At 44.4% G+C, this 57,671-nt stretch carries 57 protein-coding genes and 1 pseudogene; 21 read left to right on the plus strand and 37 right to left on the minus strand.

Translation table 11 applies throughout. The features are described 5' to 3' along the window. Positions 1-6: 6 nt before the first annotated feature. The 3 genes from IE103_RS04355 to rsgA all read left to right on the plus strand — a co-directional run bounded on the left by IE103_RS04355 (position 7) and on the right by rsgA (position 2,635). On the plus strand, positions 7-1,278 hold the full coding sequence (locus IE103_RS04355) for a M48 family metallopeptidase (protein ID WP_189344738.1): 1,272 nt from the start codon (positions 7-9) through the stop codon (positions 1,276-1,278). Between the two features lie 62 nt (positions 1,279-1,340). Next, positions 1,341-1,688, plus strand: coding sequence for a 4a-hydroxytetrahydrobiopterin dehydratase (locus tag IE103_RS04360; protein ID WP_189344739.1), 348 nt, complete (start codon positions 1,341-1,343; stop codon positions 1,686-1,688). Positions 1,689-1,696: 8 nt separating this feature from the next. Beyond that, complete coding sequence (gene rsgA / locus IE103_RS04365; protein WP_189344740.1) at positions 1,697-2,635, plus strand: ribosome small subunit-dependent GTPase A; 939 nt, start codon at positions 1,697-1,699, stop codon at positions 2,633-2,635. Positions 2,636-2,791: 156 nt separating this feature from the next. Here the strand turns inward: rsgA and IE103_RS04370 are convergent, their stop codons facing one another. Continuing rightward, entirely contained in the window at positions 2,792-3,586 is a 795-nt protein-coding gene (locus IE103_RS04370) for a substrate-binding periplasmic protein (RefSeq protein ID WP_189344741.1), read from the minus strand. Positions 3,587-3,833: 247 nt separating this feature from the next. Here IE103_RS04370 and IE103_RS04375 point away from each other — a divergent pair, with 247 nt between their 5' ends. Beyond that, a complete protein-coding gene (locus tag IE103_RS04375) occupies positions 3,834-7,166 on the plus strand; it encodes a S41 family peptidase (protein ID WP_189344742.1) in 3,333 nt (1,110 codons plus the stop codon). Positions 7,167-7,283: 117 nt separating this feature from the next. Here the strand turns inward: IE103_RS04375 and IE103_RS04380 are convergent, their stop codons facing one another. Next, a complete protein-coding gene (locus IE103_RS04380; protein ID WP_229827062.1) occupies positions 7,284-8,108 on the minus strand; it encodes a DUF2189 domain-containing protein in 825 nt (274 codons plus the stop codon). Between the two features lie 620 nt (positions 8,109-8,728). Here IE103_RS04380 and IE103_RS04385 point away from each other — a divergent pair. The 3 genes from IE103_RS04385 (at position 8,729) to IE103_RS04395 (ending at position 11,195) form a co-directional block, all read left to right on the plus strand. Further along, positions 8,729-9,835: a sensor histidine kinase gene (locus IE103_RS04385; RefSeq protein ID WP_189344743.1), complete on the plus strand. Its 1,107-nt coding sequence runs from the start codon at positions 8,729-8,731 to the stop codon at positions 9,833-9,835. A gap of 67 nt (positions 9,836-9,902) precedes the next feature. Beyond that, positions 9,903-10,712 carry a LytR/AlgR family response regulator transcription factor gene (locus IE103_RS04390; protein WP_189344744.1) on the plus strand — a complete coding sequence of 270 codons (810 nt, stop codon included), beginning with the start codon at positions 9,903-9,905 and terminating at the stop codon, positions 10,710-10,712. A 24-nt stretch (positions 10,713-10,736) separates the two neighbouring features. Then, complete coding sequence (locus IE103_RS04395; RefSeq protein ID WP_189344745.1) at positions 10,737-11,195, plus strand: GNAT family N-acetyltransferase; 459 nt, start codon at positions 10,737-10,739, stop codon at positions 11,193-11,195. A gap of 208 nt (positions 11,196-11,403) precedes the next feature. Here the strand turns inward: IE103_RS04395 and IE103_RS04400 are convergent, their stop codons facing one another. The 6 genes from IE103_RS04400 to IE103_RS04425 all read right to left on the minus strand — a co-directional run bounded on the left by IE103_RS04400 (position 11,404) and on the right by IE103_RS04425 (position 15,435). After that, positions 11,404-11,757, minus strand: a complete 354-nt coding sequence (locus IE103_RS04400) for a YggL 50S ribosome-binding family protein (RefSeq protein WP_229827063.1) — start codon at positions 11,755-11,757, stop codon at positions 11,404-11,406. Positions 11,758-11,922: 165 nt separating this feature from the next. After that, the gene (gene pip / locus IE103_RS04405) at positions 11,923-12,885 is read right to left on the minus strand and encodes a prolyl aminopeptidase (protein ID WP_189344746.1); all 963 of its coding nucleotides are present in this window, start codon (positions 12,883-12,885) and stop codon (positions 11,923-11,925) included. 32 nt (positions 12,886-12,917) lie between these two features. Further along, a complete protein-coding gene (crcB, locus tag IE103_RS04410) occupies positions 12,918-13,304 on the minus strand; it encodes a fluoride efflux transporter CrcB (protein ID WP_189344747.1) in 387 nt (128 codons plus the stop codon). 18 nt (positions 13,305-13,322) lie between these two features. Continuing rightward, entirely contained in the window at positions 13,323-13,796 is a 474-nt protein-coding gene (moaE, locus tag IE103_RS04415; RefSeq protein ID WP_189344748.1) for a molybdopterin synthase catalytic subunit MoaE, read from the minus strand. 6 nt (positions 13,797-13,802) lie between these two features. Next, positions 13,803-14,060, minus strand: a complete 258-nt coding sequence (locus IE103_RS04420; RefSeq protein WP_189344749.1) for a MoaD/ThiS family protein — start codon at positions 14,058-14,060, stop codon at positions 13,803-13,805. Positions 14,061-14,148: 88 nt separating this feature from the next. After that, positions 14,149-15,435, minus strand: a complete 1,287-nt coding sequence (locus IE103_RS04425) for a molybdopterin molybdotransferase MoeA (RefSeq protein ID WP_229827064.1) — start codon at positions 15,433-15,435, stop codon at positions 14,149-14,151. A 413-nt stretch (positions 15,436-15,848) separates the two neighbouring features. On the opposite strand from IE103_RS04425, the gene IE103_RS04430 reads away from it, so the two are divergent. Together IE103_RS04430 and IE103_RS04435 are read left to right on the plus strand one after the other, a co-directional pair. After that, positions 15,849-16,055 (plus strand): hypothetical protein, encoded by a 207-nt coding sequence (locus tag IE103_RS04430; RefSeq protein WP_189344750.1) that lies wholly within the window; start codon positions 15,849-15,851, stop codon positions 16,053-16,055. Between the two features lie 81 nt (positions 16,056-16,136). Then, the gene (locus IE103_RS04435; protein WP_189344751.1) at positions 16,137-17,489 is read left to right on the plus strand and encodes a M24 family metallopeptidase; all 1,353 of its coding nucleotides are present in this window, start codon (positions 16,137-16,139) and stop codon (positions 17,487-17,489) included. A gap of 138 nt (positions 17,490-17,627) precedes the next feature. Here the strand turns inward: IE103_RS04435 and IE103_RS04440 are convergent, their stop codons facing one another. Beyond that, positions 17,628-17,975: a hypothetical protein gene (locus IE103_RS04440; protein WP_189344752.1), complete on the minus strand. Its 348-nt coding sequence runs from the start codon at positions 17,973-17,975 to the stop codon at positions 17,628-17,630. 355 nt (positions 17,976-18,330) lie between these two features. Here IE103_RS04440 and IE103_RS04445 point away from each other — a divergent pair, with 355 nt between their 5' ends. Continuing rightward, positions 18,331-18,591, plus strand: a complete 261-nt coding sequence (locus tag IE103_RS04445; RefSeq protein WP_189344753.1) for a hypothetical protein — start codon at positions 18,331-18,333, stop codon at positions 18,589-18,591. 122 nt (positions 18,592-18,713) lie between these two features. Continuing rightward, positions 18,714-18,995: a hypothetical protein gene (locus IE103_RS04450; RefSeq protein WP_189344754.1), complete on the plus strand. Its 282-nt coding sequence runs from the start codon at positions 18,714-18,716 to the stop codon at positions 18,993-18,995. Between the two features lie 95 nt (positions 18,996-19,090). On the opposite strand, the gene IE103_RS04455 is transcribed toward IE103_RS04450, so the two are convergent. Continuing rightward, the gene (locus IE103_RS04455) at positions 19,091-19,537 is read right to left on the minus strand and encodes an Lrp/AsnC family transcriptional regulator (RefSeq protein ID WP_189344755.1); all 447 of its coding nucleotides are present in this window, start codon (positions 19,535-19,537) and stop codon (positions 19,091-19,093) included. A gap of 185 nt (positions 19,538-19,722) precedes the next feature. Here IE103_RS04455 and IE103_RS04460 point away from each other — a divergent pair, with 185 nt between their 5' ends. Further along, complete coding sequence (locus tag IE103_RS04460; protein ID WP_189344756.1) at positions 19,723-20,814, plus strand: saccharopine dehydrogenase family protein; 1,092 nt, start codon at positions 19,723-19,725, stop codon at positions 20,812-20,814. Positions 20,815-20,979: 165 nt separating this feature from the next. On the opposite strand, the gene IE103_RS04465 is transcribed toward IE103_RS04460, so the two are convergent. The 3 genes from IE103_RS04465 to IE103_RS04475 all read right to left on the minus strand — a co-directional run bounded on the left by IE103_RS04465 (position 20,980) and on the right by IE103_RS04475 (position 25,356). Then, positions 20,980-22,287, minus strand: coding sequence for a replication-associated recombination protein A (locus tag IE103_RS04465; protein ID WP_189344757.1), 1,308 nt, complete (start codon positions 22,285-22,287; stop codon positions 20,980-20,982). After that, complete coding sequence (gene lolA, locus IE103_RS04470; RefSeq protein ID WP_373295224.1) at positions 22,284-22,928, minus strand: outer membrane lipoprotein chaperone LolA; 645 nt, start codon at positions 22,926-22,928, stop codon at positions 22,284-22,286. The genes IE103_RS04465 and lolA overlap by 4 nt, the downstream gene beginning before the upstream one ends. Positions 22,929-23,034: 106 nt before the next feature. Next, positions 23,035-25,356 carry a DNA translocase FtsK gene (locus IE103_RS04475; protein WP_189344758.1) on the minus strand — a complete coding sequence of 774 codons (2,322 nt, stop codon included), beginning with the start codon at positions 25,354-25,356 and terminating at the stop codon, positions 23,035-23,037. 417 nt (positions 25,357-25,773) lie between these two features. Here IE103_RS04475 and trxB point away from each other — a divergent pair, with 417 nt between their 5' ends. Together trxB and IE103_RS04485 are read left to right on the plus strand one after the other, a co-directional pair. Then, entirely contained in the window at positions 25,774-26,727 is a 954-nt protein-coding gene (gene trxB / locus IE103_RS04480; protein WP_189344759.1) for a thioredoxin-disulfide reductase, read from the plus strand. A 145-nt stretch (positions 26,728-26,872) separates the two neighbouring features. Then, positions 26,873-27,502, plus strand: coding sequence for a Smr/MutS family protein (locus tag IE103_RS04485; RefSeq protein ID WP_229827066.1), 630 nt, complete (start codon positions 26,873-26,875; stop codon positions 27,500-27,502). 76 nt (positions 27,503-27,578) lie between these two features. Here the strand turns inward: IE103_RS04485 and IE103_RS04490 are convergent, their stop codons facing one another. Both IE103_RS04490 and IE103_RS04495 read right to left on the minus strand, forming a co-directional pair. Then, positions 27,579-27,917 carry a P-II family nitrogen regulator gene (locus IE103_RS04490; protein ID WP_189344761.1) on the minus strand — a complete coding sequence of 113 codons (339 nt, stop codon included), beginning with the start codon at positions 27,915-27,917 and terminating at the stop codon, positions 27,579-27,581. Positions 27,918-27,943: 26 nt separating this feature from the next. After that, entirely contained in the window at positions 27,944-29,566 is a 1,623-nt protein-coding gene (locus IE103_RS04495) for an NAD+ synthase (protein WP_189344762.1), read from the minus strand. 20 nt (positions 29,567-29,586) lie between these two features. Here IE103_RS04495 and IE103_RS04500 point away from each other — a divergent pair, with 20 nt between their 5' ends. After that, positions 29,587-30,732 carry a GNAT family N-acetyltransferase gene (locus IE103_RS04500; RefSeq protein WP_189344763.1) on the plus strand — a complete coding sequence of 382 codons (1,146 nt, stop codon included), beginning with the start codon at positions 29,587-29,589 and terminating at the stop codon, positions 30,730-30,732. Between the two features lie 181 nt (positions 30,733-30,913). Next, entirely contained in the window at positions 30,914-31,954 is a 1,041-nt protein-coding gene (locus IE103_RS04505; RefSeq protein ID WP_189344764.1) for a serine/threonine protein kinase, read from the plus strand. 119 nt (positions 31,955-32,073) lie between these two features. On the opposite strand, the gene ppa is transcribed toward IE103_RS04505, so the two are convergent. The 5 genes from ppa to hemC all read right to left on the minus strand — a co-directional run bounded on the left by ppa (position 32,074) and on the right by hemC (position 36,933). Continuing rightward, positions 32,074-32,610, minus strand: coding sequence for an inorganic diphosphatase (gene ppa / locus IE103_RS04510; RefSeq protein WP_189344765.1), 537 nt, complete (start codon positions 32,608-32,610; stop codon positions 32,074-32,076). Positions 32,611-32,800: 190 nt separating this feature from the next. Next, a complete protein-coding gene (locus tag IE103_RS04515) occupies positions 32,801-33,997 on the minus strand; it encodes a heme biosynthesis protein HemY (protein ID WP_189344766.1) in 1,197 nt (398 codons plus the stop codon). Between the two features lie 15 nt (positions 33,998-34,012). Continuing rightward, positions 34,013-35,227, minus strand: a complete 1,215-nt coding sequence (locus IE103_RS04520; RefSeq protein ID WP_229827067.1) for a uroporphyrinogen-III C-methyltransferase — start codon at positions 35,225-35,227, stop codon at positions 34,013-34,015. Next, on the minus strand, positions 35,224-36,006 hold the full coding sequence (locus IE103_RS04525; protein WP_189344767.1) for a uroporphyrinogen-III synthase: 783 nt from the start codon (positions 36,004-36,006) through the stop codon (positions 35,224-35,226). Before IE103_RS04525 ends, IE103_RS04520 begins: the two co-directional genes overlap by 4 nt. Positions 36,007-36,042: 36 nt before the next feature. Then, positions 36,043-36,933 carry a hydroxymethylbilane synthase gene (hemC, locus tag IE103_RS04530; protein WP_189344768.1) on the minus strand — a complete coding sequence of 297 codons (891 nt, stop codon included), beginning with the start codon at positions 36,931-36,933 and terminating at the stop codon, positions 36,043-36,045. A 382-nt stretch (positions 36,934-37,315) separates the two neighbouring features. Between hemC and trpS the strand changes: the two genes are divergently transcribed. Further along, entirely contained in the window at positions 37,316-38,386 is a 1,071-nt protein-coding gene (gene trpS, locus IE103_RS04535) for a tryptophan--tRNA ligase (RefSeq protein ID WP_189344769.1), read from the plus strand. 166 nt (positions 38,387-38,552) lie between these two features. Continuing rightward, complete coding sequence (locus tag IE103_RS04540) at positions 38,553-39,767, plus strand: winged helix-turn-helix domain-containing protein (RefSeq protein WP_189344770.1); 1,215 nt, start codon at positions 38,553-38,555, stop codon at positions 39,765-39,767. Positions 39,768-39,911: 144 nt separating this feature from the next. Here IE103_RS04540 and ispH read toward each other — a convergent pair whose 3' ends face one another. Continuing rightward, positions 39,912-40,847, minus strand: coding sequence for a 4-hydroxy-3-methylbut-2-enyl diphosphate reductase (gene ispH, locus IE103_RS04545; RefSeq protein WP_189345108.1), 936 nt, complete (start codon positions 40,845-40,847; stop codon positions 39,912-39,914). A gap of 17 nt (positions 40,848-40,864) precedes the next feature. After that, positions 40,865-41,320, minus strand: a complete 456-nt coding sequence (locus IE103_RS04550) for an FKBP-type peptidyl-prolyl cis-trans isomerase (RefSeq protein ID WP_189344771.1) — start codon at positions 41,318-41,320, stop codon at positions 40,865-40,867. A gap of 110 nt (positions 41,321-41,430) precedes the next feature. Here IE103_RS04550 and radC point away from each other — a divergent pair, with 110 nt between their 5' ends. The 3 genes from radC (at position 41,431) to rpmG (ending at position 42,693) form a co-directional block, all read left to right on the plus strand. After that, positions 41,431-42,105, plus strand: a complete 675-nt coding sequence (gene radC / locus IE103_RS04555; protein WP_189344772.1) for a RadC family protein — start codon at positions 41,431-41,433, stop codon at positions 42,103-42,105. Between the two features lie 141 nt (positions 42,106-42,246). Continuing rightward, on the plus strand, positions 42,247-42,483 hold the full coding sequence (gene rpmB / locus IE103_RS04560) for a 50S ribosomal protein L28 (RefSeq protein WP_189344773.1): 237 nt from the start codon (positions 42,247-42,249) through the stop codon (positions 42,481-42,483). Positions 42,484-42,525: 42 nt separating this feature from the next. Continuing rightward, complete coding sequence (gene rpmG / locus IE103_RS04565) at positions 42,526-42,693, plus strand: 50S ribosomal protein L33 (RefSeq protein WP_189344774.1); 168 nt, start codon at positions 42,526-42,528, stop codon at positions 42,691-42,693. Between the two features lie 260 nt (positions 42,694-42,953). On the opposite strand, the gene IE103_RS04570 is transcribed toward rpmG, so the two are convergent. The 15 genes and pseudogenes from IE103_RS04570 to IE103_RS04640 form a co-directional block, all read right to left on the minus strand. After that, positions 42,954-44,156, minus strand: a complete 1,203-nt coding sequence (locus IE103_RS04570; RefSeq protein ID WP_373295225.1) for a DesA family fatty acid desaturase — start codon at positions 44,154-44,156, stop codon at positions 42,954-42,956. A gap of 109 nt (positions 44,157-44,265) precedes the next feature. Next, positions 44,266-45,564 carry a mechanosensitive ion channel family protein gene (locus IE103_RS04575; protein ID WP_229827069.1) on the minus strand — a complete coding sequence of 433 codons (1,299 nt, stop codon included), beginning with the start codon at positions 45,562-45,564 and terminating at the stop codon, positions 44,266-44,268. Between the two features lie 71 nt (positions 45,565-45,635). Next, positions 45,636-46,946, minus strand: coding sequence for an RsmB/NOP family class I SAM-dependent RNA methyltransferase (locus IE103_RS04580; protein ID WP_189344775.1), 1,311 nt, complete (start codon positions 46,944-46,946; stop codon positions 45,636-45,638). Between the two features lie 21 nt (positions 46,947-46,967). Further along, positions 46,968-47,597, minus strand: a complete 630-nt coding sequence (gene purN / locus IE103_RS04585) for a phosphoribosylglycinamide formyltransferase (protein WP_189344776.1) — start codon at positions 47,595-47,597, stop codon at positions 46,968-46,970. Positions 47,598-47,718: 121 nt separating this feature from the next. Next, positions 47,719-48,126, minus strand: a pseudogene (locus tag IE103_RS04590) (barstar family protein); the annotation flags it as partial. Positions 48,127-48,167: 41 nt separating this feature from the next. Further along, positions 48,168-48,533, minus strand: coding sequence for a guanyl-specific ribonuclease (locus IE103_RS04595; protein WP_189344778.1), 366 nt, complete (start codon positions 48,531-48,533; stop codon positions 48,168-48,170). Positions 48,534-48,642: 109 nt separating this feature from the next. Then, positions 48,643-49,869 carry a patatin-like phospholipase family protein gene (locus tag IE103_RS04600; protein ID WP_189344779.1) on the minus strand — a complete coding sequence of 409 codons (1,227 nt, stop codon included), beginning with the start codon at positions 49,867-49,869 and terminating at the stop codon, positions 48,643-48,645. Between the two features lie 112 nt (positions 49,870-49,981). After that, positions 49,982-50,737: a 3-hydroxyacyl-CoA dehydrogenase gene (locus IE103_RS04605; RefSeq protein ID WP_189344780.1), complete on the minus strand. Its 756-nt coding sequence runs from the start codon at positions 50,735-50,737 to the stop codon at positions 49,982-49,984. Between the two features lie 276 nt (positions 50,738-51,013). Beyond that, the gene (locus IE103_RS04610) at positions 51,014-53,188 is read right to left on the minus strand and encodes a sodium-translocating pyrophosphatase (RefSeq protein WP_189344781.1); all 2,175 of its coding nucleotides are present in this window, start codon (positions 53,186-53,188) and stop codon (positions 51,014-51,016) included. 222 nt (positions 53,189-53,410) lie between these two features. Then, positions 53,411-54,067, minus strand: a complete 657-nt coding sequence (adk, locus tag IE103_RS04615) for an adenylate kinase (protein WP_189344782.1) — start codon at positions 54,065-54,067, stop codon at positions 53,411-53,413. A gap of 206 nt (positions 54,068-54,273) precedes the next feature. Beyond that, complete coding sequence (gene kdsB / locus IE103_RS04620) at positions 54,274-55,020, minus strand: 3-deoxy-manno-octulosonate cytidylyltransferase (protein WP_189344783.1); 747 nt, start codon at positions 55,018-55,020, stop codon at positions 54,274-54,276. 7 nt (positions 55,021-55,027) lie between these two features. After that, positions 55,028-55,204, minus strand: a complete 177-nt coding sequence (locus IE103_RS04625; protein ID WP_189344784.1) for a Trm112 family protein — start codon at positions 55,202-55,204, stop codon at positions 55,028-55,030. After that, positions 55,185-56,219, minus strand: coding sequence for a tetraacyldisaccharide 4'-kinase (gene lpxK / locus IE103_RS04630; RefSeq protein ID WP_229827070.1), 1,035 nt, complete (start codon positions 56,217-56,219; stop codon positions 55,185-55,187). The genes IE103_RS04625 and lpxK overlap by 20 nt, the downstream gene beginning before the upstream one ends. Before the next feature lie 97 nt (positions 56,220-56,316). After that, on the minus strand, positions 56,317-56,763 hold the full coding sequence (locus IE103_RS04635; protein ID WP_189344785.1) for an ExbD/TolR family protein: 447 nt from the start codon (positions 56,761-56,763) through the stop codon (positions 56,317-56,319). A gap of 4 nt (positions 56,764-56,767) precedes the next feature. Continuing rightward, positions 56,768-57,373: a MotA/TolQ/ExbB proton channel family protein gene (locus IE103_RS04640; protein WP_189344786.1), complete on the minus strand. Its 606-nt coding sequence runs from the start codon at positions 57,371-57,373 to the stop codon at positions 56,768-56,770. Positions 57,374-57,671 lie beyond the last annotated feature (298 nt).

Here is a 57,671-nt window from a genome sequence, read left to right on the forward strand (position 1 = left end):
TTTCCCATGAATTCATACACGTTTTCGGTTTTATTCATTGTTTTTCTTGGCATCACAGTTAGCCTGCAATTCTGGTTGTCGTCTCGCCAGCTACGTCATGTGAGCAAACATCGCGCAGAAGTTCCTGCCGAATTTAAAGAGAAAATTGCGCTAGATGCACATCAAAAGGCTGCCGACTACACGATCGCAAAAACCAAATTTGGTCTTTTATCTTTATTTTTTAGTGTCATCGTGCTGTTAGGCTTTACCCTGTTCGGCGGACTGCAATTATTATCATTGAGTCTTTATCGCTGGCTAGGCGATGGCATGACTTACCAACTGGGCTTAATCGCCGCCTTTGCCCTGATCAGTGGCGCATTAGATTTGCCGTTTGACCTATATCGCCAATTTGTGTTGGAGGAAAAATTTGGCTTCAATAAAATGAATTTAAAATTATTCATCAGTGACTTAATCAAAGGCAGTTTAATCGGCGCTGCGATTGGTCTGCCTTTAGTCTGGGTAGTGATCACCCTTATGGATAAATCGGGCGATTTGTGGTGGTTATATGCTTGGTTAGTGTGGACCGGTTTTCAACTCTTAATGATGTTAATTTTCCCGACCTGGATCGCGCCATTGTTCAATAAGTTTACACCTTTGGCGGATGACAGTTTGCGTCTACGCATCGAAGGCTTGATGCAGCGTGTTGGCTTTGCCTCTAGCGGATTATTTGTGATGGATGGCTCTAAACGTAGCGCGCACGGTAATGCTTACTTTTCAGGCTTCGGCAAAACCAAGCGTATCGTTTTCTTCGATACACTCATTGCAAGATTAGCGCCACAAGAAGTCGAAGCAGTGTTGGCACATGAGCTTGGGCATTTCAAACTCAAACATATTATTAAAAGAATGATAGTGATGTTCCTTGTTTCACTCGGATTCTTAGCTCTGCTGGGTTACTTAAAACAACAAGTTTGGTTCTTTACAGGTTTAGGCGTAGATCCAATTTTATTCTCCTCCTCCAACAATGCCATGGCATTAATTTTGTTTATGCTGACCTTGCCGGTGTTCACATTTGTACTGTCACCATTAACATCGATTAGTTCGCGTAAGCATGAGTTTGAAGCAGACGCTTTTGCAGTGAAACACACTAATGCAGGTGATTTAGTTTCAGCGCTTGTCAAATTGTATGAAGACAATGCGTCAACACTGACTCCTGATCCAATACACTCTGCTTTCTATGACTCGCATCCACCCGCGTCTATTAGAATTGCTCACTTGCACCAGCAAGCGAAACTAGCATAATTTACTAACTGCAATTAGCGTGAAATAAACTATTTTCCGAACGACTTAATCAAAACTCGCATATGAAAACTTCTGATCTCTTAGCAAAAAAATCAGCGCACACTGAAATGGGCTTACAAGAACAAGAACTGCCGACTTACTTTGCAGCGACACCAGGTTGGACACAAGATGGTCCGCGCATTGTCAAAACCTATAACTTCAAGAATTATTACGAAACACTCGCTTTCGTCAACGCGATTGCTTACACCATTCATGAGGAAGACCATCATCCTGAATTAGTCGTCACCTATAATCGCTGTGTCATCAAATTTGATACGCACACTGTCAATGGTGGAAAAGGTGGTATCTCTGAAAATGACTTCATTTGCGCAGCAAAAATCGATGTGATTTTTACGCAGACCTTCGGTTGATTCACCGCATGTCAAAAAAAATCGCTGCACAAAAAAAATCAGGTCCAACCGAGCAAGCTACGGTGATTGCCGCTCACGGGCGGCACTATCTGGTTCAAGCCAAGGGTATCAAATTACATTGCGTAACACGTGGTAAAAAGAGTGATGTTGCTGTTGGTGATATCGTTGAATACCAACTCACCTCTGCCAACCAAGGCGTGATTGAAGCGATCGTGCCGCGCAGCACTTTGCTTTATCGCTCGGATCAATATAAGTCGAAAATGCTTGCGGCGAACTTAACGCAATTGATCATTGTCGTCGCTACCGAACCTAGCTTTTCCGATGATTTGATTTCACGAGCCTTAGTCGCCTCTGAATCGTCTGGCATCAAAGCCCATATTGTTCTGAACAAAATCGACGTAGCTACAAGCTTGCCAAAAGCGAGAGAACGTATCGCTCTGTATGCATCGCTTGGCTATCCAGTGCACGAAGTATCTGTCACCGCACAAGCCGAAGCAACCCGCGAAAAAATGCTGTCGCTCATACAAGGTCAACGTACTATTTTGATTGGGCAATCGGGTATGGGAAAATCGTCGCTCATCAATCTCTTAATCCCCGATGCGGAAATTGCGACACGTGAGATTTCTGCTGCATTAGATACCGGAAAACACACCACCACCTTCACTCGCCTATTTCAAATGGCGGAGTATCAAGATCAAGCAACGTATGTGATTGACTCACCAGGGTTTCAAGAATTCGGTTTACATCATTTAAGCGAAGGTATGCTTGAACGCGCTTTTCCAGAATTTCTGCCACACCTAGGCCACTGCAAATTCTATAACTGCCACCATCATACCGAGCCAGGTTGTACAGTTCTCGAAGCACTTAAGCGTGGTGAAATTAGTCAAATGCGCCATGATTTGTTTAAACAACTAGTCCATGAAGCGGCGCAGACGATAGGCTATTGATGTGCAACTTGGCTAATCACGTTTTATTGTGATTGCGTGCATTTCGGCTGAGTAACTCAATGGATGAAATTTAGGGCATTTAAAAAATATAGAAGTGATTTAAATTTTTATTTAAGTCATTTCTAGTTTGATATAGACAAGCTACAAGACATCAAATTAAGGAACTGGCTTACTCCATTTTTGTTCCAATTTCGCGTAGATTCCATTCTTTTTAATCTTACGCAAACCACGATCTAGTAACTCAGCATATTTAGTCGAATCTGCTCTTTGACGTGAAAAACTCACATACAAAGAGTTTTGTCCGATACTACCGACCTGCTTAATCTTTCCACTAAATTCCTCAGGATAACGATTCACCAAATAGTCGACCACGCGTGTATAAATCAAGGAATACTCAGAACGTTGGCGCACTAATTTTCTAAGATTCGATAAGTCGGTTGGTGCAACCTCACGGCTGATACTTTGATCGGTGTCGACTTCATCCGTATAGGTATATCCATGTGTCACACCGACTTGCTTTCCGCGTAAATGTGTCACCTGTAAATTGCTCGCGGTAGAGCTCCGCAAAGCATAAATTCCGATCTCTGCTTTAAAAATAGGTTCGGTATGAAACAGCAAGACCTTACTTAGTTTGCTGTCTTTCAAGCTGTCAAAGCAGCCTAACTCTTGCCCGGTTTCGGCTAGCATCAAACATCTGGCATAAGGAGCCGATTTGAAATTCACCTTCACGTCGACGGCAGCAAAGGCCGCTTCTATGATATCCACTGCCCAACCTTGCAATTTACCGTCTTTATACGCGGCGTAAGGATACCATTCATCCTCGCCGACCAAGCTAATACTCTGCGTTTGCTCTGCCGCGTAAATAGATGGAACGTTCGCCATATAAATGACGAAACCAATAGCGATTAGGAGGATCTTTTTTAAGCCACTTAAATAAGCGCTGTCATGCATAAAATGCTCTCAATATTTACTACAAGCATTTAAACATAAAACTTTATTTGTACAAAAAAATAAGATCAGTTTTGTCTGAAATAACCAAATAGTTACTGATTTAACGCAATCTGTGCAGAACTAAATCACATTCTCACTGTCTGTAAAAATCAACGATATGATCTCGTGATGTCGAGTTCCTTGACCAAATCTTGGCTCGAATACCTAGGATGAGCCTTTTTATTTCAACCTTTAGATAAGAAAAATTATGAAACTTCAGCCATTATTTCTTAGTCTCTCCCTCGCAGGAATGATCTCTTCTGCTTATGCGGCGGATAACCAAGCGTATGCACGATTTCCGACAATTCGCGCGGACACGGTTGTGTTCACGGCGGAAGGAGATTTATGGAAAACAAGTACGAATGGTGGCACAGCGCAACGCTTAACAACGCACTTGGGTGCAGAAACGCATGCTGCAATATCACAAGACGGTCAATGGTTGGCTTTTTCGGCTACTTATGAAGGTGCGCAAGAAGCTTACGTGATGCCAATTCAAGGCGGCGTACCGAAACGGATTAGCTTCGACAATACCGCTGTCACGGTACTAGGCTGGAGCGCGCAAGGTGAAGTATTGGTTACTAGTCAGAACCAAGTGGGTCCGACTTCACAAACTGTGATCTCGGCGATCAACCCTAAAAATTTACAACGTCAGATTTTCCCGGTAACTGATGCAAATGAAGCCGCCGTAGATGACGCAGGCAAAACTTTATTTTTTACCCGACTTGGTCTGCATACACGCAATGACAATGCAAAAATGTACCGCGGCGGCGCGGTCGCACAATTGTGGAAGTTTGATCTGCAAGCGAAGAGCGAAGCTGTCAATTTATTTGCGACTGAAAAATCCAATAACCGCCGCCCTATGCTGTGGAAAAATCGCTTATATTTTTTAAGTGATCGAGATGGTGCCTACAATATCTATGCAGCCAATCTCGACGGTAGCGACGCTAAAGCCATAACCAAGCATCGCGATTGGGAAGTAAGAAATCCACAATTAGGCGATGGCAAAATCGCGTATCAGTTGGGGGCCAATTTACACGTACTCGATCTCAATAAACAAGACGATAAATTACTAAACCTCGCCCTAGTTTCCGACTTTGACCAATCTCGGCAACGTCATATTAAAAATCCACTCGACTTTTTGACGAATACACAGATTGCTGCAAAAGACGATAAATTGGTATTCACGGCACGCGGTCAAATCACCGTCGCCACTACCGGCAATCAACGTCGTGTCGACATCGTTTTACCAGAAGGTGCGAGAGCACGCGAAGCCGTATTCTCGCACGACGATCGTTATATCTATGCTTTTGCTGACAGTAGTGGCGAAAATGAAATTTGGCGTTTTCCCGCCAACGGCAATGGTAAACCAGAGCAATTAACCAAAGATGGCGAAACCCATCGTCTCACATTAGCGCCCTCGCCTGATGGCAAGTTTATTGCACATACCGACAAGCGTGGCAGACTGTGGTTACTTGAACTCGCAACCAAAACAAACACTGTCATCGATGATGCTTCGAAAGAAGGTCACGGCACCCACGATGAAATAGTCTGGTCGCCCGATAGTAAAACCTTGGCGATGGTACGTGGCAATAGCAGTCAAGGACGCAATCAAATCGGCTTGTACGATTTAGACAGCAAACAAACGCATTTTGTAACAACCGATCGTTATGAGTCAGAGTCACCAAATTTTTCTGGCGATGGAAAATGGCTCTATTTCTTATCGAATCGCAATTTCCAACCTGGTGTCGGTGCGCCATGGGGCGATCGTAACATGGGCACTTATTTTGACAAACGTGCTGGGATTTTTGCATTAGCCTTACAACCAGGAAATCGCTTTCCGTTTAAGCCGGATGACGAGTTGAGTAAAACTGGCGATAAGGCCAACGATAAAGCAAACGATAAGCCAACCGAAAAATCCAGTGACAAAACGGAGGCTAGCGATGCCAACAAAGAATCTAAAAAAGTAGAGAATACGGCGGCAAAAAAATCAAACAGTATTGTCTATCAAGGACTGGCTGAGCGTTTGTATGAAGTTCCTATCGCGGCTGGCAATTATCGTCGCTTAGTCACTGACGATAAACGCTTGTATTTCCTTGAGCGTGATCCAGTTGATCGTAGCCGTAGCCATGTAAAGACACTGGCAATCACGAAAACGGCGCCACAAGCGGAAGTGTTCGCGGCTGGCGTACGTAATTTTGACTTATCTCTAGATAAGAAACGTGTATTCCTGCACAGCGGTAATGGTACGGGTGATTTCTTCGTTGTCGATACTGGAGCAAAAGCACCGCCCGACATGAGCAAAGCCAAGCTCAAGGTTGACGATTGGACTTTTAGCTCCAATCCACGTCAAGAATGGAAACAAATGTTCACCGATGCTTGGCGTATGCATCGTGACTTCTTATACGATACCAATATGCGTGGCGTCGATTGGGTCAAAGTACGTGAGAAGTACGCGCCTTTGGTTGAACGAATCACAGATCGCGCGGAGCTAAATGACCTGCTTGGATTAATGGTCAGTGAAGTTAGTTCATTGCACTCACAAGTGCGTCCTGGCGATATCCGTCGCGCCACACCAGATGGTGTAGCGGCTGGACTTGGTGCGGTGCTGAGCAAGACCAATGAAGGCTATCGCATAGATCACATCTATCGCAGCGAGCCCGATCTACCATCGCAACGTGCCCCGCTCGACAATCCCGATCTAGACGTGAAAGTAGGTGACTTGATCACTGCAATCAATGGCAAAGATGTGAACACGGTGCGCGACATTTCTGATCTACTATTAAATCAAGCCGACAAGCAGGTATTACTTCAAGTGAAACGTGGCAGCAACAGCAAGTCAATGTTAGTGTCGCCGATCAATATGATGAAACAAGCGAACTTGCGTTATAGCGACTGGGAGCAAAGTTTATCTAGCAAAGTCGATCGCGCATCAAATGGCAAAATTGGCTATCTGCATCTGAGGGCAATGACCCCTGCTGATGTCTCCAGTTTTGCACGCGATTTCTATGCAAACTATGATCGCGATGGATTAATCATCGATGTGCGTCGCAATAACGGTGGCAATATCGATAGCTGGATCATTGAAAAACTCTTGCGTAAAGCGTGGGCGTTTTGGGCGCCGTCAGGACAACAAGCTTACGCAAACATGCAACAAACTTTCCGTGGTCATTTGGTCGTACTAATTGATGAGCTGACGTATTCAGATGGTGAAACATTTGCAGCTGGCGTCAAAGCGCTCAATCTTGGCCCACTAGTCGGTAAACGAACCGCCGGCGCTGGGGTTTGGTTGTCAGATAGAAATACGCTAGCGGACAATGGGATGGTACGCGCGGCAGAGAATGCGCAATTTGATGCGAGAGACGGCCGCTGGATGGTGGAAGGTGTTGGTGTTGCGCCTGATATTGAGGTCGACAATCCACCGAATGCTAGCTTCAAAGGCGAAGACAAACAGTTAGAAGCAGCGATTAATTATCTGCAGAAGAAACTGAAAGAACAGCCGATTAAACCACTACGACCACAAGCGATTCCGCCATTGAAGTAATCGGAATAGCATAAAAAATGGCGCAGAGATGATTAGATCTGCGCCATTTTTATTTTGATTTCTATCGAGAAAGATGCAACTCGTATTTTGGCTTTAGCTTATGTAAACCCGATATTTTCAAGAACGCTGATCCGCTGGGCCAACCACCTCTCGATATGCATGCCAAGTAGCATGCCCAATAATCGGCATCGCAATAATAAATCCCAGATTCCAAGTCATAAACCCTAATACGACAAAACCGACAATCGTTAAGCCCCAAATCATCGTCAGAGGAACATTCACAAACAATGCGACGATACTGATGATCATCGCGGTAATCGCGTCGGTATCTCGGTCTAACATCAAGGGAATGGATACCCAACTAATCGCAAATACAATACTCGCGAAAATAAAACCGATGCAGGCATACACCACCAAGAATTCGAGATTCTCTAAGGAGAATAATTTCGCCAAGAATCCTTCCATCGTTGGCATGCCCTTGTTGTAGAACAAAGCAAAAATAACTAAGGACGCACGTGCCCACACCATCATAATCACGGCTAGCACCACAGCAAAAGTACCGATATTACTCCAACGACCGCGCATAGAAAATGCACTGCCTAGCATACCAGAGCGCAAGTTCTCAATCCGACGGCTAACATCATACAAACCTAAAGCCAACAGCGGACCTACCAATAAAAAACCACAAGTTAATGCCGACAAATACTGCGGCGCATTGGCCAAAGTGAGTTTTAAAATGCCGCCCATGACGGCAAAGCAAACACCATAGAAGAGGCCTGCCATCGGTTCCGCGCGAAAATCTTGCCAACCTAAATAAAGCCAATGAAATGCGCGAAAAGCGCCCAAGCGCGCAACAGGCGGGAACGCACTTTTCTGATCAATTACCATACGAATATCGGGTGCAGCGCTGTCACCATCGCGCCCACTTGTTGAATCACTCATAATGTCTCCAGATTTTCTAATTTTTTTGATGTGGTTTGCTAGGGCCTGTTAACATTTAAATTGGGAGTGCGAATGTGGAAAAACGGGCACAGGGCTAGGCGTCAAGGCGCGCGGCAGTGCAAGCACTGTAAGCGACTTGCAACAACGCCATGTGCCCGTTTTTCCCATTCCCGAAGGGTTCAAGCCAAAACGCGCGATGGACAGCGTTGTAGCTCTTGCCGAGGCACCTGCCTCGGCGGCGAACTACGCCTTGCCATCCCACCTTTTGGCTTGAACGCATCTCCCAATTTAAACGTTAACAGGCCCTAGTCCTTGACCAAAATCAAATCACGAGCTCTCATGCTAAGCGAGTTTATATTCATGTCGCAAGCGCCACAGTCGGTTAACATTCGAAATGAACAACACTTTCTAGAAAAGTTTGGTGAAATTTCACACAAACCAGTAGTCCAAAGTTATTTACGGCAAATTTCATGCGGTTCGCGTTATAAAGTAACACTTACGTCGCAGAAATTTTCGAATTGTCGATAGCTCATCTACACTTCTCTATATCGAGCGAGATCTAATTTATAAAAAGACGCTACTGCACAATTCAACTTTGTTTCTCTCAAATGAAAAATCTCTTGTCTTTATCTACTATTCCTCATTTTCTCAATGAACACAAACGCTCGCTGATTTGGCTAAGCTGCTTTAATACCGGTGTCGCGCTATTCATTACGTTGGTATTACCGACCAAGCAAAGCTTTGCAGTGAATTGGGTGTTCTCGATGTTAATTGGCTATAGCATCAACATCGTCATCGTGTTAACACGGTGGGTCATTTGGCGCGATCAAAAACCACATCGCATCGCCTTTCTATTGATGTGTATGGCAGCAGCACCGATAGGCTATTTCATTGGCGGATCAATAGGTATGGTCTTTTATGGTCTGAAAATGCCAAGCTTTATAACCGTGATGAAAAATGGTGAAGGCATCTTAGTCATTATGAGTATCTTCATCAGCTTATTCGGTGGCGTATTTTTTTGGAACCAATCAAAACTAGCAGAACTAGAAGCCGAACAAGAAAAAGAAAAAGCGCGCATGGCAGCAATCGAACGTCAAGCAATGCAAGCGCAATTGCAGCTACTACAAGCGCAAATCGAACCGCACATGTTATTCAACACGCTCGCCAATTTACAAGGTTTGATAGCCATCGATACACAACGTGCACAACACATGCTAGAGCAGCTAATTCGTTATCTACGCGCGAGTTTAAATTCATCACGAATCGAACAAACAACGCTACAACATGAGTTTGATTTACTCGAAGCATATTTAGAATTGCTGGCGATACGCATGGGCAAGCGCTTGCAATATCAAACCAATTTACCAGAACAACTAAGGCGGCAAGCGATCGCGCCTATGCTATTGCAGCCACTCGTTGAAAACGCGATTAAACACGGCGTTGAGCCTAAAATGGAAGGCGGTAGCATCCATGTTTCCGCCGAAACTGACAGCGAGTTCCTGTACATTTACGTGATTGATACGGGTATGGGCCTGCCTCTAGATTATGATGAAAATAAACCAGCACCTCAATCGCAACATCCAAATCAAAGTCATGTTGGTAATGCGAATGTGCGTGAACGTCTGCTAGCGCTGTACGGTCCACGAGCGTCTTTGACGCTTAGCGAGAATCAACCGCAAGGCGTGATCGCTCATTTATGCATTCCCTTATCGACGCAAGTAAATTAACGACACTCCATCAATAAAGACAGAGCATTAACAACATTCTTGCCTCATCAAAATCGAATTAACTATCATGACTCAACTACGCGCACTCATCGCTGAAGACGAAAATATTCTCGCTTTAACTTTACAAAAAACTTTAGAACGCTTGTGGCCAGAACTGGAAATATGCGGTATTGCGGAAAACGGCGTTGAAGCGGTGAACTTGGCGTTTAAACATTTTCCTGAAATCGTCTTTCTAGATATAAAAATGCCCGGAAAAACCGGGCTCGAAGTTGCCGAAGAACTGACGGAAGAATGGCCAAGTGACAAACCTTTCCCGATGATCGTTTTTGTTACGGCCTATGACGAATTCGCGCTACAGGCATTCGAACATGAAGCCTGCGACTACGTGTTAAAACCGATCAGTGACGTGCGTGTTGCCAAGACAGTACAGCGACTACAAAATAAAATCACGGATCGCTCTGCGCCATCCAATGAATTAGAAAAAATGATCGCACAGTTAAGCAAATTAAGCCCTGCACTTTTAGGAAATCCGCAAACATCTGCATCGAATGAACGACTCAGCATGATACGTGCGGCAGTTGGCAATCAAATTCGCATGATCCCAATTGAGGACGTGCTGTTTTTTGAGGCGACCGACAAATACATCAATGTTGTGACAGCGGAACAAGGAAGTTTAATTCGAATGAGCTTACGCGAATTACTGCCACAACTTGATCCGCAATTGTTCTGGCAAATTCACCGCGGCTACATCATCAACACGCGCTACTTACAATACGCGACGCGCGATGAAACTGGAAAACTGACAGTGCAACTCAAAGGTAGTCAACAAAAACTACAAGTAAGTCGCGTCTATGCGCACCTATTTAAGCAAATGTAGAATAGCAATTTTCAGGAAATCACCATGCAAAATATCCGCTGGCAATGCTGCCGCTTTCACGAACTAACAGTCGATCAACTTTATGCGATTTTGCGTGCGCGCTCAGCGGTGTTTGTGGTGGAACAAAATTGTCCCTATCTCGATATGGATGATGCTGATCAGAGTTCGTTACATTTAATCGCATGGAGCGAAGATCAAAAAGTTGCAGCCTATCTGCGCATCGTTCCACCGGGTGTCAAATATGCAGAAGCTTCACTAGGTCGCATCATCACGAGCGATTTTGCACGCGGAACAGGTATCGGTAAATCGCTACTAAATCGTGGCATCGCTGTATGCAAAGAAGCGCATCCTACACATGCAATTCGTATCGGTGCGCAACAATATCTAGAAAAATTTTATCAATCTTTCGGATTTGTGACGGTCTCCGACATGTATCTAGAAGACGATATCCCGCATATTGAAATGCTGCTGATACACGCTTAAGTAATACATGCTTAAGTAAAAGACGTTTAAGTAAAACTCACTTCACGCCATAAAAAAAGCTGGTTCTTATTACTAAGAAACCAGCTTCAGTTCGATAAGCAGATAAGCCTATAAGCCAATGAGCAAGAGTTGCTTTGAGGCGAACGCGGCAGACAGGCTAACTCAGCTTAAAATTTGCTACATGCACTATATGCGCTGTAGACATTAATTATTCAGCAAATTCCGTATCCATTGGTGAATACCAAGCATCTTTTAATACGCCAACTTGCACATCTTTAAATTCAGGACGTGCTGTCATCCATGCTTTTAGTGCTTCGCGATCTTCATCGGTAGCGGAACCTGGACCAAAACTACAAACGAAACCTGAAGTCAGCCAACCGCTCAATGCCAAGTCACGTGGCTCGATCACTTCTTCCAAGAATGTATGAATCAATTGCGCTTCTTCATCGGAAGACAATTCTTTAGTCAAATCAGCTTTGTACTCAAAACCAAATTCTTGAAATTCACCAACGTGCAATTTTTTACGTTGACGGGCATTACGGGATTTTTTTGATGGAATCATAATTTTCTTTTATTGAATTAACATTCCTCACAACATGCGAGGAATCAACAGCTGCGCATTGTAAAGATTATGCCGAAACTACACAAACGCAAATTACCTTTCAATTATCTATAAGACCACGTTCTAGCTTTGAATCGCAGAAACTTGTAAAAAAGGAAGGAAGTTTTATAAAAATTTTCTATGCAACTTAAATTGCTCGGTGGCGCGCACCAGTTCCTTTGCGATTCCTGGCTCCATCGCAGCATGGCCAGCGTCATTAATCATGTGCAATTGCGACCCAGGCCAAGCTTGATGCAAACGATACGCCGACAACGGTGGGCAAATCACATCGTAACGCCCCTGCACAATCACCGCAGGTAAATGTCGAATTGTATGGATATTCTTAACCAATTGATCTTCATCCATAAACGCTGCATTTAACATGTAGTGTGCTTCCAAGCGACCGATTCCTAGACTGACTTCGTCAGATTCAAAGTCTTGTATCGCTTGCGCCTGTGGCTCTAAAAACAAACAAGATCCTTCATAGCGACTCCAATTGCGTGCCGCTTCTTTGTATATCGCAGGTTCTTCATCAAACAAACGCTTTACATAGGCTTGCAATAAATTGCCACGTTCAGAATGCGGCACCGCTTCAGCAAAGCGCTGATGCACTTCTGGATAGAAATGATTCATTCCATTAATAAACCAATCCACTTCTGCCTTGGTACACAAGAAGATACCGCGCAAAACAAAACCAAGACAACGTGCCGGATGCTCTTCACCATACGCTAGCGCCAGCGTCGAGCCCCATGATCCACCAAATACCAACCACTGTTCAATTCCCAACATCGTACGAATCTTTTCGATATCTTCGATTAACAACGCCGTTGTATTGTTCCGATACTCACCTAATGGGGTCGATTTTCCAGCACCGCGTTGATCGAACAATACGATACGATAATGTGCGGGATCGAAAAATCGTCGATGCGTCGGCGAGGTACCGCCACCGGGGCCACCATGTAAAAATAAAACAGGCTGTCCAGCTGGATTACCACACTCTTCCCAATACAAAGTATGTATCGCATCCACTTCCAGCATTCCTTGACGATAAGGTTCAATCGGTGGATACATTAAGGTATTTTCTGACATAAATTTTTCAATTTCAAATAAAGAAAACAGGTTTAAACCGATTGAAACAAACGCCAACTAGCATAGCCTGCAAAGCAACAGAGTATAGAGCCAAGTAAATGCAAAGTACTATGCCCGAAAGCCCATAGCCATTCTCCTTTTTGCAGAAGTTCCATCGCCTCGGCAGAAAAACTAGAAAAGGTGGTTAAGCCACCTAAAAATCCTGTGACGACAAATAAACGCCATTCAGGCGAGAGTTGCGGATTAGCAGAAAAAAAACCAACACAAATACCAATCACATAAGCACCACCTAAATTAGCAAACAAGGTACCCAAGGGCAAATTTACATGCACAGAATTCAGAGTCAGACTCAGTACCCAACGCAAACATGCGCCAATTGCAGCGCCAGCACTAACAGCAATAACCGACAATCCATTCATGGCTCTGATGCTCCCGGTTTATTTTTGCAACTCAGATGAGGACGCATTCCATTTGTGCTTAGCGACACTATCGGACTCGCGTGCATCGACCCATCGTTCGCCCTCTGGAGTTGTTTCTTTCTTCCAAAACGGCGCCTCAGTTTTTAAGTAATCCATCATGAACTCACAAGCAGCAAAGGCTTCACCTCGATGCGCGCCAGCGGCTGCCACCATCACAATTTGATCTTTGGGTTGCAACACACCGACACGATGAATAATCAATACGTCAAGCAGATTCCATCGTTGTTGTGCTTGCTCAGCGATTGTCTGCAAGGATTTTTCTGTCATACCCGGATAATGCTCTAACTCCATCGCACTAACAGTTTGTCCATCATTACGATCACGTACAAGCCCAACGAAATTGACCACCGCACCAATCGCTGGATTACAGGAGCGCATGATCGCCAACTCATTGCTGACATCAAAGTCACTGGTCTGAACAGAAATTTTCATAAAAAATCAGCCTCCAGTAACGGGCGGGAAAAATGCTAACTCTGCGCCATCTTGCAGTGTGACGTCGTCATTCAGCATTTGTTGATTGCACGCCATTCTCAAGGCCTTGTTCGGCGCTAAGACTTCTGCCCAAACTCCGCCGCGTGATATTAGTAAATCACGTACCTGATACGCACTGATGCTAGTGACATCAAGCTCCAATACTTCGCTTCCGCATCCTAATTTTTCTCGCACACTGGCAAAAAACTTCAACTGTATTTTCATTTTATTTTTCTGTTCTAATTTGATGTTTGATTCTCTATTTGATTCTATGTTTAATTTCAGTTTTTATTTTCAATAACCTGAATGTGTCTCAATAGAGCAATCCACTAAATGGAATAAACTTCACCATGTCGCCATGCGCCACCGTTTGCCCAGCAGCTAAATCAATTAAGCCATCGCCCCACACTGTCGATGTTAATACACCAGAACTCTGATTTGAAAAAAGTGTTAGGCCACCTTCAGCGTTCATCTTCGCACGTAAAAACTCATTGCGCTTATCTGCTTTTTTCAACTCAAAATCAGCACGCATTGGGTAACTGATTGGCGTAATGTTTTGTATCCCTTGCATACGTAAAATGAATGGACGTACAAAGAGTAAAAACGTCACAAAACTAGACACTGGATTGCCAGGCAATCCGAGGAAAAAAGCCGTGTTTGTCACTTGATTCATCTCTCCCTGTTCAACTTGATCAAGCTGAGCAGCACGACGCACTTCTCCAAACGCAAGAGGTTTGCCGGGTTTCACCGCAATCTGCCACATATTAATGTGGCCCTCAGCCTCGACCGCGGGACGAATATGATCTTCCTCACCAACTGAAACACCACCCGAAGTAATAATCAAATCATGTTGTTGTGCGACCTCACGCAAAGTTGCGCGGGTTGCCGCCAAGTTGTCTGGAACGATACCGTAATCAGTTATTTGACAGCCTAAGTTTTGCAATAAGCCAGTGAGTAAAAATCGATTGGAGTTATAAATTGAACCTTGTTTTAAAGGCTCACCCGGCATCGTCAGCTCATCACCAGTAAAAAAAACCGCTACGCGTAAAGGGCGTAACACAGGCAATGTTGCTAAGCCTACCGATGCAGCCAAGCCAAGTTCCTGCGGCCGTAAACGCGTACTGGCTGGCAGAATTTCTGCCCCCTGCTGAATATCTTCACCTTGCCTACGTATCCACTCGCCCGGTTTTACTTGGTGACGAATAGTCACAAAAGTCTGCTGATCTTGCCCATCGTTGAAATTTTCAACTTCACATTGTTCTTGCATCACCACCGCATCAGCGCCAGCAGGAATGAAAGCGCCAGTAAAAATACGCGCTGCTGTACCGGGTTCCAAAGTCTGGCCGACCACACCCGCAGGTATACGTTGCGACACTCTTAAACGCGCGCAGCCACTTGTACAATCTGCCGCGCGCACCGCATAGCCATCCATTTGTGTATTGTCCATCGGCGGTACATACAAAGACGAACGCTGCGCTTGCGCCAGCACTCGACCATTCGCTGCTAATGTTGAAACCTGCTCGATTTCTTGAATTGGCCGCACTGCTTGCAATAAAGTTTGCAATGCTTGTGCGACACTTAACATCGGTTTCTTTTCCATTCTTACTTTTTCTTTATCATGAGTTACTTACTGTCTAGTTTAACACTCTAGATTGCTGCCTTATTGAAGTGTACAAGCATATATCAAACACACTTGATACAAGTCTAATCAAGCATACCCGATAACAAAATTGCCTCAGTGCTGCAATTTGCATCATAACAGAGCAAGATTTACATTTAATTAAACCAAACCTAGGTCAAATAGGGAATAATGAATCATCGAAAAAATCAGCCATCGCTTTTGAGAGTTTATTCACCTTCGAATGCCAAGCATAAATAGGAAAAAATGCACAGGCTAGACCTTGAGCTGCACCTTGCCACCCCACTTTGGGCTCGAAAGCGCCTCTCAATTTCTCATTAAATAAGCTTAAAGTTATTTACGAAATACCACATCAACCCAAGGACAATTTAATCATGGCAAAGAAAAATGAAGAATTAGATGAAGAGACGCTGGCGGTAATTCAATGGTGCATAGAAGTCGAAGGCTTTCTCGTAAAGGGTGGCGCCACACAAGCGCAAGCACAAGAATTTATTGAAGAAGAAATTGAATTTTTAACCGATCAATTTTATGACCGATTAACTCCCGAAGAAGCTGCAAAGATAGCTCTAAGCGATGAATAAGGACATTGGCTGAATGGAACTTGGCGATAAATAAGCGGTCACAAGATCGTCGTTAAAACTACGAAAAACTTGGGAGAGCGTATGAAAAAAACACTAATCGCCTGTGCATTTGCAGGCATCTTTGGTTTGTGGCAATGCATGCCAGCACAAGCGCAAATTTTATCTGTACGTGAACAAGCGCGCGTGATTGATGAAAACTTAGCCGACCGCTTTGAAAACCTACTGCCAAGCATAATGCAAGAAACTGGCATTGATATGTGGATCGTAATCTCGCGCGAATACAACGAAGATCCCGTTCTCAAGACCATGCTGCCTGCGGAATGGCTAAACGCAAGGCGCCGTACAATTTTAGTGTTTTACCATAACCCACAAACGCGGACAGTGGAGCGTCTTGCAGTTGCGCGCTATGACTTCGGAAAAAATATTAAAGCGGCATGGGACACACAAAAACATCCTGACCAATGGGACGCCTTAGTTAACATCATCAAGCAAAGAAATCCGCAAAAGATCGGCATTAATACCTCGATGCATTTTGGCCATGCTGATGGCTTAGACTACACCGAACACCAAGAATTGATGCAAAAACTACCAACTGAGTTTAAGTCGCGTACCGTGTCAGCGGAACCTTTAGCGATTCGTTGGTTAGAAACACGCACTGCACGTGAGATGCAATTCTATCCACAACTGATTAACGCCACCCACAAAATTATTGAAGAAGGCTTTTCCGAAAAAGTCATTACACCAGGCATCACCACTAGCGAAGATGTGGTGTGGTGGTTCCGTCAAAAAATTCGAGATTTAGGATACGATACTTGGTTCCATCCCACTGTAGACATCCAACGAGTTGATCCCAAAACCGAAGGTGCTGAACGTAGTTTTGCAATCAAACCAAAAGCGGATGTGATTTTGCCAGGTGATCTAATTCACGTTGATATCGGTATTAGCTATTTACGTCTACACACCGACATACAACAACATGCTTACATATTAAAACCCGGCGAAACAGAAATACCGACCTCCATCCAACAAGCATTTAGCAAAGCGAATCGTCTACAAGATATTTTGACGACGCAGTTCAAATTGGGAAAGACGGGTAATCAAATTTTAGCTGGGGCGCTCGCACAAGCGAAGAAAGAGGACATCGCTGCGAGTATTTATTCGCATCCAATTGGCTACCACGGTCATGCCGCAGGACCTGCCATTGGTATGTGGGATAACCAAGGAAATGTCGTTGGCACTGGCGATCAAGCGCTCAGAAAAAATACTGCTTACTCAATTGAATTAAATGCCAGCAGCATGATTCCAGAATGGAAGAAAACGATCCGCATTATGCTGGAAGAAGATGCGTTTTTTGATGGCGAAACAGTGCGGTATATTGATGGACGACAAAAGAAAATTTATCCGATTCCTAGACCATCTTCCTACAATCAATAAAGTAAATCGCCTGCAAGGATAGCTCAAAACATACATTGACATCCGACGCAGCCAATAAACAAAACGCCACTCATTTAAATGCAGTGGCGTTTTTTTGTCTAGTTAGGTGCATCGCACTGATGCCTAGGAAGTGCAGACTTAGCGATCTTCACGACGATAAGTAATTTGCTCAACGCGAACCAATTGTGCATCTTCCGCCTCTTTATACGACCATTGTCTAGGCTTAAATTCTGAATCTGATTGCTGACGGCTGCGATTACTCGAGGTGACCACGATCAAAAACAGTTTCACCAGCATAAAGATCACGAACAAACTCAAAATTAACGGTATCAAGGTGATCAGTAGCGCTAATCCTATGCACAGTACTAAGATTCGTGGCAATGGTGTACGCAGTAATGCTTGTCCAGCTTTATTGCCGACTGCGCGTAGCTCTTGCCACGCTTGGCGTAAAACTGAGTACATATACTGTTTATTTGAATTTTTCATTTTTCATCCTTGAATTAAACAATCTGAAAGCACCGTCACTGTAAAACAAAGCATTAATTCTTGTTCCAGCTTTCCGACCAAATTGCATTTTTGAGGAATGAATGGCTGAGTGCTTGGGGTAGATGGATTATCAAGGCCTGGCGTAGAAAAGCCTACGGTAAAAAAATTCAAAAATCGCCATTCGACTAAATCACCACCAATCTTCAAGGTCAGCAATGACAAACTAAGTCTTAATACCGATGTTTCGGTACTTGAGCTAGCATTTTTCGCATTTCATCGCATAGCGATGGCAACCAGATGTAAGGACATTTAAAGTTTCATCATCGTCCATAACACACCTATTTTAGGAGCCAATATGCTTCACTCACAAAAAGCCCGCGTCTTCTTTAGTACATTAATCCTAACGACTCTCGCATCCGGCAATTGCCTCGCTCAACAATTAGTCAGTACGCAGACACAAACCGTCACCATTCAGGCGAAACGTCTTAGCGCACAAGAAAAAACAACATATGACCAACAGCAAATGAACCTGCAAGTACAGCAAGTCATTGTCACTGCAAAACGCTTGAGTACCGCAGAGAAGCTTGCTTATGACAAAACGCAGGCTCAACAGTAGCAATTAGAAATTTTCAAAAATATAAATAACTGATACAAATCTATTACAAATTGTTTGACGCTTAAAGCAAAATTTGATTTACACTTCCCGCTTCACTGCCATTGAATTGGAGTTTGACTATCATGAATACACAACAATTTTCACTCGGTATTGCTCTCATCGCATTCGTCGGGATCGCACAAAGCCAAGAATTCGTGGTGGTACCAACCCAGTCAAATCCGCCGCCAACTTGTCAGGAAAATTGCCCGCCAGAGCAAGCGATGCAGATTGATCGCGGTGGCATGGACAAAGCATCTGTGCATTTGCAAATTCTACAGCAAACTTCGCAAAAATTCATTGAGCCTTCCGCGTCAAAGAAAAATAATAACGACGATAAAAAGACACCGAATAAGTCTCAAGACTAATTCTTCGTTGTGGATTGATCCAAGCGTTTAGTAGCATCAAGAAGACCTGTGTTTGCACAGGTCTTTTTCTATTATTTATCGTCAAATTCCTGAATCTAGATCGAAGAGCGATCAATCCGCTTACTCAAGATGATCGAAGTCGAAGTTTGTCTGACCCCCTCCAAACTACCGATCTGGTCTAACAATTTATCAAGCACTTCCGTACTCGCGCAACGCAAAGTCAACATGTAGTCAATTGCTCCACTCACCGCGCTTAGGCTTTCAACCTCAGGAAATTGCTGCAAGAATTTAATTAAAGAATTGGCGCACTTAGCGTCAATGGACAATCCTACATAAGCCCGCACAGCAGGCTGATACATAGAAGCATTAAGTTTCAAACCATATCCCGCAATCACTTGACGCTTCTCCAGTGCAGCGATTCTTGCAATCACCGTAGTACGCGCAATTCCCACCAATTTAGCGATCGTCGTGACGGGCAAACGTGCATCGTCCATCAGCAAAGCTAAGATCTTGTTATCAATTTCATCAAGCACTGGTTTCATTGTTTGCCTTCATTTATCTATGCATTTCGACATATAGAAAAACATCTTCGTCAATTTGTATTATCAACCAACATTATGACGATAATTTAGTCGCTATTATCTGACATTTCTTGCCTCTATACTATTTCTATTGCAAACAAAGATAAGCAAACGCGTTTTATCTTTCATTTTATTTGGAGACGATTATGGCAACGAAACTGATCTTATTGGGCGCAGGAAAAATTGGCGACGCGATTTTAAATTTGCTTTCTCATACCCACGACTATGTCATCACCGTGGCAGATAAAGATGCGAATCGCCTCGACTATGTCAACAGAGAAAACTTCCCAAATGTCACTACCGTATGCGCCGATCTCAACGATCCAACTATAGTAGAAAATTTAATTCAAGGACATCAAGTTACCTTATCCGCTTGCCCTTATTTCTTAACTCCAATGATCGCCAAGGCCGCGAAAATGGCGCAGTCACATTATTTCGATCTGACTGAAGATGTTGAGAGCACACGCATCGTTAAGCAGTTGGCCGCTAACGCGGATAGCGCCTTTGTACCGCAATGTGGTTTAGCGCCTGGTTTTATTTCTATCGTTGCCAATCATGTCGCACAAAAATTTGATTCACTACGCGACGTCAGCATGCGTGTTGGCGCACTACCGACTTTTCCAAACAATGCCTTGAAATACAATCTGACTTGGAGCACCGATGGGCTGATAAACGAATACTGCAATCCTTGCGAGGCGATTGTCGATGGTCAGTTCCGCGAAACTTCTGCATTAGAAGAAATTGAACATTTTTCGCTCGATGGAATTGACTATGAAGCCTTTAATACATCGGGTGGACTCGGCACCTTATGCGAATCACTTGCGGGTAAAGTCGAGAATCTGAACTATAAAACGGTTCGTTACCCTGGGCACCGCGATATCGTGAAAATGTTAATTCGAGATTTGGAGCTGGGCAAGATCGAGCGACGTCCAATTTTAAAAGACGTATTAGAGACCTCCATCCCTATGACAAAACAAGATGTCGTACTGGTTTTCGTTAGCGTGGTCGGGATGCGAGCAGGTCGTCTGGAACAGGAATCCTATGCGAAGAAAATCTATGCACAAGAAGTGAATGGCCGCTTGCTATCGGCAATTCAATTGACTACTGCATCAGGGATTTGCGCGATGCTTGATTTGTTAATCGCAAAGAAATTGCCGCAGCGCGGTTTTGTTCGTCAAGAGCAAGCGAGTTTTACTGACTTTATGTCGAATCGCTTTGGTCAGTATTACGCTAACTAGCGCGCATTGCAGAGCACGCTTGCGACACTTAATCGGAACAAATCAAAATACAACTTCGATAAAAAAACTGAAGCTGATGCACAAAACATCAGCTTCAGTTTTAGTCATCGCATTCTTTGCTTCATCTAGCTACAGAAAAGCCATACTTTCAGTAGCACCCCCACCTTATTCGCTGTCTTTATCAAGTTGTCGTAGATAGGCAAGTTTTTCGGCAATTTTAATTTCCATACCACGCGGCACAGGCTGGTAAAAGCCCACATCCTCCAAACCATCGGGCATGTATGTTTCACCCGCAGCGTAAGCGTGAGGTTCATCATGTGCGTAGCGATATAGTTTTCCGTAACCTAATTCTTTCATCAACTTAGTTGGAGCATTGCGCAAATGCTCAGGTACGACGCGAGACTTGTCTTTGGCGACCAGAGCGCGTGCTTGTTTGTACGCTACGTAGATCGCGTTAGATTTAGCAGCACAAGCCAAGTAAACCACGGCTTCTGCCAACGCGAGCTCTCCTTCTGGCGAACCTAAGCGCTCATATACCTCGGCTGCATCTAGACTAATTCGCAAAGCACGTGGGTCTGCCAGACCAATGTCCTCACTCGCCATACGAATGATACGCCGTGCTAAATAGCGCGGATCTGTGCCGCCATCCAACATTCTGACCAGCCAATACAAGGCAGCATCAGGATTGGACCCGCGTACCGATTTATGCAAGGCAGAAATCTGATCATAGAACGCATCTCCACCTTTATCAAAACGCCGTAACGCATCGCCTAAACATTCTGCGAGCAATTGACTATCAACTTCCAATAACTTTTTTGCCTGTGCAGCACGGGCTGTGATATCCAGATTATTTAATAGCTTGCGACCATCACCATCAGCGCTGGCGATCAAGCTCTGTTTCGCATCCGCTGTGAACGTGAGGCCACCCAACTCTTGCACGCAGGCCTTCTCCAACATCAAAGCCAAATCATCCTCGGATAAAGACTTTAAGACGTACACCGCAGCACGCGAGAGTAATGCGCTATTAACTTCAAATGAGGGATTCTCGGTAGTGGCGCCGATAAAAGTGAATAAACCACTTTCTACATGCGGCAAAAACGCATCTTGCTGACTCTTGTTAAATCGATGAACTTCATCCACAAACAAAATGGTACGGCGCTGTGAACTAGCGCGAATCAACTCGGCTCGCTCAACTGCATCACGAATATCTTTTACCCCTGATAACACCGCAGAAAGCGCGATAAATTCAGCATGAAAGGCTTGTGCCATCAAACGCGCTAAACTAGTCTTACCAACTCCAGGTGGCCCCCAAAGTAACATTGAATGTGGCTCACCCGATTCGAACGCGACGCGTAAAGGCTTACCTTCACCCAACAAATGCTGCTGACCAATAACCTCAATCAGACATGTTGGCCGCAACCGTTCTGCCAATGGTTGATGTAGCCTAGCTTGCGCTTCTTGCCCTAACATCATGGACGTAAAACTTCCGCGCCCTGAGGTACCACGAACTTAAATTGATCAGCAGCAAAACTAGGATTCTTCTCAAAACTTTTCAGTGTAACGATAGAGAGTTGACCAAAACTATCACGCAACTCCATTCCAACAGGAACTCCGTCTTTCATACCAATTCCGATGGTTTCAAATTGACTGTCTTTGGTCTTTGGTATCGCCTCCAACCATTCGACGCCCTGCTTCACACCGACATCTTTCATCACGAAATTTTTGTCTAAATCAACACTACCAAACAGAATCGCTGCGGGGCTAGATGCAATCGCATTGCCTAAGGATTTGATCGTTACTTGATTGAGATCTTTATCGTAAAGATAAAGCTTGTCACCATCTGCTTGAAGCACTTGATCGTAAGGTTTCACATAGGTCCAAATAAACTTGCCAGGACGAGCGAATTTAAATGTTCCTGACGATGTCTTACCCATCTTGGATACACCATTCACTGTCTTCATTTGCACCTGAACAAACTCACCTTTAGCGGTCTTTGTATTCACCACAAATGCTTTAAACTGTTCAACGCCAGAAGCCTGCGCAATGCTCATTCCAAGCGACAATAAACCGCCAACAATCGCGCCGTAGCACACACTTTTTTTAATGATATTCAAAATAAATCCAATTCTTTATGAAACAGTCTAGAACGAAATTTGTCGATTCAAGTCAACAATGTACTAACTCTACTATGTGATCTAACGCGGTAACTGCCAAGAAGGCTTACTCAGCATTACCAACTGGCACCAAAATTTCGCGATTACCGTTTGATTGCATGGTGGATACCACACCGCTCGCTTCCATTTGTTCTAATAAACGTGCTGCGCGGTTATATCCAATTCGCAGATGTCGCTGCACCAAAGAAATCGAAGCGCGTCGATTTTTTAGGACGATCGCGACCGCCTGATCATACAAAGCATCCGCCTCACCACCGCCCTCGCCAGGAGCGAGCGCATCACCACTTTCTTCGAGCACACCACCTTCAAGGATTCCCTCGATGTAGTTGGGCTCACCTTGTTCTTTCAAATGCTTGACGACACGATGTACTTCTTCGTCAGATACAAATGCGCCATGCACCCGAATCGGCAAACCCGTGCCGGGCGGCATGTACAACATATCACCCATACCGAGCAAAGACTCTGCGCCCATTTGATCTAAGATCGTTCGCGAATCGATTTTACTACTCACTTGAAATGCAATACGGGTGGGAATATTCGCCTTAATCAAGCCGGTAATAACATCCACCGAAGGGCGTTGCGTCGCCAAAATCAAATGCAATCCAGCGGCACGCGCTTTTTGCGCGATACGTGCGATCAATTCCTCAACTTTTTTCCCGACCACCATCATCAAATCAGCTAATTCATCAATGATAATGACGATCGTTGGCAGTTTTTCTAAGGGCTCTGGCGCATCGGGTGTTAGGCTAAATGGATTGGGAATATGCTCTTCGCGTTTCGCTGCCTCAGCAATTTTGGCGTTATAACCAGCCAAATTACGCACACCCAGTTTCGACATCAACTTGTAACGTCGCTCCATTTCATTGACCGCCCAATTTAAGGCATGTCCAGCTTGACGCATATCGGTCACCACGGGCGCCAACAAATGCGGAATTCCCTCGTACACGGACATTTCCAACATTTTTGGATCAATTAAGATCATACGTACATCATTCGGGTCCGACTTATACAGCAAAGACAAGATGGTCGCATTAATCCCGACTGATTTACCTGAACCCGTTGTACCAGCAACCAACAAATGCGGCATCTTAGCGAGATCAGCGACGACGGGGTGACCAGCAATATCCTTACCCAATGCAACCGTCAAATTGGACGCGCTATCGTTATAGACTTTAGAACTTAAGATTTCGGTCAAACGAACAATTTGACGCTTAGGATTCGGCAATTCCAATCCCATGTAATTTTTACCGGGGATTGTTTCGACGACACGTATCGATGTCAATGCGAATGAACGCGCTAAGTCGCGGGCTAGACCAACAATCTGACTACCTTTAACGCCAGTTGCGGGCTCGATTTCATAGCGTGTAATCACGGGACCTGGATAAGCCGCAATCACTTTGACATCAACCCCAAAGTCAGAAAGTTTTTTCTCAATCAAACGGCTGGTGAACTCTAAAGTTTCGACACTCACCGTTTCTTGTGACAACGGTGGTTCATCCAGCAAGGACAGCGGTGGCAAATTTGTATCAGGCATGTCATTGAAGAGCGACACCTGACGTTCTTTTTCAATTCGCTCAGACTTCTGTACGGCGACAACTTGCGGCTCGATTCGTATTGGTGGCGCTTCGACAATTTTTGCACGTTCTTGAACTACCGAGGTTTCACGTTTCACTGCGGCGGTTTCACCTAGTTTGCGATCTTCGTGATCGGTATATTTTTTTCGTACGAACTCAAAACTTGTTTCAATCAAAGTGCCAGTATTTTCAGCAATTTGCCACCAAGACAAATGAAAATACAAACTCAAACCTAAAGCAATAATCAATAGCAGTAATAGAGTAGCACCAGTGAAGCCAAACGCGCTTGCGCTTAAATGTCCAATCAACTCACCTAACACACCACCGTGCACACCAGGCAAAGCAACCTTCATTGAATACAAGCGCAATGATTCCAAACCCATGCTACCAATTAAGATAAATACGAAGCCTGCGATTTGAATAATTTTGTCAAAGAAATGTGCGTCTTCTTGTGCTGGATGGGATTCGTGATTCAAACGACGATAACTGCGCCACACCAAACGCAACAAGGCAAATGAGAACCACCATGCAGAGAATCCAAAAATAAACAAAGCTAAATCGGAAATCCGTGCGCCCACATAGCCACCTAAATTATGAAATCGATCGACTGTCACCGAACGCGACCAGCCAGGATCAAGTGGCGAATAAGTTGCCATCACCAAAATAAAATAGACGGTGAATGCAGCGAACAACATCCAGCGCACTTCGCGCAACAACACAAGCAATCGATTTGGCAGTGGAGCCGCAACAGCCGAGTTTCGATTACGTTGATAAACTTCGTTGGAATTAGACATAGATTTCAAAGTGAACAAGCAGACATGATTGTAGGGCAAAAGTCGGCAATTTAGCTACCTAAGAGCAAAGTCGTTTTGACGAGGATATCGGCATGACACCGATCTATGAGTGCCTATACTTTTGTAACAACTTAGCCACATCCAAGCATAAATAGCTGATACAGCTAACTATGGATAAATGACACACCTTCTCCGACACTTCAATTATTAATTAATCATCACACAATAATGTGGCTATTTCACAGTAGCCATTGCACTAGATCAATCAACAACAAACGCTGAACGCTGCATTCCTTGACCTGAATAAAGTCAAGTTGTCGCAAATCTGGGATAATTCTGTTTTTGATTTTTGCTTTCCTAGCTAAATTTACGAAAGCAAGCCTTTCGATTCTTTTTACCACTTTCATCGGAACCACTATGTCTACACCAAAATCAACTAAACACGCCCATGTATTGATTCTCGGCTCTGGTCCAGCTGGTTATTCCGCAGCCGTTTATGCTGCGCGTGCTAACTTAAAGCCTGTCTTGATCACAGGTGTCGAACAAGGCGGTCAATTAATGACGACAACCGATGTGGAAAATTGGCCGGCAGATCCAAATGGCGTTCAGGGTCCAGAATTAATGCAACGCTTTCTGCAACATGCTGAACGCTTCAATACCGAAATTATTTTTGATTATATCCACACCGCAAAACTGACCGAAAAACCGATTCGACTCATCGGCGATCAAGGTGAATACACTTGTGATTCCTTGATTATTGCTACAGGTGCATCGGCGCAATACCTAGGATTACCATCCGAAGAAGCTTTCATGGGTAAAGGTGTTTCTGCATGCGCAACTTGCGACGGCTTCTTCTATCGCGGTAAAGGAGTGGCGGTTGTTGGTGGCGGTAATACAGCAGTTGAAGAAGCGCTGTATTTATCGAATATTGCAAGCAAAGTTACGGTGATTCACCGCCGCGACAAATTCCGCGCAGAAGCAATCTTGATCGACCGCTTAATGGCAAAAGTTGCCGAAGGCAAAGTTGAAGTGAAGTGGAACCATACCTTGGATGAAGTTACTGGTGATGCCTCTGGCGTGACCGGAATCAATATCAAATCGGCTGATGGTGTCGTTACCTCTGTCGCTTTACATGGTGTATTTATCGCCATTGGTCACAAGCCGAATACAAGTATTTTCGAAGGCCAACTCGACATGAAGAATGGCTACATCATCACCAAAATGGGTAACGAGGGCATGGCTACAGCAACCAACATCCCTGGTGTCTTTGCCGCTGGTGACGTGCAAGATCATATCTATCGTCAGGCAATTACAAGCGCGGGCACAGGTTGTATGGCCGCTTTAGATGCGCAACGCTTCTTAGAGGAATAATCTTAGAAGTGAAATAAAGGCGCAATCAAAACAGCGCAGAGAATATTGAGTCATATCCCAATCATCTTTGCGCTTGTTTACTTTGCGCTACTCTCCTCGGTATTCAACAAAAATCATATCAGCAAACCACATCATGGCATCATCAATGAAATCATTTGCTGAACTTCAAGACGTTGCAAAGCAACTCAAAGTACAGCAAGAATTACGTGCAAAGGCAGAAGCTGAACGAATTGCACGTGAAAAACAAGCTGCCATCGAAGCCAATATTTTTCGTAGTACAGTCGGCGAAGTTCAAGCCTTAAAGACCACGGAAAAATTTCACCCTACACCCAAAAAACCACCACCACTTCCGTTCAAACATTTTGAAGACGAGCAAAAGGCTTTGCAGGAGTCGCTGTCAGACGAATTTGATGCGGGGACATTACTAGAATCGGATGAGAACTTAAGCTACACCCGACCAGGCGTTGGTATCGATGTCGCAAAAAAATTGCGTCAAGGTGCATGGGTCATACAAGCACAGCTCGATTTACATGGCATGCGACGCGATCAAGCACGCGATAATCTCGGCGAGTTTTTGCGTAAATGTATACGTAGTGGATTGCGCTGCGTACGCATTATCCATGGCAAAGGCTTGGGCTCGGTGAACAAAGAACCGATTCTGAAGAACAAGGTGAGAAACTGGCTAATTCAGAAGGATGAAGTAATTGCTTTTAGCCAGGCAACTGCAGCTGATGGCGGCTCTGGTGCCTTAATTGTTTTATTACGTGCTTCCTAGACTAACACGATGAATACGGCGTCCGCTTCATCAAGCAAAGACGCCGTAGTATTTTCCTTGTAACAAATACCGCTAATTACACAGCTTCTGCACCAGTTTCACCGGTACGAATACGAATTACTTGTTCGACATTTTGCACAAAGATCTTGCCGTCACCAATTTTTCCGGTGTGGGCTGCTTTGATAATCGCATCAACTACATCATCGCAAACCTTATCGTCGACAACCACTTCTACTTTTATTTTTGGCAAAAAATCGACCACGTATTCAGCACCACGGTACAACTCTGTATGCCCTTTCTGACGCCCAAACCCTTTAACCTCGGTAACGGTTAATCCAGTCACACCGACTTCTGCCAAACCTTCCCGAACCTCGTCTAACTTAAATGGTTTAATGATCGCAGTTATTTGTTTCATTCTTTCCTCACAGATTGACTCATATTTTAATCACGGAACTTCGAAGTAATGGGATAACGCCAATCGCGACCAAAAGCGCGATGTGTAATCCGAATTCCTACTGGTGCCTGACGTCGTTTATATTCATTAATTTTAATCAAACGCGTGATGCGTTCAACATCGGCTTCGCTGTACCCTGCCGCCACAATCTCAGCTCGTGACTGATTTTCTTCCATATAAGCTTGCATAATACCGTCAAGAATATCGTAAGGCGGTAAAGAATCCTGATCCTTTTGATCTGGCCTTAATTCAGCGGACGGTGGTCGCGTAATGATTCTCTCGGGAATAATATCGCCAATCGAATTTCTATAGGCACAGAGTCGATAAACCATGGTTTTGGCAACATCTTTAATCACTGCAAAGCCACCAGCCATATCACCATACAAAGTGCAATAACCGACTGCCATTTCACTCTTATTACCAGTGGTTAGCACAATTGATCCATATTTATTCGACATCGCCATCAAGATGGTGCCGCGAATTCGCGCTTGAATATTCTCTTCGGTGGTGTCTTCTTTCAGACCTGCAAACTCTTTGCTCAGTGTATTGTTAAATGCAGCAAAACACTCATTAATAGAAATTTCATCGTAACGCACACCAATCCGCTTGACCATATCACGTGAATCTAACCACGAAATATCAGCAGTGTATGGCGAAGGCATCATCACGGCACGAACCTTGTCGGCACCCAAAGCATCAACCGCGATTGCTAAGGTTAATGCAGAATCAACACCGCCGGAAAACCCAATCAATACACTAGGAAATCCATTTTTTGTTACGTAATCATGTACCCCCAATACCAAAGCACGATAAATCTGCGCTTCGACCGGCAAGTTTTCTAGCACCTGCCCCATCTGCGGCACACCATTTACAAAATCAAGGATTTGCAAATCAGCTTCGCAATGCTTCAACTGCGAACAAAGTTCCCCCTGCTGATTTAGCACGAAAGAATTCCCATCAAAGATTAACTCATCTTGGCCACCGACCAAGTTTGCGTAAACTAAACTCATGCCAAGTGAACTAATATTTTTTCGCATCACTTCGACACGATATTCGCTCTTATTCATGTGAAATGGCGATGCATTCGGTGCCAGCAAGACCTGAGCACCAGCCGCACGCGCCAACTGCGGCGCATCACCATTCCAAACATCTTCGCAAATATTGATGCCGAAACGCGTTCCTTTTACTTCAAACACTAGTGCTTCATCGCCTGTCGCGAAATAGCGCTTTTCATCAAATACCGCATCATTTGGCAACGCGTGTTTTAAATAAGTATGAATCACCGCACCATTCAGCAAAACGGAAATCGCGTTATAGTGATATCCATCTCGCTCTAATGGATGTCCAACTAACGCGTAGATATTGTGAAATTGCTGCAAGTCTTGTGCTAATTTCTGTAAAGCAACTTGTGTTTGCTGATAAAAAGCCGATCGCAACAATAAATCCTCTGGCGGGTAACCGACTAAAGAAAGTTCAGGTGTTACCACGATATCAGCAGACTGAGCAGCAGCGCGGCTTACATAATCACATATTTGCCGAGCATTACCGGCAAGATCGCCAACAATGCTATTCATTTGAGCAATCGCGACTTTTACTGTATTTGCTGTCATAAGATTTAAGGCAATAAACAATGAATTCTGAAGTGTCACATTATCGCATGCGCTTGCACGATTCTCTATCGGAGATTGGGCAAGTCAATTGGGATGAATTATTAAAACGCCAAACAAAACCAAATCCGTTTTTATCCTATGCCTTTTTGCACGCGCTACACGAATCTGGCTCCGCTTCCGACAAAACCGGATGGACGCCGCGCTTCATCGGTCTGTGGGACGATCAAAAACTGGTAGCGGCAATGCCTTTGTATGAGAAAACGCATTCGTATGGCGAATATGTGTTTGACTGGGCTTGGGCAAATGCCTATCACCAGCACGGTGTCGCCTACTACCCCAAACTTTTATCCGCCATTCCTTTTACACCAATCGAAGGAAGCCGTTTATTCGCAAGCGACAAAAAAGCACAAACGGCACTCATAAAAAATTTACAAGCATTAACACAAAGTGGTCTGTATTCCTCTTGTCATTTACTGTTCACAACAGAAGAAGAAATTGACACCTTACAACAAACAGGCTTTATGAAACGAGAAGGCGTGCAGTTTCATTGGGAAAATCAGGATTATCGAGATTTTGATGATTTTCTAATGCATCTCGATGCAAAAAAACGTAAGAATATTCGCGCGGAGCGTCGCAAAGTACAGGAAGCGCATATACAGTTTAAGCATAAACGAGGCTCAGATATCTCACAGGAAGATTGGGAATTTTTCAAACAATGCTATGACAAAACCTATGCTGAGCATCACTCTTCCCCATATTTAAACTTGGATTTTTTCCGGCGTATTGGGCAAACCATGCCTGGACACCTGTACTTGATAATTGCCACAAAAGACAATCAAAGAATCGCGGCAGCACTCTTCATCTATGACAGTCACACAATTTATGGCCGCTATTGGGGCTGTCTTGAATATCACCCCTGCCTCCATTTCGAAACAGCTTATTACCAAGCCTTAGATTTCTGTATCGCTGAAAAAATCCAAACCTTCGAAGGCGGCGCACAAGGTGAGCACAAATTAGCGCGCGGCTTTCTCCCACGTAAGACATTTTCTGCACACTACTTAAATGAACCGGCGTTTGCCAATGCTGTTGCCAACTTTTTGCAACGTGAGCAAGGTGGCATTGAGAACTACATTGATGAATTAAACGAACATTCGCCATTTAAGTAGTAATAATCACGCTTCAAAGTGGTATCAAAACCTCTTTTTTATAACGCAACTATTTTTGCAACATTTTTTGACAAATATGGATTTCATTTACATGTAAAGCAATCAAATCCTTTAGAATGTACAGGCTTAAAAAATCATCTAACAAGATGATTAAACGATTTAATTCAAGGTTTTCGTCCGTATGATTCAACATATCCATGCCAGTAACCCAGCCACACCAGGCAAATCACCGATGCGTAGAATCGGGCGCTTCACTGTAACTGATAAGCTTGGCAGCGGTTCAAACGGCAATGTTTTGCTGGGTCATGACCCGATCATTGATCGTGCAGTTGCAATCAAAATCTTAAACAATCCAGTTGGCGCAACCGACAAAAAGCAACGAGAACAACAATTTATCAACGAAGCGCGTGCGGCTGGTCGTTTGTCTCACCCAAATATCGTCACCATTTATGACGCATCGACAGAAGGCGGCACAACCTTTATCGCGATGGAGTTTTTACAAGGCAAAGACTTAAGAGAATTAATGGCAAGTGGAAAGCGCTTTGACGTGCTTGAAGTAGCCAGTATTGCCTACAAAATCGCTGGGGCGCTGGCGTTTGCCCATAATCAAGGCGTGATTCATCGCGACATCAAGCCAGCCAATATTTTTATTGTTGAAAATAATCAACCCAAAGTCGTCGATTTTGGTATCGCTCGTGTCCCAAATCGGGTGTTGGATGACAATGGTCAGCCACAAACCTTGTTCAAGGGCACCATCATGGGGACGCCGAACTATATGTCTCCAGAACAAGCATTAAGCCAGCCAGTCACGGCATTAACCGATGTCTATTCGCTCGGTGCAGTCATGTACGAAATGCTTACTGGCCAGAAGCCTTTCTCAGCTTCAGACTTTGATAAATTACTGTATAACATCACTCACAAATCACCAAAATCGCCAGATCTACTCAATCCCGATGTACCAGAAAAACTGGCGCACATCGTCATGAAAGCGATGCAAAAGAAGACCCATCGTCGTTACAAAAGTGCAGCGGAAATGGCGCTTGCACTGAACAAATTCTTATCCAGCGAAAAACGTGCGCGTCGCCAATCTTCTTCTGGTAAAGAAAACAACTCGGCGTCAACATCAGGATTATTCGCCGGTAAAAGTAATTTATTCTGGCTTGGTTGGGGAAGCTTTATTATCGCCGCGATCTTGGCTATACTGGCCTTCAAGTCGCGCTGATCTACTTGCCAAGTTGGGATGTCTTTGTGCGTTTAATTTTGACGAAAATCATCGCATAGAACAAAATTATCCATAATAAAAAAGGTAGCCGTAGCTACCTTTTTTATTGCTTCATTCAATTAAGCCTGAGACTTATTGTAGTTTTCTACACCATTCAAGATCTCAGCTCGGGCATCGTCTGTACCGCCCCAACCATCAATTTTGACCCATTTACCTGGCTCTAAATCTTTGTAGTGTTCAAAGAAATGCTGAATTTGATTCAAACGCAAGACGTTTAAGTCTTCTGGCTTTTGCCAGTGTTGATAGATCGGCAAAATTTTATCGATAGGTACAGCTAAAACTTTACCGTCCGCACCTGCCTCGTCATGCATATTCAAAATACCGATAGGACGGCAACGCACGACAACGCCTGGGATCAATGGAAATGGAGTGATCACCAACACATCAACTGGATCGCCATCGCCAGAAATGGTATTCGGAACGTAACCGTAGTTACATGGATAATGCATTGAAGTACCCATAAAGCGATCTACAAAAATCGCACCGCTTTCTTTGTCAACTTCATACTTGATCGGATCGGCATTCATAGGAATTTCAATAATGACGTTGAAGTCATTCGGCAAATCTCGACCGGCAGATACTTTATTTAAACTCATAAGACACTTTCAGGTTAAATCCAACACTATCACTAAACAATAACGGAATTATAGCGATATTTAAGCGCACTTGGTGCATTGCAACAGAATTTCTACATGCAGCGAACGATCGCGTTTGGCAAATAATTTTGACTAAGAAATTAGTGCTAGCAGTTCAACAGAAACCGAAGCAGCAAATAAGAAAAATAACTTATAAACTAGTCGCCAACGCACATTGGCGATAATGCTTAGTCGCCTCGGCGGTCTGTCCTAGTTTTTCATGTAATTGTGCCAAACTCAAGTTTGCTTCGCGCACAATGCGCGCTTCTTGCGCATGGCTTAACGCGTCTTCCATATGAATTTGGGCTTTACCCCATAATTTTTGATGGAAGCACAATACACCCAAAGTTAATTCTAATTCCGCATTCTTTGTTTGTTTCTTCAGCCAATCCTCACAATGCTCAATTTGCGAGCGCAAAGCAACAGAGCCTTCTGGACCAGCAGCTTCGCGATAACTTCGCAGCAGACGATTGTCCCATTCTTCAGCCAGTGCGCGCTCAACTATATTTCTCGCTTCTTCAAGCAATTGGCACTTCGTAAATGCCGCTGCGGCAATTACTGCAATGTACCGATTCTTACGTTCCGCCGTTGGCACTTCACTCCAGATACGACGCAATGACTCGGCATCATGTCCGTTTTCTTTCAACAAAGCTTCATAAGACATCTCGCGCAAACGGCCTGCCAAAGCGGGATGAATTGCATGATTCTTTTCCAAAGTGCGAACTAGCTTCACCACTTCAGCCCAATTCTTCGCTTGTTGATTCGCTTTTAAAGCCCAGCGTAATACTTGAATATGACGTTTACCACGCGCATTCAATTCTTTCACGGCTTCTAAAGCTTGTTCCGCTTTATGCTCATCGACATATAACTCGGTCATGGTGACTAAGCGCGCTGTCTTATAGGCAGCGTCGTCTTCAATCCCAGCAAACCATGCGTTACGGCGCTCAAACTGACTCATGTGATGCGCTGCTTTAGCGCCAACCAAGCTTGCGAGTGCTTTGTTTTCAGGTAATTCGAGCGCCTTTACTGCGGATTTTTCAGCGTGACCAAAACGACCTTCGAATAATGCTTTCAAAGCATCGCGTAGTGCGCGATTGCTTTCACGTTCACGTTTGCTTTGACGATATTCAGCCACTTTCGCAGGCATCTCTGTCGTGACAATGATGGTACGCACGATCAAATACACTACAAAAAACACTGCCGCCAAAATCAGCAAGAAGAAGTTAAGAGAAACATCAATTCTTGTTGGTGGATAAAACAGCACGACATTACCAGCATTAAAACGTCCGCCAATCGCAATACCGACAGCCAAGGCAAATAGAATGAGAATACGAATAAAGATACGCATGGGCTTATGGTCAGATTAAGGTTTCACCTTGAAATTGCGAACAGAATTGAGGCTCTCTGTTAATGCCGGCATTTCTATCGATAAATTATTACTTTGAATCTGCTTCAACAAAGCTTGCGCAGTTTGTGCTTGCTTTGAACGCACATCAAAATATTTAGAAATCAAATCTTGCGCAGAGATCATGTCGCTACGAAAAGCGCCCTCATTACGAGATAACAAAGCTAAACGGGCGTTCAGCAAACGTAACTTTAAATTCTCTTTGGCAAAATAGGCTTGCGAAGGATTAAGCAAAAGCGCATCTGGTGATTCAACATTACGCACGCGAATCAACTGCTTCATCTCACTCCACATTTCGCTAGAAAAGCTCTGCCAACGATCTTGCAATTGTGCAGTGAATGTCAATTCAGTAGCAGTTTCGGCTTTGTCATTTTTTGACTTGACCGACTTCGGCAGCACCCGCAATGGCGCTTTCGGCGGTGTCGATACCACCGGCGGTTTTTCATCTGACCACAGCGGGATATTATCAACTTGCGCAATCACGCTATCCAAACGCAACACCAAACCTGTCATATCTAGCTGTGGTAGCGCTTTAAGCATTTCTATGTCTTTAGCGATCGCTCTACGCACGGCGATAAATTGGGTTTTTTCCGCTTTGGCCAAACGCGCATCTGAATTTTGCAACGCAATCAATGCACCTTGTACGTTTCCAGCTAATTGCAGTTGCTGACTTGCGGTTGCTAACACTTGCTCGATTTCTGCCAGTGCCCATTCATCGCGACTCTTCGATAAATCTTGGTATAACTGTTCAAGCGCAAGCTGTTGACCTTGCGCCTCAGTTTGCTTGGCTTCTAGCACACTGACTTTAGCTTGCATATCGCGCGACGATTCCTGCACGCTCTTGGCAATTCCTTTAATCTCACTATTATTGATATCAGCCGTTTGTAGACGCCGCGCCACCTCTTCTCGCAAAGTGGTCATTTGATTCTGCGCGCTATACCATTGTGCCGCTAATAACAGTGCTAACACACCCGACAAAATATAAGGAATGTTATTGGCATTGCCGGAGTTGGTATTTCCTGCAGCTGCATACGTGCTCGTACCCACAGCTGCCTGTGAATTATCCACAGAAGCATTTACTGTGGCAGTCGTAGCTGCCGCAGTTGCTGCATTGACTTCAGTCGCATTATTGGTCGTTGACATGGCGTCGTTAGAAGATGTTTGTTCAGTCATAATGGTGATTGTAACGCGAGTAAGAGCTTTTCGTCGCCTGAAGCGGTTAGACGTACGTGTTTAAATCCTAATTCGCCTGCACGCTCTGCAATACGAAAATGAGGTACAAACAAATGTTGTTGTTGCATTTTGGCGACTGCATCTGCTTGATCTAACTGAGCGCACCAATTGAGCAAAGTGCTGAGCACTGCAGAACTAGTAATAACCCAATCACATCCTGCATTTAAGTAAATCTGTAATTCCTGCTGCTTCGTTGCATCAAATTGAGGTGTCACACGTCGATACGCCGTAATTGCCTGCACATCAACTTGGGCTTGACGCAAACTATCCGCTAGAAAATCTCGTCCCGAATCTGCACGAACAATCAACACTTTTTTTGACTTTAATGCTGGCAGATCAAGCTCAGGCAATAAGGTTTCAGAATCAGTGCGCTCCGTATTGCTCGGGCTAAAAATACGCACAGACTGATCATCGGCACCATGTTTATATAAAGCTTGTCGACTAGCAGTGCCCACCACCGCAATTGCCACTTCAGTCGGCCAACGCCAATCGGAGGCTTGACGCATAAAAAAAGCATCGACCGCATTTGGACTAACAAACACGACCATGGCATAACTGCTTAAGTTCAGTAATGCCTGATCAAGCACCGGATTATGCGCAATCGGCGCAATCTCAAACAAGGGGAATACAGCCACCGAGCGCCCCGCTGTCTCTAGCAAAACTTGCAAATTCTGCGCTTGGTGCGCTGGACGCGTAATGATTACCTTCGGCGCTGACATCGCTATCGTTAGGTTTCTATGCTTCAACCGAGAATCTCAAGCGTGCTCAGATTCGCGACAGACAGCCAAAATCGCATCGGCATTTTGCGCACGCAAGCTAGCGACTACTTGCAGTCCCAATTCATTAAAATCTTCTGCCTTGCCATGCACTTGCGCTTGACATGATTGACTACCATCAGGTGTCGCTACCATCGCGCGCAAGTACATTTGACCATCATTAATCTGCGCAAACGCCGCCAAAGGAATCTGACAACTGCCACCGAAAGCTTTGGATACAGTGCGTTCAGCGGAAACGGCTTGTGAACTAGACAAGTCATTCAAAGGTGCTAATGCATCAAATAGATCTTGCCGTGCCGATAAAATTTCAATTGCCATCGCACCCTGCCCCGCTGCGGGCAAACTTTCAGTTGGCTCCAAGAATGCCTTAATGCGCTCTGGTAAGCCCAAGCGTTTCAAACCTGCCGCAGCCAAAATAATCGCAGCATATTCACCATCATCTAACTTGCGCAAACGCGTGTCCAAGTTGCCACGCAATGGTTTGATAATCAAATGGGGAAAGCGAGCTGAGATTAAGGCTTGGCGACGCAAACTACTAGTACCAACAATCGCACCAGCAGGCAATTCTGCCAAAGATCCATACTGATTAGACACGAAAGCATCACGCGGATCTTCTCTTTGCAAGATTGCTGCCAATGAAAAGCCCTCCGGCAATTCCATCGGCACATCTTTCAGCGAATGCACCGCTAAATCAGCACGCCCTTCTTCCATTGCCACTTCTAATTCTTTCACGAACAAACCCTTGCCTCCTACTTTTGACAATGCGCGGTCCAAAATTTGATCGCCTCGTGTCGTCATGCCCAAAATTTGCACATCACAGCTAGGATACAGTGCACGCAAACGATCACGTACATTTTCTGCCTGCCACATAGCAAGACGGCTTTCGCGAGAAGCGATAATAAGTTTGGTCGGTGCAGAATTCACTTCAAAAGCTTTCTAATCTATTATTCAAAAAGACAAAATGTTGGCAAGCAATAGTTTGTGTCATCACGGATCTAAGCGCGCGATTTTACCATGAGCAGATAGACAAATCTTGACAAAAAACAGTGAAAAACGGCATTATGACTGCATGACATGCAGATTCAAACTCATCAGTAAGATTAGTAACTATTGGCGAATCACCTTTAAATAAGGGTGGCACCCAATTTCGACCATAGCAAATACAGGATTTCTGATGCCGCCCTTCTGAGTAAGCGCGGCATTTTTATTTTCGACCACCTATTTTTCATTCCCAACATTTTTTGGATTACCCATGAGCGAGCAAGCAGCAAATTCCACTGAAGTAGGCGCAGCATCTCAAGCTTCACATCAACCATCGGCAAATAAACAGCACTTGATTTTGACTGGTGACCGTCCAACTGGTCCATTGCATCTTGGTCATTTTGTTGGCAGCTTGCGCAACCGCGTTGTATACCAAAATCAATACAAGCAATACATCATGATTGCTGACGCTCAAGCCTTAACCGACAACATGGATGATCCAGCCAAAGTCCATAACAATGTGATCGAAGTGGCACTCGATTATTTGGCGGTGGGGATTGATCCAAGCAAATCAACGATTTTCATTCAATCACAAATCCCAGAACTGACTGAGCTCACGTTTTACTACATGAATTTGGTTACGATCTCACGCTTAGAACGTAATCCAACAATTAAGCAAGAAATCATTTTACGTAATTTCGAACGCGATATTCCAGCAGGATTCTTCACCTATCCAGTCAGTCAAGCCGCCGACATAACCGCCTTCAAAGCTAGCTTAGTGCCAGTGGGTGAGGACCAGATTCCAATGATCGAACAAACCAATGAAATCGTGCGTCGTTTTAATCGCTTGGCAAAGAAAGACATTTTGGTTGAGTGCGAAGCACTTGTGCCTGAAATTGGTCGCTTGCCGGGTATCGATGGCAAAGCCAAAATGAGTAAGTCGCTCGGCAACGTGATTAATCTCGGTGCTAGCGAAGCAGAAATCAAACAAGCAGTTCGCAATGTCTACACCGATCCTCTGCACTTAAAAGTGGACGATCCTGGTCACCTAGAAGGCAATGTAGCCTTCACTTATCTTGATGCGTTTGATACTGACAAAGAAGCGCTGCAAGCGATGAAAGATCACTATGTACGCGGTGGTCTTGGTGATAGCAAAGTCAAAGCACGTCTTGAAGGTATTTTGCAAGACATGCTGCGTCCGATTCGTGAACGTCGCCAAGAATATGAGAAAGACCGTGGGCATGTTCTACAGTTACTCAAAGAAGGCACTTATCGTGCACGTGAAGTCGCCGCAAAAACCAATGACGAAGTCAAAGCAGCAATCGGCTTAAAGCATTTCTAATTCTGTAAAGATAGAGAAAAACCTTGCCCCTAACGGAGCAAGGTCGGCGGCTTGAATTTTCACAAAGCCGCACATCTAGCGAATCGAAATTCACCAATATCTGCACACACGCCGCAACTCTACGGTTATGCTTTATGCTTTACTTCCACTTATGTAAGAAGAAGTCATGCAACTGAGCATAACCGCCGCTAGGCACATTCATCTCGCCGCACAAGGTTTATTACATCCACGCAAGCAGCGTGCTGATAAAGAGGCGGTTCTCAAGACCATCCGGAACATGGGTGTGCTACAAATTGACACCATTAGCGTGGTCGCACGCAGTCCCTATTTAGTGCTTTGGAGTAGGCTTGGTGACTACCAAACAGAATGGCTAGAACAACATTTGGATGAAGGCCAGTTATTCGAATATTGGTCGCACGAAGCCTGCTTTTTACCGATAGAAAGTTTTGCTCGCTATCGCCATCAAATGCTCAACCCCGAGTCTATGGGCTGGAAGTTCAATCAAGCTTGGTTGAAAGAAAATGGCAATCAGGTTCAACAAGTTCTCAAGCACATCAAAAAGTTCGGTGCTTGTCGCTCAGCGGATTTTGAACGCAAGGATGGTAAGTCAAGTGGCTGGTGGGAATGGAAGCCAGAAAAGCGCGCCCTCGAATTACTATTCACTACTGGCAAAGTCATGGTGACAAGACGTCAGAAATTTCAGCGTGTCTATGACTTAACTGAACGCGTCCATCCGACATGGAATGACAAGCGTGATCTAGGCAATTTAGTCGATGCACAACGCCTGCAAGTATTGGATGCAGTCAAAGCTTTAGGCATCTGCAAGGCAAACTGGATTGCTGATTATTTCCGTATGAAAAAACTTGCTCCCGCATTACAAGCAGAAAATTTATATCAGCAAGGCTTGCTCAGAAAAATTGCAGTACAAGGATGGGACGAGATTGCTTACTTCCATCCAGATCACCAAGACTTGATTGAGGAAGCATTAGCAGGTCAGTTACGTGCTAGCCACACCTGCTTACTTTCACCATTCGATCCTGTCGTCTGGGATAGAAAGCGTGCAGCAGAATTGTTTGGTTTTGATTACCGACTTGAATGCTATACACCCGAGGCGAAACGCCAATTTGGTTATTTTACTTTACCAATCTTAAGACGCGGAAAATTGATTGGTCGCGTCGATGCAAAAGCACATCGAAAAGAATGCGTATTAGAAATTAAAGCACTGCATCTAGAGGAGCAGGTTTTGGTTAGTGATGCACTCGCCAAAGATTTGGCAAAAACGCTGCGGGCATTTGCGAGCTGGCATAACACACCACAAATAACACTAAAGCGCTGTGACAATCTCGATTTCAAAACGCTACTTCAACAAAATTTGCAATGAATTTAGTAGCGTCCAAACGCTAGCAAAAGAACAGTCCAAATAAGCTTTAAATGCACTGAACTTTGCTAGTATTTTTAGTTAGGGCACCCGAAGTGTTACCTGACGACATTAGTCCGGCACACATTTATTGTGTTCTTGTACTTCTTAGTTGGCTTTATTTAAGCCTTTAGGGAGAGGAAAGGTCACATTTTCTTCCTCGCCATCTAAAGTACGCACACTTTTTACCCCAAATTTCTTCAGTTGATCGATTACCTGATTCACCAAAATTTCTGGAGCAGAAGCTCCCGCGGTAACACCGACCCGAACACAGTCGACTAACCACTGAGGATTAATATCTTCAGCTTTATCCACCATGTAAGCAGTCGTTCCCATTTTCTCAGCTACTTCGCGCAAACGATTGGAATTCGAGCTATTTTTGCTACCAACCACTAGCACCAAATCAACTTGCGGCGCCATAAATTTGACTGCAGCTTGACGATTAGTTGTGGCATAACAGATGTCACCTTTCTTCGGCTCTGCGATCAAAGGGAACTTGGCTTTGAGTGCAGCGATGATATCGGCAGTATCATCGACCGACAAAGTAGTTTGCGACACATATGCCAGCAATGTAGGATCAGTCACGTTCAGCTTAGCGACATCCTCAACTGTCTCGACAAGGTACATTCCACCTTCACTTTGCCCCATCGTTCCTTCGACTTCAGGATGTCCCTGATGACCAATCATAATAATCTCGCGGCCTTCCTTGCGCATTTTAGAAACCTCGATATGCACTTTGGTCACCAACGGGCAAGTCGCATCAAAAATCTTTAAGCCGCGTCGCTCTGCATCCTCGCGTATCGCTTGTGAAACGCCATGAGCCGAAAAAATCAGCGTATTTCCGGCAGGAACATCGTCCAATTCTTCGATAAAAATAGCCCCTTTTTGGCGCAAGTCATTGACGACATAAGCATTATGCACAATCTCATGTCGAACATAAATTGGCGCACCAAACTGCGCTAAAGCAAGTTCAACAATATCAATTGCACGATCAACACCAGCACAAAAACCACGTGGCTGTGCTAATAAAATTTCTTGATTCATTTCACTCATGGCAGCACTCACAAAATACCAATAATTTTGGTTTCAAACAGTACGCGCTGTCCCGCCAGCGGATGATTAAAATCAAATAGAGCAGACTCTTCATCCAACTCTTGGATTACACCGGCAAATTTGCCGCCAGATGGTGCAGAGAAATCAATCAAATCACCAACTTTAAATTCTTCGCCAAAAGCAGAATTTTCACGCAAAGTTTTTAAAGACACGCGTTGAATCAAATCTGGATTGCGCAAACCAAATGCTTGTTCAGGTGCTAGTTCTTGCGTTGTGTGCGAACCCTCTTCCAAGCCCAACAAAGCTTGCTCTAAGCTAGGCGCTAACTGCCCTTGTCCTAACAATAAAGTAGCAGGACTCTCATGAAAGGTCGAAATAATATCTTCCCCTTCAAGGGTTGCGAGCCGGTAGTGCAGCGTCAAATAAGCACCATTGTTAACGACAAGTATAGACTTTTCAGACATAATATATTTTTAACTTAGTTCAACTGAGTTTTAATCGAATATAAAGCGCTATTGTAAGGCAGTCCAGATGGAAATGCTTTGCCCGCGACCAAGGAAAGCTGAGAAATACCATGGGAATTAATCACTGGCCCGAAGATCAACGCCCACGCGAACGCTTGATCAAGCATGGCGCGTCGGCATTATCTGATGCGGAATTACTTTCTGTCTTTTTACGCGTCGGCGTTAAAGGAAAAAGCGCCGTTGACCTCGGGCGCGACATGTTGTCTCAATTTGGTTCATTACGAGCACTATTTAGCGCGAATCTAAATGAGTTCGCCAAAGTACATGGACTTGGCAGTGCCAAGTATGCGCAATTACAAGCGGTGCTAGAACTAGCGAAACGCTCAATATCCGAAGAGCTAGAAAGCAAATCCTCTCTATCCTCACCGCAAGCGGTCAAACAATATTTACAGCTACAAATTGGCAACAAACACTACGAGTCATTTACCGTCTTGTTTCTCGATGTTAAAAACCGCTTGCTGGTTACACAAGAGCTTTCTCGCGGCAGCTTAAGTCACGCTAGCGTATATCCACGCGAAGTAGTCAAGAGCGCTCTAGCGCACAACGCAGCCAGCATCATTTTGGCGCATAACCATCCCTCTGGCTCCGCCGAACCCAGTCAAGCAGATCTCAGTCTTACGCAAACACTCAAATCTGCACTGTCTTTGGTCGACATTCGCGTCTTGGATCATTTTATCGTCGCCAACAACACCGTGTATTCGTTCGCAGAGAATGGCCAAATTTAAGTTCTTCATAGGGAAAAACCAAATTGTTAAATTTTAAAATCAAACAAAGACACAATTGTTTTTCACAAGTCGTTGATATTTCAAAGTTTTTTGGATATACTCTTGTTTTTTCCAATTTCGGAAATCATTAAGGAGCTAAACATGGCGCGTGTATGCCAAGTTACTGGGAAAGGGCCAATGGTTGGCAACAACGTTTCCCATGCGAACAACAAAACTAAACGTCGTTTTTTGCCTAACCTGCAAAATCGCCGCTTTTTCGTAGAATCAGAAAATCGCTGGGTTTCCTTGCGTTTGTCTAACGCAGGTTTGCGTGTAGTTGACAAAATCGGCATCGATGCTGTTTTAGTTGACTTACGTGCTCGCGGCGAAAAAGTTTAAGCAGATTCTGCTTAGTACAGAACTCATTGTTAGGAAAATATCATGGCTAAAACTGGTCGCGACAAAATCAAATTAGAATCGACTGCAGGCACGGGTCACTTCTACACGACATCAAAAAACAAACGTACGATGCCTGAAAAAATGGAAATCATGAAGTTTGATCCAAAAGCACGTAAGCACGTTATCTACAAAGAAACAAAAATCAAGTAATCATTGCTTGAAGTTGTTTTGTAGAATGTCTAAAAAACCTGCGACTTTCGCAGGTTTTTTTTCGCCTAGCAAAAAATGAAAGTTTAAATCAAGATATTTGCAATCAATGTGGCGCTGCCGCAAAACACTTCCATCGCTCAAATATTGAATCCAAATGTAGCCGCTCTCTAAAAAAAAATCAGGCCATTATTCGATTCAACGCACAATTCATTAGACGAAAAAAATGGCGCCTATCGCGCCATTTTTAAATTCCAAAACTCTTAAGCGTAACTTCTCAAACGCAAAGAAAACTCTTGCAAAGTCTTGATTCCAGATGCTTCTGCACGCTGACACCAGTCTTGCAGTTGAGCGACTAATTGCTCGCGGGTAGCGCTTGATCGTTCCCAAATTGCATTCAATTCGACACGCATGTCATGCATCGTTTTCAAAGCAGCACTATGTGCAAATAATTCTAATAACTGTTCTTTTTGTGGCGCTTCAAGCTTTGCTGGTTCACGTTGCAAACTCTTTTTCGCTGCCTTCAAGAAACTCTTTTCGAATTGTGCTTTATCTCGTAACTGCTGTAATTCTGCACGCCAAGTTTTCTTGAGTGATTTCGCATATTTAGCCATCACGTCATAACGATTCGTGATCACCGCCTGCAAAGTTTCAACGTCAACGACCATTTTCGCAGCATCAAATTTTGGCTGCGGTGCTACTTTTTTGACTTTCGCTAAACCGATAATTTCTAGTGTACGAATATAGCCCCAACCAATATCAAACTCATACCATTTTGATGACAACTTCGCAGAGGTACCAAACGTGTGATGGTTATTATGCAATTCTTCACCGCCGATCAAAATGCCCCAAGGCATGATATTCGTTGCCGCGTCGGAGCATTCATAATTGCGATAGCCCCAATAGTGACCGATACCATTAATAATTCCAGCAGCAGTAATAGGAATCCACATCATTTGTACTGCCCAAACGGTAATGCCGATCACACCAAACAACATGAAATCAATGATCAACATCAAAGCCACGCCTTGCCAGCTAAAGCGAGTGTAGACATTTCTTTCAATCCAATCATCAGGTGTTCCGTGACCGTATTTACTAATAGTTTCCAAATTCTTCGATTCAGTCCGATACAGTTCTGCACCTTCTAACAAAACCTTTTTGATACCGCGCGTTACTGGGCTATGTGGATCTTCTTCAGTCTCACATTTTGCATGATGCTTACGATGAACCGCTGCCCATTCCTTTGTTACCTGACCTGTGGTCAACCACAGCCAAAAACGGAAAAAATGACTCGGGATCGCATGCAATTCCAACGCACGATGCGCCTGGCAACGATGTAAAAAGATCGTCACGCTAGCAATCGTAATATGCGTCACTACCATCGTAAAAATAAACACCTGCCAACCAGAAGCGCGCGTAAAACCATTGCTTAAAAAATCAACAGCCAAATCAATAAAATTACTCAAGATATAACAACTCCTAATGCATTATGCAGTCAAACTCAGCAACATCACTTTATAAGATTTGACTACGAAAAATTTCCCAACAACATCATTATTCTACGCTGATTCCAACTCAAGCTTTCGCTTGTGCCTGAAATACTGTGATTTCGCGTTGCGGGAAAGGTAATTCAATACCACGCTCGCGAATCAACACCAAAATAGCCCGATTTACATCCGAGATCACATTGGTTCGACCACTTTCTGGATCTTCGATCCAAAAGCTCACACGTAGTTCAAATCCATCTGCGCCAAATCGCAGTAAGTAGGCAGATGGTGGATTGTTTGCTGAAACCCGAGGAACCTGCGACACCAATTCAACCAAAGCTGGGAACAAGCTATCTAAATCCGTGTCGTATGCCACCGTAAAATCGGTCACTAGCACGACCGACCTATCTGTTAATGATAGGTTCTGCACCGGATTTGAGACAAACATCTCATTTGGAATAATAGATTCAACCCCATCCGAACCTTTTAACACGGTGTACCGCGTATTAATTTGCGTTACCGAGCCACTGAATTTATCGACAGTAACTAAGTCACCGATGGAAAGGCTACGATCAAACAAAATGATGAAGCCAGAGACATAACTACTGGTAATACGCTGCAAACCCAAGCCCAAGCCAACGCCTAATGCGCCACCAAATACAGACAATACGGTTAAATCAATCCCTACCAAAGACAAACTGATCAGAATCGCTAGCAGAATAAAAATAGCACGTCCTAAACGCGAAAGCACGACTCTGAGTGAAGAGTGCATATTGGGAATCAGCAGCAATCGCGCTTCCAGCAAAGCGCTAATCCACAACGCCAAGACAACGGTCAAAGCGACCGATGCTATCCCCTGCAATACCGCCAATAGCGAAACCTTGCTTTTTCCGATCGGCAAAATGATTTCTTCAAGCGCTTGAAAAATACTTTCCCACATCCCTGTAAAGTGCAGCACCAATGCTAACCATACCAAGGTTGCAAATACTTTTTCAAACAAAAGCAGCGCATTACCGACCGTACCATCGCGTACAAAGGCACGACGAAACACATAGAAGCTAAAGCGAATTAAGGCAAACGAGCTAAGAATCGGAAAAAAGAGCTTGAGTAATCCAGTATGCTGAAATTTACCAAGAATCAATTTAGCAAAAAACAAAAATACTAAGGCTAATAATGGCCACAACACGCGTGAAAAACTCTCAACGCCAATTTTCAATACACCCGAGCTTTGATCCACGGTTGCAAAATAGCGTTGTATTGAGCGCGATAAAAGCCAAGCCAATAGAAAACAACTCATCAGGGCAAGTAACTGAATGAGCAGACCTGGATTACCCAAGTCTGCCGAAATCTCTGCAATTAATCGCGATAATGAATGTGTTTCCATCATAGATAGGGAGGAGACTGCAATTAAATCTTTAACCAAAACGCAAACCCAAATTCAATAATTTTATCTACAACTTATTCTGCAGACTGATCTGCATCCGCTTCATCTTTTACAGCAGCTTTCGCGACACTCTTATTGCGTTGAAACACTGCGGCAAAAAAGCCGTCTGTGTTATGTTTGTGTGGGTAAAGCTTTAAATAATCACCCATCTCAAGCTGAATTTTTTGCTCTTCTAAAACTTGCGATGCGGGCAGCAAACTGAAGTCAGGATGCGTCGCTAAAAATTGCGCAACGATGCCCTCATTTTCTTCATCTAAAATACTGCAAGTTGCATAGACCAAACGACCACCAGCTTTCACCAAACGTGCAGCGCTATCCAAAATAGAAGCCTGTTTCACATTGAGCTCAGCTACGCCAGCTTGCGTCTGACGCCATTTCACATCTGGATTACGACGTAAAGTTCCCAAGCCACTACATGGCGCATCAACTAAAACGCGATCGAGTTTTCCTGCCAGACGTTTGATCTTGGCATCGCGTTCATGCGCAATGACGACCGGATGCACATTCGACAAACCACTACGCGCTAAGCGTGGTTTCAGTTTGGCTAATCGTTTTTCAGAAATATCAAACGCATACAATCGACCTGTATTGCGCATCGCGGCACCCAGCGCCAAGGTCTTGCCACCAGCACCTGCGCAAAAATCAGCGACCATCTCACCGCGTTTGGCACCCAACAACTGCGCTAAAATTTGGCTACCTTCGTCTTGCACTTCAATCGTGCCGTCTTTAAATAACGGCAGATTTTGAATCGATGGCTTCTTGATCACACGCAAGCCGAATGGAGAATATGGCGTCGGTTCAGCTAAGATAGGTGCCTGTGCCAGCGAAGCGATGACATCCTCACAATTGGATTTTAAAGCGTTAACACGCAAGTCCAATGACGCTGGCGTGTTCAAGGCACTTGCCAATTTCATCGCCTCATTTTCACCAAATTTGCTCGCCAATTTTTGCCACAACCAATCCGGCATATTCGATTTCAATGCTAAGGGCAAGTGCGCACGATCGATATCCATGACGCGACGCAACCAAGCATCTTCCTCTTCGGTCAAACCACCCAGTGCATCAATGCCAACCGCATCGGCTAATCCAAGCAACGTGATACGACGCATCACGGAACCAGAACCGGACTCGGAAAAACTGGTATACACACTCTTATTGCGCAATAAACCGTAAATCGCTTCTGCGATCACACCACGCTCACGGCCTCCGAGACGCGGATTCTCTCTAAAATAGCGTGACAAAGTGCCATCGGCGGGACCAGTAAAGCGCAAAACCTCACGCAATACGGCTTCAGTGTGGCCTATCATGGCTGGTGGTAATCTCATGTTCTTCCTCTGTAAATACGATTAGATCGCGCAGGTGTCTGCTTCGGATCCATTAACAATCACACGATTGCCTTCGACCACTAATTTGCCTTCAACGAATAAACGCACGGCACGTGGATAAATTTGATGTTCTTTGACAAGTAATTTTTGTGCTAGCGTATCTTCAGTGTCACCCTGTTCGATGCGCACACAAGCCTGATCAATAATTGGGCCATGATCCAATTCCGCGGTCACGAAGTGCACAGTAGCGCCGTGAAATTTCACACCGGCATCCAAAGCTTGCTGATGCGTATGCAAACCGACAAAACTCGGCAGCAAAGATGGATGAATATTCATGATGCGATTTTCATAATGCTGTACAAACTGCGGCGTTAAGATACGCATAAATCCAGCCAATACCACCAAATCCGCTTGAAAACCATCAATCACCTGCATCAACGCAGCATCAAAACTTTCTCGATTGGGAAAAGCCTTACTTTCGACGACGGAAGTAGGAATCCCTTGTGTGGCGGCATACGCCAATCCTGCAGCATCAGGCTTATTACTGATTACCGCAGCGATTTGTGCTGGCCATTGTTGGGATTGTGAGGCTTGGACGATCGCTTGCATATTGCTACCGCGTCCAGAAATAAGGATGACGATTTTTTTCATTGCGGCATTGTACCTCTGTCGCGGTCTAAGCCCAAGTAAAAAGCCTGAATTCCACGAAATTCAGGCTTTTTTAATATCACTAGATCAACTATTAATTAAGCTTTAAGTAAGCATCTATGAACTACTCGAAGGAATAAAAAACTCGAAATGCGACTTTCTTTTTCATCCAATAATCTGAGGCATCTCTAAACACGTCGAGCAAAGTTTCCCGCTGTTCTTTGTCAAAATCTTCTGTATTCGGCAAATGTTCTACCACAATAACAAATCCGTTTTGCTGCCCTGCCTTGTGAACCAAATCAGTCAAACAATCATACAAAGCATCAAAATTATGTCCAAAGTGCTGCGGAAAACCAAAAGCACCCGCGATACAAGCAAGTACCTCCAACTTATTCTTTGTGTCGCCACAATTAGCATATAAGAAATGCTGCCCAGTCGCAGTTGCTTCAGCCTGTAAATCTAAACTTCTGAAAGCTCTGATCGATTGAACCGCATTCGGACTAACCGTACTTAACAAACTCATTTCATCCTCATTCCAAATTTAGAATTCTTGTTTGCATTCTCAATAAAGCATTACTCTTTAATCCGTTTAAAGCTGGCATAGTGATCTGCGGTGTAATAGAACTCACGAAAATACGGTGGTTCGCCGCCCGCAACAATGCGCCTAGCTCCACGATTTCTGGCATACGGTGTCTTCACGGTGTATTCGCGATAATATCCACGCTGCTTCTTTGGGAGTATCTTTTCGAAATTACCAAAAGTAGATCCATCTTTTTCATAAGGAAAAGGACCGCCGCGCTTGATTAATACGAGCGTCTGTTGCGCTTCTTTTGGTAAATCATGAACTGAGATATCTGCGATACCGTTGGCAAAAGTATTGACGCTCAAGCCAAGCCATAAAGCAAAAAGAATTACGAATTGTTTCAAATAGGTTTTCATCAAAATATGAAGATCCAAAGCGAATTGATTTGATTCAAAGAAGCGATAGCATAATCGTATGTCAGATGCATAGCAAATTTCTTGAAGCCGACAACTCGGCTTCATCTACTCATTCTGCCTCAGCAGTTTCTTCAAGCAACTCATGGTCATGATGTTGCGCAGCGGATTGCACTTGAAAAAATTGGATAACTTCTTCGCGCATTGCCATAGTGTCTTTCACACCTAATGCGATTAACTCTTGCGTATAACTGGCCTCAAACAACAAATAGGACGCCAAAGCGGATCCGCGCACATCAGTCGCACCTATCCCTCCGAGCATGGTTCTAACTGGCAATGGTAAACTTTGCGTGTGACGACTCGCAATTTCATCCAAACGCTCTGATGGCGCGATGACCAACAAATCAACTGGCTTTAACGGCGTCTTCTTCAATAAATCAGGTGGCAACATCGATAAGGTTTTATTAATTCTAGTTAAGCGCTCAATATCCACCGCCAAGCTGTCCAAGAAAATGCTCGACATGGCATGACCAGCAATCTGCGCCAAACTTGGATAAGTTGCTGCTTCAAAATTCTGTCTCGGCGGTTCGGTCAGTCGTCCCGCTCCGACGATCAACACTTTGCTGGCGCCAAGATGAATCGCTGGAGAAATCGGCGCTAACTGGCGCATAGATCCATCCCCACAATACTCGAGGTGACCTCCCCAATTTAAAGGAATCGATGGAAAAATGAAAGGAATAGCCGATGAAGCCAACAAATGTTGTACGCCAATAAAGTCGCGCTGAGACAATCGCTGACTACGCACCCAAGGCGCAATGTCTTTTAAAGTCTGATAAAAAGTTAAATGATGACCCGTTGTATATGAGGATGCGGTGACAGCAAGAGCTTGCAGATCATCGGTTTCAAACGCACGATCAAGGCGTTCCATATCCAACATTCTATGCAACAAACCTGCCAATGGGGAATTATCAAGCAATGAGGTCGGCGGCGATTTACGCCATTTATTCAACAGCCAGCCAAAGGACATGATGGACAACCAACGTGCCCCAGAACGAATCACACCTAACGAGTCGGCACGATAGACTTGCGCAGCTTCAAAGTGACTCCACACATGGTGAAGACTGTTCACCGACTCTTGAAAATGGTCAGCACGAGAAGCCAAAGCGGTCGCATTGATGGCACCAGCCGAGGTTCCACAGATAATTCCGAAGGGATTTTTTTTTGCGCTCCATCCTTGTGTCAGCAAGATATCGGAGATCGCTTTTAACACCCCAACCTGATAGGCGGCACGTGCGCCGCCTCCGGTCAGGATCAAGCCAGTTGTAGCATTACTATTCATTCCTATCCAACTCCAAAAGCTACTTTTTTCTATGCATCTAGTGTATTCGTGTACAACATAAATGTCTGCAAGAAATCAAAAAAGTGTCATTTTTGAAGCGAATATACGGAATTTATTTTGGTTGCATACGGATCGCACCATCGAGACGAATTGTTTCGCCATTCAACATCATGTTTTCAATGATGGATTTTGCTAATTGTGCATATTCGTTTGGCTTACCCAAGCGAGATGGGAACGGTACCATTTTGCCCAAAGCGTCTTGTACTTCTTGTGGCATGCCCAACAGCATTGGTGTTTCGAAGATACCTGGAGCAATCGTCATCACGCGAATACCATTACGCGATAAATCACGTGCCATTGGCAATGTCAAACCAACCACCGCAGCTTTAGAAGAAGCATAGGCAGCTTGACCAATTTGACCATCGTATGCTGCGACAGAGGCTGTGTTGATAATAATGCCGCGCTCTTCTTGAATCGCATCGGTTTTACTCATAGCTTCTGCTGCTAAACGCGCCATATTGAAGGTACCAACCAAGTTGATGTTAACAACACGTTGGAATAATTCCAATGGATGCGCGCCATCTTTACCAACTGTTTTAACCGCTGGTGCCACGCCTGCGCAGTTAATCAAGCCACGTAAAGTGCCTGCCGCTGTCGCAGCCGCTACAACAGCCTGACCATCTGCTTCTTGGGTCACATCACACTTAACGAAAGTTGCATTCAACTCTGCTGCCAATTTCTGACCCGCTTCTACTTGCACATCCGCAATCACAGCCTTACCGCCATTTGCAGTAATCATGCGCGCAGTTGCCTCACCCAAACCAGACGCGCCGCCAGTGATAATGAATACATTGTCTTGAATTTGCATACTTTCCTCTGCTCTCAGTTAGAAAAATTTCGAATAAATTCGGATAAATAAGATTCGCCCAGCACTTTCATTGAATTTAACTCTCATTAAATTCAATCTACTGAAATACTATGACGTTAACGTAAACGTCAATTATCTCGCTTTTCGCAATTTGTAGAAAGAGAAAAATACACGTGCAATAAAAAAAGCAGTGATTGCATCACAATCACTGCTCTCCGCTACAAACCTACAAAAAATACTTCTAATTTGTTTGCAAGCAAATCAATAAATCTATCTTTATTTAGAAGCAGCCTCACTCGCTGACGCCGCATTTACTTTCACAACATCCAAACCAACTGGCGCTTCAATCTGTGGCAATACGTCGGCCTTATGAGTCACTACTGGCGCTGCCTGCACAGGAGTCTTCAACCAAGGGACCAAAGGTAACAGAGGAACCAACAACAAAGCCACAATATTGATAATCTTGATCAAAGGATTTACTGCTGGACCTGCGGTATCTTTGTAAGGATCACCAACCGTATCACCTGTTACTGCTGCTTTATGCGCTTCTGAACCCTTACCACCAAAATGTCCATCTTCGATGTACTTCTTGGCGTTATCCCAAGCCCCGCCGCCTGTCGTCATAGAAATCGCGACGAACAAACCAGTAATAATGGTTCCCATCAACATCCCACCTAAAGCTGCGGGACCTAAAGTTAATCCAACTAAAATAGGAACAACAACTGGCAACAAAGAAGGCAAAATCATTTCTTTAATTGCTGAAGCAGTCAACATATCAACCGCTTTGTCATACTCTGGTTTACCACTGCCATCCATAATTCCTTTGATGTCACGGAACTGACGACGCACTTCAACTACCACCGCTCCCGCTGCTCGTCCAACCGCTTCCATCGCCATCGCACCAAACAAATACGGAATTAAGCCACCGATAAACAAGCCAACAATCACTTGCGGATCAGATAAGTCAAATTTCACATCGAGGCCGACTGAGCTCAAAGCGTGCGTGTAATCGGCAAACAATACCAACGCTGCCAAACCCGCAGAACCAATCGCATAACCTTTGGTCACCGCCTTGGTCGTGTTACCGACAGCATCTAAAGGATCTGTGATTGCCCGCACCGACTCATCCATACCAGACATTTCGGCGATACCGCCTGCGTTATCTGTAATCGGTCCATAAGCATCCAATGCGACAATAATGCCAGCCATCGACAACATCGAGGTCGCAGCTACCGCGATACCATACAAACCGCCACCGAATTTGTAAGAGATGAGAATCGCCACACAAACTGCCAATACTGGATATGCTGTCGATTTCATGGAAACACCAAGTCCAGCAATGATATTGGTGCCATGACCGGTCGTGGAAGCCTCAGCGATATGACGCACCGGCTTAAAATCCGTACCAGTGTAGTACTCGGTGATGTAGACCATTAAACCAGTCAACACGATGCCAACAACAGCAGAAATCAACATCTGATGGCGCATCGCATCGTCTTTGAACAACATATAGGTCACGACGGCGAAGCCAATTAATGATAATCCTGCCGCCCACCACAATCCTTTGTAGAGCGCGGACATGATTTTTTGACCTGGCGTATGTTTCACAAACGCGCAACCAATAATCGATGCTGGAATCGAGACGGCACCCAGCATCAAAGGATAGACAATTGCTTCTGTTACTGCGTTCGTTACCATCAATGCGCCGAGTAACATGGTCGCAATCAAGGTAACCACATAGGTTTCGAACAAATCGGCTGCCATACCCGCACAATCGCCAACATTGTCACCAACGTTATCAGCAATCACCGCTGGATTACGTGGGTCATCTTCTGGAATACCTGCTTCAACTTTACCAACCAAGTCTGCGCCTACATCGGCACCTTTGGTAAATATGCCACCACCTAAGCGCGCAAAAATAGAAATCAACGATGCGCCGAATGCCAAACCAATTAGTGGCTTAATCAAATCATGCTGCGACATGCCAGCGGCAGTTCCACTAGTGAGATACATATAAAACAGTGCCACGCCCAACAAACCCAAACCAGCTACTAACATACCAGTGATTGCACCACCCTTAAATGCAACATCTAAAGCTTGGTTCATGCCTTTGGTAGCAGCTTGCGCAGTACGAACATTCGCCCGCACAGAGACATTCATACCGATAAAACCACAAGCGCCTGATAACACCGCGCCAATCAAAAAGCCGACCGCAGTGGTCATTCCTAGACCAGGCAGAATCGCAATCGCAATAAATAACACAACACCGACAATTGCAATCGTCTTGTACTGGCGCGCCAAATAGGCAGCAGCACCCTCTTGTATCGCAGTCGCAATTTCCTGCATACGGGCATTTCCCGCATCCTGTTTCAAAATCCAACTTCTTGTAATCAAACCGTAGAGCACTGCTAGCACTCCACACGCTACAACAATCCACAGATTTAATACCATGTTGACGCCTCCAATTTTTGTTGATGTTGAACGTGTTTAGCTTTTGACTTCACACTGATCACACCGTTTATAGAAATAAGCGAAATAGAACAACAGACATTTAATGTGTTTTAAAACTGAATCTACTTGAAACAAAACAGCTAGGGAAATAAATTGCGCGATGCCTCCATCAAAAAATAAAAGTAGTGGAACAAAAAAAAGCGGACATGAAGTCCGCTTTTTTTACTCTGACAAGGCCGCAAAAGCCGCGTCACGTATTGCTTCGACCGCCCCGACACCGGCAATCTTGCGGTACTTCGGCGCGCCAGGATTACCTGATTTTGCCCAATCACCATAATAACCAACCAATACTTCGGTTTGATTGTGATAGACCGCTAATCGTTTTTGAACAGTCTCTTCTTTGTCATCATCGCGTTGTACCAGATCTTCGCCAGTTTCATCATCCTTACCTTCAGCCTTAGGAGGATTAAACTTCACATGGTATGTGCGACCTGAAGCTGGATGTACGCGACGACCACTCATGCGTTCGATAATTGCGCTATCGGGTACGTCGATTTCCAACACGTAGTCAATCGCCACTCCCGCATCCTTCATGGCATCCGCTTGGGGAATAGTTCTAGGAAAACCATCAAACAAATAGCCATTGGCGCAATCATCTTGCTTCAGACGTTCTTTAACCAAACCAATGATGATGTCATCCGAAACCAAGCCACCAGCATCCATGACTTTTTTCGCTTCCACGCCCAACGGTGTTCCTGCCTTCACCGCGGCACGCAACATGTCTCCAGTAGAGATTTGTGGAATACCAAATTTTTCCTTAATGTAATTGGCTTGCGTGCCCTTGCCTGCTCCGGGTGCTCCCAACAAAATAAGACGCATTTTTATTTCCTAGACGAGTTTAATATTCTGTCAGTCCTGCAAATCGCTATTTGCAAAACTTAATAATTTTTTGAATCAAGCTTGATATTTATTTTTAGCGGTGAGGAGAACTCACCGTCATTTATTTTGTTCTTTACGAAATTTACCACAGTTTTTTCCGCTTGAAACGCTTTCGCACCACTAGCGCATGGTTTTTTATAACAAGCTCAAAAAAAAGTTCTGACGCGTTGTAAATCCTCAAGCGTATCAACACCAGCCACCGGACTCTGCTCAGTCACATGCACCGCAATTGCAATGCCATTCCAGAGCACACGCAATTGCTCTAAAGCTTCAATCTGCTCCAGAGGGGACATAGGCAATGTCGGATAGGTTTGTAGAAATTGATTTTGATAAGCATACAAACCAATATGCCTTAAGGCTTGATATTCAGATGGTATGACTTGTTGATTCTGCGCAAATGCATCGCGCGCCCATGGCATCGTTGCACGAGAAAAATACAATGCGCGAGAGAATTTATCTAAAACAACCTTAACAACATTCGGATTAAATAAATCTTGTGCTGTATGAATGGCGTGCGCAGCAGTTGCCATCGGCGTCTGCGCATTCACCAAAGCAGCAGTTGCAGCAATCAGTGCTGGATCAATCAGAGGCTCATCGCCTTGCACATTGACCACCACCGCATCTGCTGCCAGCCCCAAGGCAGCCGCTACCTCGGCAATTCGATCTGTACCAGATGGATGATCAGCACGTGTCATTTGAACCTCGACACCATGCTCACGACAGGCTGCGGCAATATCGGCATGATCGGTAGCAACCACCACTTGAGTAGCGCCTGACAACGAGGCTCTTTCAGCAGTACGCACGACCATAGGCTTACCCGCGATATCAGCTAGCGGCTTATTTGGCAAACGTGTAGATGCCAAACGCGCTGGCACAATGGCGATAAAACTCATGATCTGATTAAGGATGTTCTACAGGAATAACGCGCGCCTGATCTTCCCACATGATAGGAATACCATCGCGGATTGGAAACGCCAAGCGATCTGCTTTACAAATTAATTCTTGTGCAGCTTTATCGTAAACTAAAGGACCTTTACATAAAGGACAAACTAGAACTTCAAGCAGACGTGCGTCCATACTTTTTCTCCGAAATCAAGTTCAGCAGTTGGTGTTCAAATTCCGCATCAAGCTCGGCAGTCACTGGCACCAACCATATACGCGGATCTTCTCGTAACTCCGCAATTTGCCGACATTTTACTGCATCCTTCTCTGTGATAAGGATGATTTCCGCATCTTCATTCCGAAATAGTTCTGGGGTAAATGCAAAATGATCTGCCAAAGGCATCGTCTTAAACGAGATGCCTTGCTCCTCCAAGCTATCAAAAAAACGTTGAGGATTTCCTATCCCTGCGGCGGCAAGTATTTTTTTTCCGCGAATTGCGGACAAAGATTGACGAACTTCAGCTCGCTGTAGTTGAATAAGCTCACCAATTTGTAAGCGCATCGAAGTGACCCGATCACCGATGCCTAAAACGGGCTCAGTACCAGCATAATTCAAAACCGTAAAATCACGAGGTCTATGCGCTGACTCACGTAATGGACCTGCTGGCAACAGCCATCCATTACCAACACCGCGTTGATCAAACATCGCGATTTCAATGTCACGTTCCAAAGCATAATGTTGCAAACCATCATCCGAAATAATGATGTCTACCTCAGGATATTTATTCAGCAAATGCCGCGCACTTGCGACTCTATGTCGTCCAACCATCATAGGACAATTTGTGCGCTGTACGATCAATAAGGGTTCGTCGCCGACTACAGCAGCGGAAGAGTCTGCAAGTACCTCTTGAATTCGTTCGACGTTCACGCCATAGCCGCGCGAAATTACGCCAGGTGTCCACCCAGCTCGACGTAAAACATTCACCAACCAAATCACCATTGGCGTTTTACCAGTTCCACCAATAAAAATATTCCCAACCACGATCACTGGTACCGATAACTTTGTTGATGAAACCAACCCAAGTGAACGCAAGTAAAATCGGCAATATAAAATAATTCCGAACAATGCGGAGATAGGCCAAAGTAGCACTGCGACAATGCCGCGTTTCATCCACGTCTTCATCAGAAACGACTCTAGTTGGGCGCGCAAGCGACTTCTCCTTACTTAAAGTGTGCAGATCAATGAAAAAGAGAGAGTGAATCACTCTCTCTACTTGAAACATCTTATGTAACTTACAGCAACTGGCTTACTTTGCGTTTGCTGTTGCTTGCGCGGCGAAAGTAACTTTCGATAATCCGGCAATTCGCGCTGCTTCTAAAACATCAATCACTGATTGGTGACTGCTTGCGCGATCCGCGTTAATAATAACAACGGGATCAATCGGGTTGGCTTTTCCCGCATTTAAACTATCAGCAGCCTTTTTTAAATCATTTGCCAGCGTTGCCGCATCTAAAAAACTAACGACTTCACTATTGATTTTATAGCGACCTTGCGCATCAATCCCAATTTCAATTTGACTTGGTTTATCTTCTGCTTTTTCTGCATCCGCTGTCGGCAATGTGATTTGCAATTCGGTAAAACGGCTATACGTCGTCGTCACCATCAAAAAAATCAAAATCACCAACAAAACGTCGATAAAGGGAATCAAATTAATTTCTGGATCTTCTTTGCCCCGTCCTTTGCGAAAATTCATACGACTACTTTCTCGTGCTGTGGACGATATCAACAAACTTCACTGCTTGCTGCTCCATTTCAATCACAAATCCATCAATCAATGCACGGAAATGGCGATAAAAGAGCAAGGCCGGCATCGCGATAAAAATACCAAAGCCAGTGTTGTATAAAGCGACCGAGATACCGTGTGCTAATTGAGCAGGATTCGCGCCAGAAGCGTTTTGCGAACCAAAAATTTCGATCATACCAACAACCGTGCCGAACAAACCCATCAATGGTGCTAGTGAGGCAATGGTACCTAGCGTCGTTAAGAACTTCTCAAGATCATGCGCTACTGCACTACCCGCTTCCTCAATCGATTCCTTCATGACTTCGCGCGGTGCATGTACATTACGCAAACCAGCTGCTAGAACACGACCGAGCGGCGAATTGATCGCTAGCTGATCAATCACTTCTTGTTTAATTTTCCCACTTTGGTAAACCCTGATTACTTCCTCTAGCAGAGTCTTAGGCAATATCCTTTGTCTTCTTAAAGACAAGCTACGCTCAATAATCAAAGCCAATGCGACAATCGATGCCACTAACAAAAAATAGATCGGCCAACCAGCCGCCTGAATGATTGCGAACAAATGAAACTCCTTGCGAGAAAATCTAATTAAGTCTTGGTAATGACGAATAAATACTTAGCCCGCAATGTATCGTGTTGTTCGACGCTGGGCAAGTACGTGCACAGGATTATTTTTTGTTACATTCAACTTCTGCACATCCCATAATTTAATCACTAATCAAATAATTAAGTTCAAGCTTATTCACAGAAACTGTGCGCAAGATTGTGGATATCCTTTGGGCTAAATACTAAGCTATTGATTTAAAAAGAATTTAATTAGGCGCTTCTAAATTGAGCAGCAGCGACAAATCAACAATTCG

Origin of the sequence: Affinundibacterium macrobrachii (assembly GCF_014652415.1) — a bacterium.
Lineage (GTDB): Bacteria > Pseudomonadota > Gammaproteobacteria > Burkholderiales > Burkholderiaceae_D > Undibacterium > Undibacterium macrobrachii.

Coding starts and splice junctions, on each gene's coding strand:
- IE103_RS04355 (WP_189344738.1), top strand. CDS start 7: ATGAATTCATACACGTTTTCGGTTTTATTCATTGTTTTTCTTGGCATC.
- IE103_RS04360 (WP_189344739.1), top strand. CDS start 1,341: ATGAAAACTTCTGATCTCTTAGCAAAAAAATCAGCGCACACTGAAATG.
- rsgA (WP_189344740.1), top strand. CDS start 1,697: ATGTCAAAAAAAATCGCTGCACAAAAAAAATCAGGTCCAACCGAGCAA.
- IE103_RS04370 (WP_189344741.1), bottom strand. CDS start 3,586: ATGCATGACAGCGCTTATTTAAGTGGCTTAAAAAAGATCCTCCTAATC.
- IE103_RS04375 (WP_189344742.1), top strand. CDS start 3,834: ATGAAACTTCAGCCATTATTTCTTAGTCTCTCCCTCGCAGGAATGATC.
- IE103_RS04380 (WP_229827062.1), bottom strand. CDS start 8,108: ATGAGTGATTCAACAAGTGGGCGCGATGGTGACAGCGCTGCACCCGAT.
- IE103_RS04390 (WP_189344744.1), top strand. CDS start 9,903: ATGACTCAACTACGCGCACTCATCGCTGAAGACGAAAATATTCTCGCT.
- IE103_RS04395 (WP_189344745.1), top strand. CDS start 10,737: ATGCAAAATATCCGCTGGCAATGCTGCCGCTTTCACGAACTAACAGTC.
- IE103_RS04400 (WP_229827063.1), bottom strand. CDS start 11,757: ATGATTCCATCAAAAAAATCCCGTAATGCCCGTCAACGTAAAAAATTG.
- pip (WP_189344746.1), bottom strand. CDS start 12,885: ATGTCAGAAAATACCTTAATGTATCCACCGATTGAACCTTATCGTCAA.
- crcB (WP_189344747.1), bottom strand. CDS start 13,304: ATGAATGGATTGTCGGTTATTGCTGTTAGTGCTGGCGCTGCAATTGGC.
- moaE (WP_189344748.1), bottom strand. CDS start 13,796: ATGAAAATTTCTGTTCAGACCAGTGACTTTGATGTCAGCAATGAGTTG.
- IE103_RS04420 (WP_189344749.1), bottom strand. CDS start 14,060: ATGAAAATACAGTTGAAGTTTTTTGCCAGTGTGCGAGAAAAATTAGGA.
- IE103_RS04425 (WP_229827064.1), bottom strand. CDS start 15,435: ATGGAAAAGAAACCGATGTTAAGTGTCGCACAAGCATTGCAAACTTTA.
- IE103_RS04430 (WP_189344750.1), top strand. CDS start 15,849: ATGGCAAAGAAAAATGAAGAATTAGATGAAGAGACGCTGGCGGTAATT.
- IE103_RS04435 (WP_189344751.1), top strand. CDS start 16,137: ATGAAAAAAACACTAATCGCCTGTGCATTTGCAGGCATCTTTGGTTTG.
- IE103_RS04440 (WP_189344752.1), bottom strand. CDS start 17,975: ATGAAAAATTCAAATAAACAGTATATGTACTCAGTTTTACGCCAAGCG.
- IE103_RS04445 (WP_189344753.1), top strand. CDS start 18,331: ATGCTTCACTCACAAAAAGCCCGCGTCTTCTTTAGTACATTAATCCTA.
- IE103_RS04450 (WP_189344754.1), top strand. CDS start 18,714: ATGAATACACAACAATTTTCACTCGGTATTGCTCTCATCGCATTCGTC.
- IE103_RS04455 (WP_189344755.1), bottom strand. CDS start 19,537: ATGAAACCAGTGCTTGATGAAATTGATAACAAGATCTTAGCTTTGCTG.
- IE103_RS04460 (WP_189344756.1), top strand. CDS start 19,723: ATGGCAACGAAACTGATCTTATTGGGCGCAGGAAAAATTGGCGACGCG.
- IE103_RS04465 (WP_189344757.1), bottom strand. CDS start 22,287: ATGATGTTAGGGCAAGAAGCGCAAGCTAGGCTACATCAACCATTGGCA.
- IE103_RS04475 (WP_189344758.1), bottom strand. CDS start 25,356: ATGTCTAATTCCAACGAAGTTTATCAACGTAATCGAAACTCGGCTGTT.
- trxB (WP_189344759.1), top strand. CDS start 25,774: ATGTCTACACCAAAATCAACTAAACACGCCCATGTATTGATTCTCGGC.
- IE103_RS04485 (WP_229827066.1), top strand. CDS start 26,873: ATGAAATCATTTGCTGAACTTCAAGACGTTGCAAAGCAACTCAAAGTA.
- IE103_RS04490 (WP_189344761.1), bottom strand. CDS start 27,917: ATGAAACAAATAACTGCGATCATTAAACCATTTAAGTTAGACGAGGTT.
- IE103_RS04495 (WP_189344762.1), bottom strand. CDS start 29,566: ATGACAGCAAATACAGTAAAAGTCGCGATTGCTCAAATGAATAGCATT.
- IE103_RS04500 (WP_189344763.1), top strand. CDS start 29,587: ATGAATTCTGAAGTGTCACATTATCGCATGCGCTTGCACGATTCTCTA.
- IE103_RS04505 (WP_189344764.1), top strand. CDS start 30,914: ATGATTCAACATATCCATGCCAGTAACCCAGCCACACCAGGCAAATCA.
- ppa (WP_189344765.1), bottom strand. CDS start 32,610: ATGAGTTTAAATAAAGTATCTGCCGGTCGAGATTTGCCGAATGACTTC.
- IE103_RS04515 (WP_189344766.1), bottom strand. CDS start 33,997: ATGCGTATCTTTATTCGTATTCTCATTCTATTTGCCTTGGCTGTCGGT.
- IE103_RS04520 (WP_229827067.1), bottom strand. CDS start 35,227: ATGACTGAACAAACATCTTCTAACGACGCCATGTCAACGACCAATAAT.
- IE103_RS04525 (WP_189344767.1), bottom strand. CDS start 36,006: ATGTCAGCGCCGAAGGTAATCATTACGCGTCCAGCGCACCAAGCGCAG.
- hemC (WP_189344768.1), bottom strand. CDS start 36,933: ATGTGGCAGGCAGAAAATGTACGTGATCGTTTGCGTGCACTGTATCCT.
- trpS (WP_189344769.1), top strand. CDS start 37,316: ATGAGCGAGCAAGCAGCAAATTCCACTGAAGTAGGCGCAGCATCTCAA.
- IE103_RS04540 (WP_189344770.1), top strand. CDS start 38,553: ATGCAACTGAGCATAACCGCCGCTAGGCACATTCATCTCGCCGCACAA.
- ispH (WP_189345108.1), bottom strand. CDS start 40,847: ATGAATCAAGAAATTTTATTAGCACAGCCACGTGGTTTTTGTGCTGGT.
- IE103_RS04550 (WP_189344771.1), bottom strand. CDS start 41,320: ATGTCTGAAAAGTCTATACTTGTCGTTAACAATGGTGCTTATTTGACG.
- radC (WP_189344772.1), top strand. CDS start 41,431: ATGGGAATTAATCACTGGCCCGAAGATCAACGCCCACGCGAACGCTTG.
- rpmB (WP_189344773.1), top strand. CDS start 42,247: ATGGCGCGTGTATGCCAAGTTACTGGGAAAGGGCCAATGGTTGGCAAC.
- rpmG (WP_189344774.1), top strand. CDS start 42,526: ATGGCTAAAACTGGTCGCGACAAAATCAAATTAGAATCGACTGCAGGC.
- IE103_RS04575 (WP_229827069.1), bottom strand. CDS start 45,564: ATGATGGAAACACATTCATTATCGCGATTAATTGCAGAGATTTCGGCA.
- IE103_RS04580 (WP_189344775.1), bottom strand. CDS start 46,946: ATGAGATTACCACCAGCCATGATAGGCCACACTGAAGCCGTATTGCGT.
- purN (WP_189344776.1), bottom strand. CDS start 47,597: ATGAAAAAAATCGTCATCCTTATTTCTGGACGCGGTAGCAATATGCAA.
- IE103_RS04595 (WP_189344778.1), bottom strand. CDS start 48,533: ATGAAAACCTATTTGAAACAATTCGTAATTCTTTTTGCTTTATGGCTT.
- IE103_RS04600 (WP_189344779.1), bottom strand. CDS start 49,869: ATGAATAGTAATGCTACAACTGGCTTGATCCTGACCGGAGGCGGCGCA.
- IE103_RS04605 (WP_189344780.1), bottom strand. CDS start 50,737: ATGCAAATTCAAGACAATGTATTCATTATCACTGGCGGCGCGTCTGGT.
- IE103_RS04610 (WP_189344781.1), bottom strand. CDS start 53,188: ATGGTATTAAATCTGTGGATTGTTGTAGCGTGTGGAGTGCTAGCAGTG.
- adk (WP_189344782.1), bottom strand. CDS start 54,067: ATGCGTCTTATTTTGTTGGGAGCACCCGGAGCAGGCAAGGGCACGCAA.
- kdsB (WP_189344783.1), bottom strand. CDS start 55,020: ATGAGTTTTATCGCCATTGTGCCAGCGCGTTTGGCATCTACACGTTTG.
- IE103_RS04625 (WP_189344784.1), bottom strand. CDS start 55,204: ATGGACGCACGTCTGCTTGAAGTTCTAGTTTGTCCTTTATGTAAAGGT.
- IE103_RS04635 (WP_189344785.1), bottom strand. CDS start 56,763: ATGAATTTTCGCAAAGGACGGGGCAAAGAAGATCCAGAAATTAATTTG.